A 57,671-nucleotide genomic window follows, 5' to 3' on the forward strand; every position below is an offset into this window, starting at 1 on the left:
GTAAATCCGGTTATTGGTGCTGGTGATCCATTCGCAGAATCGATCCCATACGTTGGCGCTTTCGCGACGTTGTAAGGTTGTTGTCATTGTTTTATAAATGCGATTATTTGCAGATGAATTTAGGTAGGTTTGACTACCTGTTACACATCTTAAATAATTTATTGCGTTTTGTAAAGTACTTTCAGAAAAAACTTTCTCTTGGGATTTACGCACCCACAGAAAATCCCCAAACCTTTGAAAAAGGGGGGACTTTGGGTGATAAAATTTTGGATTTTAGATTTCGGATTGTGAAAAACGCACTTTATTCAATTCGCCACTGGCTGCGCGGATATGGATACACCCACTTCTTGTAAAGGTGGACGCACAGATAAATAAATCAATGGCCCGAATAGCGGTATCAACGCTATTAACCAGAAAAACTGCGGATTTTTCCAACCGCGACGCACCATATCATCCCCCAGCAATGTGGGAAATAACAGGGAGAGTAGACAGAAATCTATGCTCATCACATTGATGAAGCGGTTAGTTTGCCACTCTTGTACAAAACTGCCCCAATCTCCTCCTCTTATACCGTAGGCAACTAGAATAACTGTGCCTACCATCAACACAAAACCAGTCACACGAGAATCTAGCAGCTTGAGCAAGATATTCTTTTTACCGAGAAACTGATTATTTGGTTCTCGTAGGGCTAAGTACGGCAACAAGGCAAAAGCACCAACTCCGAAAGAAGCAGTAGCAAATAGCCAAGCAGGTATTTTTTGTCCTCTACCATCAATAAATACTACTGCACTATAGATGAGAGGCCAGATGCCCATGAGGTTGAATAGTGCTATGACTAACGGGTTAATGCCTTGCCACTGCCCAGTAGAAAGGTTTTTGATTAACTCGAATGTACCAGGTTGCTCAGGAGGAGCGAAGAAAAAAGCATAGGTAGTGAATCCCAGCCACAGCAAGCCAAAGGCAATTTTTCTAACCATGAAAGAGTTAAAAAGTATTAATTATTGATTTTGCCACTAGAAATTCGGTTTATCTACCTGCTATGGTATTGTTCTTTTGTTTAGACCTGTAGCAGGTTGTCTCTATTAGGGATTGAAATAACTGAAAGCTTCTGAGAGATAATCAGCAGCAGATGCTACTACTGCGATCGCACTTTCATAATCTAGGCGCGTTGGCCCCAAAACTCCTACACTTCCTACGGGTATTGAACCTCGGCGATAGTTAGAAGAAATCAAGGTGCAGGTACGTATCGGTTCTAATGGATTTTCTGCGCCAATGCGAACCGTTACCTTTGGTTTTCCACCATCCTCTGGTTCTGGTTCTTCAAATATTAATCGCCACAGTTGGTCTTGTTCTTCTTCCAACAGGTGGATAATCGTTTGTACCTGCTGTAACTGGGAAAATTCTGGCTGGCGCAAAACTTCTGACACACCCCGAACCATAATTTGGGTTGCAGTCGGTGCAAGAGTCCGACGAGTCAATTCGGCAACTGAGTTTTTCAAAAATTCCCCGTAGCGTTGGAATTCTTGATCTAGTTCGCTCCAGTTGAGGTTGGCTAATTCCAACAGACTTCGCCCCCGCAAGTGGGTATTCAAAAAGTTAGAAACAATCTGTAACTCGCGATCGATTACCTCTGAATCTCGTTGTGTTTCTTCTGGTGTTGGCGACAAATCCATCAATTTGGAATGTGTCTCGTAACCATCTGTTACGACAATCAGCATGATCCGTCCGGCTTCAATTTGCACTAATTGCAGATGTCGCAATAACGCTGTAGTCGTTTGCGGCATTGTGATCAAGCTAATGCAACCACTCAAGGTTGCTAAAATCTGCGCGGCTCCTTGTAGTAGGGTTTCTAAACTGCGATCTTCCCACTGGAGATGCTTTTGCAGTGCTACCTCTACTTCTCGCCCTAAAGTTTCAGCACTACTTCCCTGCGACACGCTGCGCGAACGCAGAGAAGGTGTAATTAGCTGGTCAACATAAATGCGATAGCCTGAATCTGAAGGTACACGTCCTGCAGAAGCGTGTGGTTGGTAGAGCAATCCAGACTTTTCTAAAACGCCCATCACATTGCGAATTGTCGCCGAGCTTACACCCAGATCGTACTCCTCAACCAAAGCCTTTGAACCAACTGGCTCTGCCGTAGCAATGTAGTGACGTACCGTTGCCCAAAGTATATGCTGTTGTCGATTTGTTAACTGAACTTCCATTATGGTATGTTTTGCTGAAGGCAAATTTTAATCAAACTCTCAAGAAATTTGTGGATTTAATCGAAAACAGAAAATATTAATAATTTATTAAGGTATCAAATTATATAACTATATTATGATAAGTATTTTTAAAGTTTATGTACAAAGCATTTTTTAAGATTAGGGTTGAAATAGTAGCTCAATTTTTTTGCAAAAGCTGCTAGTTATAATGTACCCTTCCGATGCTTTTTTCTAACCGTACTTTTGCATAATTTTCTGCTTGCAACAGTATTATTAGATACGTATTTTCTTCAGGGGCTACTACCGAACTGTAATTTAGAGCAATCCAACATTTTTGTGCAGATGTACTTGATGCTCAAATTTCAAACTTTCCGGCAAGCCTCTAAATTGATCTACTCCTATCTTTAGCATAGCAAAAGTCAGATGGAAGAGTAAGTTCCATCTGAATGACGTATCCGAGCAGAAGCTAATACTGGGGAATTGAAGGGTCTACTAATTGGGAATAGGCATCAATACCACCCGAAATATTTTGCACATTTGTAAAACCTTGAGCAATCAACCACTGGCACATTTGGGCAGAGCGGATGCCGTGGTGGCATAACACCAAGGTTTCAGTTTGGGGATTGAAGAGGGTAGGTACTTGATCTCCCCATTCGGTAAATTGACTTAAAGGCAGGTTGACAAAGCCCTCAATGCTAGCGATCGCCAATTCTCCTGGTTCCCGCACATCTACTAGCTGAATACTTGCATCACTAGAAGAAAGACGTTGCGCCAGTTCTTCTACACTAATTTGGTTCATGGGTTGACTAAAAGAATTCCCTATAAACAGTCCTAATCCTATTTATGGTGGCAGAAAATCTCTGCCTTTGCATGAGTATCCATTCTCAAGGAGGTTGATTAATTCTGCTAGGCTTTCTGCTTAAATGGCTGTAAACCGTCTTTTTTAATAGGTTTAATGTGAATAGGCAACGTTCATTTATCGGTTTTATCGTCGCTGGGGCGATCGCCCTGCTAGTAATTGCGATCGCAGGCTTTTACTGGTTTTTCGCTAAAAGTCCGGCTAACCTCATTGCTTCTAGCTCTGGGCCTAGTGCAGCCATATTCGTGTCGAAACTTTCTCCTGCAATGGTTTCATTATTGACCAATCCTGACCGTTTGCAGGCGTTGGAGCGCGAAGAGGAACTATCTAAACTCAAAACCAGTTTATTCGCCAAGAGTGGCATAGATTACAAACAAGACATTCAACCCTGGTTAGGGGATGAAATTACATTAGCTATCACCACCTTAGATATCGATCGCGATCCAGAAAACGGACAACAGCCAGGGTACTTGTTGGCACTAGCAACCAAGCAACCGGAGAAAAGCCGCGAGTTTGTCGAATTGTTGTTTTCTAAACGAGCGTTAGCCGGAGCAACCTTAGCTGTTGAACAATATAAAGGTGTAAAACTGATTTCTGACAATTCTCAACCAGAACAAGACTTGCTTGCTGGTGCTGTTGTCGGTGAAGGCTTCGTCTTATTTGCCAACGATCCGAAAGTGCTACGAGATGCTATCAATAACGTCCAAGCGCCCGATTTGAATTTAACTAGCTCACCCGAATACCAAAAAGCTACCAAAGAACGGCTCAAAGGGGTATTAGCTATAGCTTTCTTGAATCTTCCCATCGTGGCAAAATGGCAAGGCTTAGAGTTACCAGAACAACTTTATAACAGCCAAATTATATCCTTGGTGTTAAATCCTAAAGGATTACTGGCAGAAACCACCTTTTTAACTTCATCGGAAATTGTCTCTCCATCTGCACCGTTATCTAAACCTGTGGGAGCATTGCAATATGTTCCATCATCCGCAGGTTTAGCAATTTCTGGCTCGAATTTGAGTAATTTAGGTGACAGTGATTTAACTAAACTCTGGAAACAAGCAACAGCAACTCTATATGGTTCTGGGGAAGATGTGGTTTCTCGGTTAGCAAAACCTTTGGCAGATGTTCAAAAAGGCTGGGGTATAAATTTACCAAAGGATATTTTTAGTTGGGTACAAGGAGAATATGCCATAGCATTGTTACCCGATCAAGAGCAAACAAACCCCCATTGGATTTTTGTGGTAGAAAAATCCGAGGGTGTAGAAAAAGGCGTTGCTCGTTTAGATGCGATCGCCTCATCCAATGGACTCAGTATTAATCCCTTAACTATAGACAAGCAAAAAATCTCCGCTTGGACAGAGTTAACCACAGCTACAAAAAAAAGTGATGTTAAAGAGGGAACATCCTTCAGTATTGAAACAAAAGTGTTGGGATTACATACAAACTTAGGAAATTACGAAATTTTCACCTCTGACTTAGAAACGATGGATGAAATCCTCACATCCAAGGATAATTCCTTAATTGACAATCCCAATTTCAAAGATAGTATTGCTGCAATTCCCCTACCAAACCAAGGTTATGTATATCTTGACTGGACAAAAAGCCAGAATTTGTTAGAGCGTCAAGTACCAATTCTCAAGCTAGTGGAAGTATTAGGGAAACCGTTTTTTGATAGCTTGCGATCGCTCACAGTCAGTAGTTATGGAACTGACACGCGATCGCTCAAAGGTGGCGTTTTCTTCAAACTCCATAATTCGTAAGATTTTCATAGAAGCTGAAAGTACAGAAGGTAAAAAATTCTTTTATCTTCTGTACTTTTTTGCCTCATGATATTTACTTAAATTTCATGTAGCATTTGCTAATCAATGGTTTGATTGCCAAAATGCTCCACTATCAACGAGCGCGATTTAATGCTGCTGTCTAGATCGAGAAACAACCTAGCAATTAGCTGTTCACTTTCCAAAACCTCAATTGTGGCACATTTTAATGTGGCACAACCAACTGAAATTTCACTGGAATTTTTTCACTAGAATATGTATATATCATCACTAATTTAAAAGCCTGTTGGAGGGCTACTATGAAATACTGTTGCCCCCGACTTCAGTTTCGCGGCGGTTGGCTGTTGGCTATACTTACCGCCATTACAGCTACCCCTGCCATAGCAGAGACAGCAAACTTTGCCACTTTGAATTTATCAACAAACTTTGATTCAGCACAAGGAACAGTGCAGGGGTTTACAGGTGGTTCTTACTCATTGTCTGCCATAAGTAACCGCGATCGCGATCAAAAAGCCTGTATTGGCTTTGCCGATCCTAATCCAGATCATATTATGGTTTTGGAAAAGGACTTTCCCCAGCTAACAATCCAAGTTGATAGCAACAACAATGACACCACTTTAATCATTCAAGGCCCAGATCCAACTACAATTCGTTGTGGTGATGACACTGGTAAAAGTAAAGATGCTAGTGTTAGCGATCGCGACTGGAAAAAGGGCACTTATCGGATTTGGGTAGGTACATTTAATCCTGGAGTCAAGCGGGATTATACTCTTAAAGTGGAGCAGCAGTGAATTGGGGAGTAGAGAATGTGGAGATGAGGGGAACAAGGGGGACAAGGAGGAATTATTGAAAATCTCTCCTTTGTCTCCCCCTTCTTCCTTGTCTGCTTTGTCTCTTCTCAATGCCCAATGCCCAATCCCCCATTCCCAATTTTTAGGTGTAACACCTGAGAGGATAATATGGGAGAGTAGCTTGTTGTGCTTTCCGAGGGTGCTATCTCGTGCTATCTATACTGCGTGCTGACTTTCGTATCATATTTGAACGTGACCCAGCTGCCCGTAACTGGTTGGAAGTTTTATTTTGTTACCCTGGTTTGCAAGCCTTGTTATTCCATAGGCTAGCTCACTGGCTGTATAGTGTTGGTCTTCCCTTTATTCCCCGCCTGATTTCTCACTTGGCTCGGTTTTTGACTGGAATTGAAATCCACCCTGGTGCAACAATTGGGCAAAGTGTGTTTATTGACCACGGGATGGGTGTAGTAATTGGTGAAACTGCGATAGTAGGAGACTATGCTCTAATTTATCAAGGTGTCACCCTTGGGGGTACTGGTAAAGAATGTGGTAAGCGCCATCCTACTGTGGGTGAAAACGTCGTAGTCGGAGCTGGAGCGAAGGTACTGGGCAATATCCAAATTGGCAATAATGTCCGTATTGGTGCTGGTTCTGTTGTTTTAAGAGATGTGCCTTCAGACTGTACTGTGGTAGGTGTGCCTGGGCGCATTATGTATCGTTCTGGAGTTAGGGTTTCACCTCTTGAACACAATAACTTACCAGATTCAGAAGCTCAAGTAATTCGTGCTTTAGTAGACCGCATTGAGGCGTTGGAAGAACAAATACAAACTCTTCAGCGCAACAATTCTTCAGAAAAAACTCCTGTTTTAGTGGGTTGTTTAGCAGCGAAAGAGGATGAGCCAACCCACGATCCTCGCTGGTGCAACCTCAAAGATAAGACCATCCAGCAATTTCTAGATGGTGCTGGTATTTAGTTAAAAGTCAAGGGTTAAGGGTCAATCTTTTGACTCTTGACTAAATCACGGATTAATTGCTTCGCTAGACCACTCTTGCTGGTGATTACGGTGGTAAAGCCATCGATTTTGTGGTTCGCCGCGTAATTCTAAATGGTCTACTTGCACCGGATCGAGTAGCAGTAGACAAAAATTAGCCACTGGCTTAACAGGATCGGGTGCTGGTGGTGCAAAAGCTTCTGGGTTTTCAACTCTGAGTTTTCCAGGATGCGGCCAAGCAAACTGTAAACGCGCCGCATCACTCAATTCTTGCCACATTGCAATCCGTGCTGGCTGTAAATCCTGGTCAGAATCATCACCGCTTACCAAGGTCAAATAACCAGTGATGCGGAATTGTTCTCGTGTATTAGGGAAGTACCAGCAAATTTCTGCCCAAGGTTGTTGCTGTATCTGGTCGGCTTTGGCGCTACGGTTATCGGTGATAAATTTTAGCTGGTTTGTATCTTCCAGAAAGCCGCGAAAGACTAGGGTACGATTGGCGGGGCGACCATTCGCTTGTAGCGTTGCTAGTTGCAGATAACGGGCATAAACAAGGCTGCGGTTGCGATGGAGTACATGAGCGATCGCACTTCGCCAAGGAGCAAGAGACATATCAATTAAAAATTAAAAATTAAAAATGAAGAAAGTCAGATTAAATCTGGGTTTCCAGGTTTGGGTCTGTTGTCTTATTTTAGACAAATGGTACAACACTAAGTAAATAATTTTGCAATTGTCTCTGTGTCTTTGCGTGAGTATTATCCTCATTTCAACGCAGAATATACAGTATGTTGTATAAATTTGCAGATGAGCTATGGCAGAAATTCAAGTTGGAATTGAAGGGGAAGGCGCACCAACAGCAGCCGAAGCATTGCTAGAAATTCCTGGAATATCGGGAAGCTATGAAGTTCCGACGCAAAGGGAGGGAACTTTAGCGGCGATCGCTACTATTATTGGCATTGTCGGTGGTGTTGCGGCTTTAGCTGAACAAATTCGCAAATGGTATCAAGAATGGCATAAATCTCATCCAGGGAAGCAATTTGATGTGGTAATTCTTGACCCTGATACTGGAAACAGGATTTTACTCGAAGAAGCTACCATAGAGGAAATCACGGAAATCCTCAAATCTCTCAGCAAATAAGTGCAAACTATCCGTATTCAACTTCGAGAAAGTACGCAGGAAATAGTTGAACTGAGGTATTGGCTACCTCAAATAAGGCACTATGAATCACGTCGCCTGAAATTAGCAGAAATCGCTGATTTACTCAAGCAAGGCGATCGCGATTACTATAAACTGCTGCCCAATTTATCAGGAATCGGGAAGCAGTTATTTTTTTGGTTGGATGGCGATGGACGCTGGTTGAGTCGGGGAATTGCTGACTGTCGCGGTGAGGGGTTGGTAATTGCCATTGATACTGATAAACAACTGGCACATCTACCTTGGGAAGTGCTGCATGATGGTGAGGATTTTTTGGTAAAGCGCGTTAATCCGGTGGTTTTGCCTCTGCGCTGGATCGAGAAAGAAACGGCAGGGTTTTCTGTGGAACCACGACAATTGCGAGTATTGTTTATGGCAACCAACCCGGAAGATGTGGAACCAAAGTTAGAGTTTGAACAGGAAGAGGCGAGAATTCTGGCAGATACGCGAGATTTTGCTGTGGATTTGCGGGTGGAAGAAAGCGGTTGCGTTAGCGAGTTGGGTAAGGTTTGGAGTCGCTATTTTAATGACTTTGATGTGTTTCACCTCACAGGACACGCCTCAATTAAAGATGAAGCACCTTACACGCCTTACTTTATCACTGAGACGGAAATTGGGGAACGCCACGAAACCACAGCCGCAGAACTGGCCGAAGTCTTCCGGTTTCGCTTTCCCAAGTTGGTGTTTTTGTCTGGGTGTCGGACTGGACAAGCACCAGATAAAGGGGCTGTCCCTTCAATGGCTGAGGCACTAATTGGCCAAGGGGCCAGGGCGGTTTTAAGTTGGGGGCGGCCTGTGGAAGACCGGACAGCTACAGCCGCCGCCGCGCACCTTTACGGCAAATTGGCAGCTGGATATCAATTAGCTGAAGCACTCGCTAGCACTTACCAGCAGTTGTTTAAACAGAATGTGCGTGACTGGCATTTGTTGCGGTTATATATTCAGGGAGAATGTCCGGGTGCGTTGGTGGAAGTGTTGGGAGATTTGCCACCCTCTGCGCCGGAACCGGCTTATGAACAGTTTTTAGATCCCGATACCCAACAGGTGCGGGTGGCGAAACCCTCTGAGTTTGTTGGGAGACGGCGGACTTTGCAACGTTGTCTCAAAGCTATTCGCACTTCATTAGGGGTACTCATTCACGGACTGGGGGGTGTGGGTAAGAGTACTGTAACGGCGCGACTTCTGGAAAGGATGGTTGGCTATCACAGGCTGCTGAACTTTCGGCAACTGGATGAGGACAAATTGCTCAAAACCCTTGCTGAACAATGTACCTCGGAACGGGGGCATGAAATTCTCAATGGCAACTTACCGTTGATGCAGCGCCTCACCAAGTTTTTAATCGAAGGACTGAATACCAAAGAACAGCGCTTTGTTTTTGTGCTGGATGACTTTGAGGCTAATTTGGATTTACGAAATGGGGTTTATGTCTTGCAACCACAAGTTGTAGATGTACTGCTGGCGTTGCTGAAGGCGGTGCAAAATTCCCAACTTCCCCACAAGGTAATTATTACCTGTCGCTACAATTTCACATTGTCGGAACTGAATCATCGTCTGTACCGCGAACCTCTGGGGGGTTTGGGTGGGGCAGATTTGATTAAAAAGTATAATCGTCTGGATTCGTTTAATGGCAGTTGGCAATTTCAGCCAGATTTGCCGGAACGTGCCAAACAAGCAGCTGATGGAAATCCTCGGCTGTTGGAATGGTTAGATAAGATTTTGCAAAATTCCCCGATGTCGCCGGAAGCGGAGAGAGGAGTTGAGATGATTCTGCAAAAGATGGCAGATAAGGAAAAGGAATTTCGTGAGGATATTTTGGCTGAGGAATTGCTGAAGCAGCAAACTCCAGCTTTGCGTCAAATGCTGGGGAAGTTGTTGGTGTATGAGTTACCTGTTCCTCTAACTGCTATTTCACCCATTTGTGAAAATATCTCAAGTTGGGAAAGTCATATTCAACGCGCTGAAATTTTGGGTTTGTTGGAAGTTACGCTGACTAACAACACAGAGAGGTTGTATCGTGTTCCCCGGATTTTGTCACCGTTGCTAGAGTTTCCAGAAAACCCCAAGGGTGAAGAGTTGTATAAACAAGCTGCACAAATTTTGTATCGCCGATGGTGGGAGGCGGAAGGTGCGACGGAAGCACAAAAGTTAGAAATTCATCGCTTGGCGTTATTGGGGAAGGATGAAAAAATTGCGGCTAAAATAGCCTTCTCCACAGCACATAACTGGAAAAATCAAAGCCGTTTTTGGGAATCAGTGCAACTGTGCAAATCTACTCTAGAACTTACCAAAGACTATCGTGTTTTACATGCGATAGCTCGCTCTCAAGCAGAACTCGGTGAAGTTGAACAAGCACAGCAGTATTATCAGCAAGCGCTTGAATTTTGTTTGCAAACAGACGAAACAGAAAAAGCTGCAATAATTCATAACCTAGCAAGTATTTACGCCAACAAAGGGGAAGTGGATGAAGCGATCGCACTCTACAATCAGTCTTTGGAAATAAATCAACGCATTGGTAATATCCAAGGCAAAGCGTCGACATTGCACGAACTGGGACGTATCTACAACAATAAAGGGGAAGTGGAGCAAGCGATCGCACTCTACAATCAGTCTTTGGAAATAACAGAACGCATTGGAAATTTCCAAACCAAAGCGGCGACGTTGCACCAACTGGCAGGTATCTACGCCAACAAAGGGAAAGTTGATCAAGCGATTGCACTCTACAATCAATCTTTGCAAATATTTGAACGCATTGGAAATTTCCAAAACAAAGCGGCGACGTTGCACCAACTGGCAGGTATCTACGCCAACAAAGGGAAAGTTGATCAAGCGATCGCACTCTACAATCAGTCTTTGGAAATAACAGAACGCATTGGTAATATCCAAGGCAAAGCAGCGACGTTGCACTGTCTGGGAAATCTCTACGCCGATAAAGGGGAAGTTGATCAAGCGATCGCACTCTACAATCAGTCTTTGAAAATAGAAGAAGGCATTGGTAATGTCCAAGGCAAAGCGGCTACATTGCACTCTCTGGGAATGATTTACGCCAACAAAGGGGGAGTTGATCAAGCGATCGCACTATTCAACCAGTCTTTGGAAATATTTGAACGCATTAGTAATGTCAAAGGGAAAGCGGCGACGTTGCATAATCTAGCAGGTATCTACGCCAACAAAGGGGATGTGGATGAAGCGATCGCACTCTACAATCAGTCTTTGGAAATACATGAACGCATTGGAAATGTCCAAACCAAAGCGGTGACGTTGCACGAACTGGCAGATATATACGCCAACAAAGGCGAAGTAGATCAAGCGATCGCACTTTTCAATCAGTCTTTGGAAATAAGAGAACGCATTGGTGATGTCCAAGGGAAAGCGGCGACGTTGCATAATCTAGCAGGTATCTACGCCAACAAAGGGGATGTGGATGAAGCGATCGCACTCTACAATCAGTCTTTGGAAATACATGAACGCATTGGAAATGTCCAAGCCAAAGCGGCGACGTTGAACAATCTGGCAGGTATCTACGCCGACAAAGGGGAAGTGGATGAAGCGATCGCACTCTACAATCAGTCTTTGGAAATAAATGAATACATTGGAAATGTCCAAGGCAAAGCGGGGACGTTGGATCAACTGGGAATTCTCTACACCAGCAAAGGGGAAGTGGAGCAGGCGATCGCACTTTTCAATCAGTCTTTGGAAATAGATGAACGCATTGGTAATGTTCAAGGCAAAGCAATAACTCTGTGGTGGTTAGGACATTTGGCAGAACAGCAGGGTGAATACACTAAAGCGATATCCTATTTGCAACCAGCTTTAGAGATTTTGCAGCGATTGAAGTCACCGGATGCTGAAAGTGTGAGTGCAAGTCTTGATAGGGTAATGGGTAATTCGTAATTCCTGAAAGATTTTTGTCTCACGCAGAGGCGCCCCAGGCGCAGAGAAGAAGGCGAGAGTGGGATTTAAGTAAATGAAGACTGCTGTAATGAGTCTTTGATACTCGTGAACGAGGCTTTGATATTCGTGAATGAGTCTTTGAACTTCATTCGTGAACCTCGGAGCTTCGTGAATGAGTCTTTGAACTTCATTCGTGAACCTCGGAGCTTCGTTGATGAACCTTTGAGCTTCATTCGTGAACCTCGGAGCTTCGTTGATGAACCTTTGAGCTTCATTCGTGAACCTTTGAACTTCATTTGTGAACCTCAGAGCTTCGTTCGTGAACCTTGGAGCTTCGTTGATGAACTTTGAGAGCTATTTAGGTGAGAGAATCAGGATCTATGCCGAGCGATCGCAATCTTTCTGCTAATAATTGGGCGCGTCTTTGAGCAAATTTCGCTTGTTCTTCTGCTGTTAAAAGCCTTTCCCCTTGCTGGTTATACCAATACAACCACTCACGTGTAATACCTAAATAGGTTCCTCGCTCTATACCAATTCCTAAACCAATTTCTGGTAGCCAAACGGGATTACCATCATGTAATTCATAAGCATTATTAACTAATTTGTAAACTTCTAAACGTGGCTTACGACGACGAAATGGGTTGTAGACTACATAATACAAAAACCCTAACCTTGCATACTCTGCTTTTTTGGTCGAATACTCACCACGATATGTCTGAGATACTACTTCCAGCGCCAATATCGGTAGTTTCTTCTCTTCCCAAAGCACATAACTAGGACGGAGGTTTTCATCATAAAATCGCTCTACGCCCAGACTCAAAAATCCATCTGGCACGATTGGCGGTAAATCTGGATCGTAATAAACACCCATATCTACGCCAAAAAACCAATCCATGCGTTCTGGCCAAGCCATTGCCAGAAGCGCTTTGAGTAAACCGGGAATCAAATCTTGTAATTCATTATCCACAGGAGTATCATCAGAGTCTGGTAGTTCCTCAGATGAGGGCAAACAAGCTAATGGATCGTAATTTAGCATGATGGGTTTACTGTTTTTCGGTGATTAGTGCATCTTTATTTTTTAACTGGAAGTCCCTAATAAATCTCGGTAGCAATTCAAAACAGAGAATCAGGATCTACACCGAGCGATCGCAACCGTTCTCGTAATAATTGGGTTTCTTGCCGTGCTTGTTGAGCTTTTTGTTCCGCTTGTTGAGCTTTTTGTTCTGCCTGTTGAACTGCTTGTTGAGCAAGTTTTTTGTCTTCTTCTGGTGTTAAAAACCTTTGTCCTTGTTGGTTATACCAATACATCCACTCCCGTGGTATGCCTAGATAAGTTCCTCGTTCGATGCCAATTCCTAAACCTATTTCTGGCAACCAAACTGGATTACCATCATGTAATTCATAAATATTGTTAACTAATTTGTAAACTTCTAAACGTGGCTTACGGCGACGAAATGGGTTGTAAACTACATAATACAAAAATCCCAATCTTGCATACTCTGCTTTCTTAGTGGAGTACTCACCGCGATATGTCTTAGATACCACTTCCAGCGCTAATATCGGTAGTTTCTTCTCTTCCCAAAGCACATAACTGGGACGGAGGTTTTCATCATAAAATCGCTCAACGCCCAGACTCAAAAATCCATCTGGTACTATTGGCGGTAAATCTGGGTCATAATAAATACCCATATCTACGCCAAAAAACCAATCCATGCGTTCTGGCCAAGCCATTGCCAGAAGCACTTTAAGTAAACCGGGAATCAAGTCTTGTAATTCGTTATCCACTGGCGTATCGTCAGAGTCTGGCAGTTCCTCAGATGACGGCAAACAAGCTAATGGATCGTACTTTAGCATGATGAGTTTACTCTTCCTCAGTTATTAGTACATCTTTATTTTATTGATGAATTTTGATAGCAATTCAGATCGCCCTAATTTTATTTGCAAACATCGAGAGGTTCAGAACCCCGACTTATTTAAGAATTCGGGGATCTTTTGCTCATTGGGTATTAGTTTTCTACTTGTTTGAGTTTTTGAAAAATTTCATCAAGTGGTGATTCAGATTCATCAGGACAAAATTCTAAAGCAAGTCGAACTTTTCCTTTTTTCCATCCCAAAGTACTAAATTGCAAAACTTCACAATTTAATCCTTGGGTATACAAATTTACTTCATCTGTTTCTTCTGCTCCAACATATTCTTTAATTGCTGTAATCAAATCACGGACTTTAAAAGTTTTGGCAATATTTAACTTATTAAAAGTGTCTGGTTCTATAGACACAACTTCATCATGGTTTAGTATCTCAAATCCATCTTCCATAAAAATCTCCTGTCAATAAATCTATATTTTCTAGAGATATAACAGTTCATCCGAAATAAAATGATGATTTTATAGATTTAGTCATTGGTCATTAGTCCCTGGTCATTATCAGTAATAATTTTTGTCTCGCGCGATCGCTAAGAGGATGTTTGAAAAGTCTTAGTTGTTAGTAGCAAAACGTTCTAGATCCCCCTAAATCCCCCTTACAAAGGGGGACTTTGATTCCGGTTCCCCTGCCTTTTTAAAGGGGGGTTAGGGGGATCTAAAAGTGCCTAAAATCACAACGAAACACTTTTCAAACAACCTCTAAGAGCGATCTTGTAAGAGCAGGGGCAAAGAAAAACTCTTCACCCCTCTGTGTTTAAACTTAAATACTTAACTCACCATAGTTTTACGCGGGATTTTACTAAGTGCTGAGTTATGAGTAAAAGTAAAATACTCAATACTCAGTACTGTCTTATTGAGGTTCTTAAAAAAACCAACCGTAAGAATGCAAACCTTTACCCAAAAGATTTACACCAAGATAGCAAACCCAAACCACAAGCAAGCCAGTGGAGGCTAAAATTGCGGGACTGCGCCCTTGCCAACCGCGAGTAATTCTGGCGTGAAGGTAGGCGGCGAATACTAACCAGGTGATTAACGCCCAAGTTTCTTTCGGGTCCCAACTCCAGTAGGAACCCCAGGCTTCGTTAGCCCAAACGCCACCGGCAATGATGCCAATTGTCAGCAGGGGAAATCCTAGTCCGATGATGCGATAGCTGATGTTGTCGAGGGTTTCGGCAAGGCTAAGGCGCTGGGGTGAAAGAGGTTCAGCAGATGCAACGGCTTGAGATTCAGGGGTAGTTACTAAATTCAAAACAGCAGTATTACCGTTACCGTTGCCATTGCTACTAGTTTCAAAACGGGCAAAGCCGTTATTTTCAACAGCAGGGGTTGGTGGTTGAGAAATTAGTTCAGTGGCTTTGTGCAAGCGGTAGCCGTTGCTGCGATAGCCACCAGTACCAACGGAACTGCCTTGTAGTTGAATATTTTGACCGCGAGTGACAATTAAAAAAGCGATCGCTAATAACGAACCCACCATCAAAGCAGAATAACTCAACATCATGACGCTGACGTGCATCATCAGCCAATTTGACTTCAAGGCAGGTACTAGCGGTTCTGACGCTTGCATCTGGGATGGTAGTGTCATCGTAGCAAAAGCAGCGATCGCCATTGCTACCGGAGATGTCGCAACTCCTACCAAGCGGCTACGGCTACTATTTTCAGCAATTAGATGAACGGCGGTAATTCCCCAAGTTAAGAAAAACAGGGATTCATAGAGATTACTTAAGGGAAAGTAACCAGCTTCGATCCATCGTGCCCCTAGTAGAGTCGCAATGCCCAAATTTGCGATCGCCATCCCAGCTGTCCCCAAAGCGGCTAGATAAGGCAGATTAGGAAAAGCCGCTCCTCCCCAATACACCAGCATTGTCAGGAATAATATGGCAAAGGACGCATTGTCCAGCCAGTTCTGGAGTACAACCAGATTCATAAAGTCTTCTCTCCGTGGATAATTTAAAATATCGATTCTGACTGTTTTGATCCTATATGTTTAGAGGGGAATCGGGAATGGGGTATTGGGCAATTCAATTTTGGATTTTGGATTTTAGACTTTGGATTAAATTTCAATCTAAAATCCAAAATCTAAAATCTAAAATTCTTACTTCCCGTTCCCCACTCTTTATCTAACAGAGTTACTCTTGTTCTCTTCTGGGCTAGGCAATGTAGTCGCGTTAGTAACTTTTTTAAGTTCGATAAAAATATCGTAACGGTTACTGCGATTATCGCTGACAGCAGATGTCATCCCAATTGAGCGCGTTGCATCTAGCAAAGTTTGTTGATTGGGAATTAGAGTTGGTAAAGGGAAATTTTTCACAGTTCGTTCCACATCCAGGAAAAATTGACCATTCGTCGGATTGGGTTCTGTAGGAACTGTTTGTTGAAAGGGAAGAGTGCCAGCTAGTGTGTAGTTAGGTTTGGGAACAATTTTATCGGTGATGGGAGCGCCTACTACTAAGAAGGCGACATCTCCATCTAACCAACCGTGGGTGGCAGTTAATGTACCATAAGGCGATACCCAGTTAACAACGGATTGACCTGCGACTTTCCCTGATTGCACTTGGAACTGGTATTGATTTTTCATCACTTCATCCAGCTTACTAATGGATGCTTCAGCTGATTTGCGTAGGCTTTGCCCACCGTAGGCATTGTTTGTCTGTACCATGAACAGCAAACCCGCACGAAAATCATTTGGTGAACCTTCTTTTGGAGTAGCAGGAATCACTGATAATGAAAACTCCCCTTTCATCCAACTAAGCAAATCCTTATCTAAATCAAGATCGGTAAGGGATTTTATACCACCTCTAATCTGTTCTGGTGCGATCGGTGATAAAGGATTTCCCTGAGATGTTAAAACATAGTCTCTCCACAACCTTTGTAAGTTACCACCAGTAAGCATCATTAAGGTTTCGGCTGGTATGCGGCTTTGCATTTTTCCAGCTTTATTTTCCACCGCCAGCACACGTTGACTATTAGGGTTTAGCCAAGAAACGCCCTTGAAGCGGATTCCTTCTGACTCTAAAGTTATTGTCCCGGCTAAACCTTGGTTATTTTGCAGTTGAGCCAAAACTTGAGCAGGTAAAGGGCGATTTGGAGAAGCTGCGGCTATTTTCGCTGCTGTTGGCACATTTACATAAAACTGGGCAAAGGGTTGATAGTTGGCAATTTTCGGGAAATTCTCAGCAAAGCCGCCTGTTGTAACTAGGGATGTTTTATTTTTGTAAGCATCGATTGCTCGTTCTGTGGCTTTGGGACTATCAGTGATGACTACAAAACGCCCATCTAGTAATGCAGCCGAGAAGTTTTGCCCTGCTTGCCCCTCACTTTGTTTAATGGCGATCCCTTGATAAGTACGGTCAATCCATTTGCCTTGTTTAAGGGTTTTGGGTTGTGCCAAAATGCTTTTGGCGATTTCTGGATTTTTCACTGGTAATACCATTACCATCGACTGCTGATCGCTAGCAGCATCTTCATTGGTGGTAACTGGTTTGGATGTAGGTTTATTCCCTGTAGTTGGGGCAAGAATTGCGATCGTCACGTCATCGCCTACCCAAGGAGCGATATCTTTTTGGAAGTCGTAACCATTATTAGTGAGAAAGCGATCGCGTAACTGGACTAAATTTTTGTCCAGTTCTGTTTGGGTTTCTTTTGTCCCAAACTGCCGCAATTTCTGCCACTGCTGCGGATCTGTTGTTAAAGAAACCGCAAACAGGGCATCACCAGGAATAATATTTGCACCTACTAGCAAATCGCTAGAAGATATTTGTCTCCGGGCTAACAACCAGTAGGCCACACTCCCCGCACCAATCAATAACCCAGCAGCCGAGAGCGTCAGCACCAGAGACGGTTTCTTATTTTTCTTCATCTGAACAGACACAAGAGGCGGTGCCATTGAAACCTGTACCTTATACTTGCAAACTTATTACTTGCTTGATTAGTCAAGTACACCAACAGTATTACCCATTCTTTAGAGCAGTTAATTGTATTAAATTTTTCTACCCTAGATGCTGATGGTACTTCGATAATCTACTTTCCGTAGTCTTTTAAAAGCTATGTTTTTGGCTCAGTTACCATTTTTAACACGCTTTGTTGAATTTCGTAAGACGTTTCCCTCAGATTAATTCCTCTGTCGGAAAGTTTCCACAAGTAAATCTGTTATTCCAAGCAATTCAGAGAATATAACATTTTTTCGGAGTTACAGAAATTATATACAATCAAAAAACTCTAGGTATTGTAATGGTTTTAGCGATTTCTCTCAATTTTACTTAAAGTATTACCCCGCTCTAAGAACTCTATTTTTATGCGATTTGGTTGGAAAATCGTCCTATCGGGACTTAAACACTTTGGAGGCAGAAACAAGCCTTAAACCCATGTAGGGCAAGGGAAATACACCAAATACTCAAAAACAGCCCAAACCCAGATATATCAAGAAACTAAGCAAAAGAATGTCAAAGACTATCTGTACATAGGTTTGAAGCTCTTTTTTGGATATTTTTTGTCTAAGCCCCACTATTGCTTTCCTCTCAAGGCATTAATCCCTCTTGCCATCTCAAAATAAGCGAACGTACAGATATAACTAACTCGACAAAGCTGCAAGCCAATTTGAGCTACTTGTCTTTGCTCGGTAGCGATCGCCCACCTATACTTGCAACTCAAATCCAGGTAGTATATCTTCTCCAGAAACAATCGCTGGCATTTGTACAACTTCTACAGCTTTTAAAAGTCGGTAAATTTCAACCTGGCGATCTTGAGGATTAATCAGCCAACCCAAGCACACACCATTTTTAATGTATTCCTGCATTTTCTCTTGAATTGGAACAAGGCGATCTGTCTCCGAACGCAGTTCAATCAAAAAGTCGGGTACAAGTGGCGGAAATTTTTTTCGTTGTTCTGGTGTTAAAGCTTCCCACCGCTCCAATTTTACCCAAGCAGCATCAGGAGAAAGTTTTGCACCGTTGGGAAGTATAAAGATAGTTGAAGAACTAAAGACTTTCCCTAATTTAGCTTGACGATTCCAATTATTTAAGTCTGTAATTAAATCTGCTTCTTGATTTCCGCTTTCTCCTCCGACTGGTGGCACAATTATTAATTCTCCAGATGCGTTCATTTCCAGGCTTACATCACGATTGGCAATACACAATTGATAAAATTGCTCATCGGTTAAATGAGCAATCGGTTCTAGATTTAGCACAAAAGTATTCATTAAACCTTTCCTCGTGTCTTTCTTGCTAACATCAGTAGGAAATTATTGCTTTATTGCTTGTTGGAAGATTTTCTTGAGGTGTATATTTGTCGGGAAGTGCGAGAAATTCTTTGAGGGTAAGTTAGGTTTTGAGTTGAATCATAGTTGATCTTGGGGAATGACTCTATTTTAAAGAGGATGCGATCGCACAACAACGGCAAACCATTACCGAAAACTCATTAGTTTAACGGCACTACTACCAGAAGCGATCCCTGCAACAATAATTTAACGTTCCTTTAATAATTTCATTGCATGATTTCAGCTACTTAGTTTTACTCGATAGCGATCGGCCTACATCATGGCTTCTTACTGATTTTTGGATGGCTTCTTACTGATTTTTGAAATTTAATTGCATAGCGCCCAAATATTTGGTCAAATAAGGTGAAAAAACTTCATAAATTAATGTCAGTGGCTGCCCATGATGCCAAAACAAGTAGTGGCGACCCCAAAAAGGCCCAGCTACACCAAAACCGGACTCTAGTGCCAATGAGTCACCGTAGTAAATTCCTCGAACATCCCGATACAATTCTGTGCGAAGACGAGCTAAACTTGCCCAAATTGGTAATGAACGGTTTTGCAAATACTCATCGACATGACTGGCTTCCCACCACGAAGTAGCATAGGCTAATCTTTGTCCAGAAGCAGTACGCAGCCATACTTGTCGCCGTAATCGCGGTTCTGGGACAGCTTGGATTAACTCAGGAGCAGCATCCAAGTCGATGCCAATCAATGACATATCAATAACATCTACTTCTACAGCCTCACCTGTGAGCAATTCTAAGTGACGTGTTGGAGAGCCGTCACCCAAAAGCATTAGCTGCCATGCAGGTGCTAGCTGAGTGTGAGGTAAACTTTGTTGAATTATTTCCTCTCCTCCTTGCCAAATCGGAGTGAGGCGATGCCAAGCAGGTGGCAGTGTTAGGTTGTTTGTCGGCGGAAAAGAAATACTCAATGCTTTTTACAAAACTTCACCTATTTCTATAAAAGCATAAAAAACTAGTACTTTGACAAGGCAATTCTTAATATGTGGTCAGCACTGAGTGGTTCCGAAAAAGACTAAAGTCTTCACTACCAAATTAATATTTAAGGGTCAGTAGTCATAGGTCAAAAAACCTTAGACTATTGACCCTATGCTTAAACAAGCAAAAATGCGGATGGGGAGACTCGAACTCCCAAGGCAAAGCCACACGCACCTCAAGCGTGCGCGTATACCAATTCCGCCACATCCGCATGGTTTGTCTAAGAATAGACTATAGCATAAGAAAATAATTATAGTAAGGTGATATCTAAATTCAGTTGCTCAAAAATATAAATTTTCTCAAGGCGGTATCAGACTGACAGAAATTTAGCAGCTGTACAAGTGATATTGAAAAGGGTAGAGCTACTAGAGCGACTGTGTTTGGCGGGGTGCGATCGCGTATCCGTCTGCTGTAGGCAATGTCTACGACGGGCTACGCCTATGCAAAAGCCCAGCTTGGTAGTCTAGCCAAGACTTACAGCAGCAATGTTGTTAGTGTAGTAAGACCCGTAGAGGCAGCAAGCCTGCAATATGCAAGTTTGCTTAGGATCAGGGTGGCGAATCTCCTGCAATAATTTGAAATAATGCGGAAGCGTTGTTTCAAGTTGGATCGGAGAAAATGTCAATCTACTGGTAATGATATCGAAACTAAAAAATGAAGTTTGACAAAATATTAATTGCCAATCGGGGAGAAATCGCCCTTCGCATTCTCCGCGCCTGTGAAGAAATGGGAATTGCCACAGTTGCGGTTCACTCCACCGTTGACCGTAATGCTCTGCATGTCCAACTTGCTGATGAAGCGGTTTGCATTGGCGAACCCGCTAGCAGTAAAAGTTATTTGAATATTCCCAATATTATTGCTGCTGCACTGACGCGCAATGCTACTGCCATTCATCCAGGCTATGGTTTTTTGGCAGAAAATGCCCGGTTTGCGGAAATCTGTGCCGACCATCATATTGCTTTTATCGGCCCAACTCCAGAAGCTATGAGACGGATGGGCGATAAATCCACTGCCAAAGAAACCATGCAAAAAGCTGGAGTACCGACGGTACCAGGTACTGAGGGATTGGTAGAATCCGAGCAAGAAGGATTAGGATTCGCCAAGGATATCGGCTATCCAGTGATGATCAAAGCTACAGCAGGTGGCGGTGGACGGGGTATGCGTCTAGTTCGTTCTGAAGACGAATTTGTGAAACTTTTTCTCGCAGCCCAAGGCGAAGCAGGAGCAGCTTTTGGGAATTCTGGCGTTTACATAGAAAAATTTATTGAACGTCCCCGCCACATCGAATTTCAAATTTTGGCGGATAATTACGGTAATGTCATCCACTTGGGTGAACGGGATTGCTCAATTCAGCGTCGGAATCAAAAGCTGTTAGAAGAAGCTCCTAGTCCGGCTCTCGACCAAGACCTACGTGAGAAAATGGGACAAGCTGCTGTCAAAGCTGCCCAATTCATTAACTACAGCGGGGCTGGTACTATTGAGTTTCTCTTGGATAGATCCGGTAAATTCTACTTTATGGAAATGAACACCCGGATTCAAGTAGAACATCCTGTAACAGAGATGATTACTGGGATTGACTTAGTCGCCGAACAAATTCGCATTGCTCAAGGTGAAAGACTCAAGCTGACCCAAGAGCAAGTCGTATTACAAGGTCATGCGATCGAATGCCGAATCAACGCCGAAGATCCCGATCATGACTTTCGCCCTTCTCCTGGACGGATCAGTAGCTATCTGCCCCCCGGAGGACCTGGTGTGCGGATTGATTCCCACGTTTACACAGATTACCAAATCCCGCCCTATTACGATTCCTTAATCGGCAAGTTAATTGTTTGGGCACCAGACCGACCCACTGCGATTAACCGGATGAAACGCGCACTGAGAGAATGTGCCATCACTGGGCTACCTACCACCATTGGGTTTCATCAAAAAATTATGGAAACTCCACAGTTTTTACAGGGTAACGTCTATACAAATTTTGTGCAGGAAATGAACGGTTAGGGAAGTGGGAAGGTTACAGGGTATAGGTTACAGGGAACAGGGTTCATAAGCTATAGCCTGTAACCTGTATCCTGTAATCTAATTTACACGAGATAGCATAGTCAGCAATCCTTGTTGACCTAGTAGGATTTCTCGCAGGAGACTAAAGATACCAACCCAAATAATAGGTGTAATGTCTACCCCGCCTATAGGTTGCACCAGCTTTCGCAACGGGATTAAAAATGGCTCAGTGGGCCAAGCTATTAAATTAAACGGCAAACGATTCAGATCCACTTGCGGATACCAAGTGAGAATGATACGAAATATAAATAAGAATGTCATCACCCCTAACACAGGGCCAAGAATCCAAGCAGTCAGGTTAACACCAGTCATCGGTTTCAGGTACTATCTATCTGTAAAGAAAGAAAAAACTTAGGCAAACGGCTATGTGCATTTTGCGACGCCGATTAGCCCATCGTAGACATCGCTAAAAAGTTTTAAGCTTTGTAAAGCACTCCGATCATCATTTTAACCAAATGCTGTCACTTCCTTCTGAAATAGAAAAGTGAACTCGCCCACGTGGTTAACTCAACAAATGGTGAAAGTAGTTACCAAGTTTGGCAGTTCCGAGTTAGAGGCTTCTCAAGAAAGTAATACACTATTAAAATTAGGATGAACTGTGTAAAAAAAGGTTGAGAAGTATGACGCCTTCTTTAGCAAATTTTCTTTGGAGTCTGCTATGGGGTACAGCAATTGTTGTAATACCCGTTACAGTTGGTCTAGTTTTCATTAGCCAAAAAGATAAAATACAGCGTTCATAATGCTTATGAGAGTTAATTTAACTCTCACAATCGATTGTCTGTCAGCTATCTACTTAATTGCACTAAAAGCGGCATTTTCTGCGGCTGGTGGCAGTTATAGATGACAGACATAGGTGTTTTTACTTTTCGGTGAATAGCTTCAGAGCTTCTTTGCCAGAGGCTTTGAAGCTTCAATATATCGTGACTAATTAGAGTAGTGATTTTAATTGTGACTCGCTAACATAGATTTGATATTGGGAAAACAGCAATGATAAATTTTGGGCTGAACTCAGCCAGTTTTCTGGCTCAGGTAAATTTTGGGGCAAACTCAGCCAGTATTCTAGGAATTTTCCTGGCTGTGGCTGGGGCAGCACTGTATTTTCTCCGCACTGTGCGCCCAGAATTGTCACGAGATCAAGATATCTTTTTTGCAGCAGTCGGCTTGCTTTGCGGCTTTATTCTTGTCTTTCAAGGATGGCGTCTTGACCCGATTTTACAATTTGGTCAACTGCTTTTAGTTGGTACAACTGTGTTTTTTGCAGTGGAAAGTATTCGCCTGCGGAGTATAGCTACCCAGCAAGCAAAGCGTAATACTCCGATTGTGGACGATGAGCGAGAGGTAAGCGGAAATTATTCAATGAACCGCAACCGCAAGAGGTATGGGGCTGAGATGGAGGCAGACTTAGATCCACTGCCTTATGAGGACGAGGAAGAACGACCCTCACGTCGCCGGATTCAGGGTAGCAGAGATGAGATTTCAACTCGTGATGACTACTACGAGGAACAACCCCCCCGTCGCACAGGACGCCGTAACAGTAGCAGTAGCGAAAGACAGACTCCAGCAGATAGAACGCGTCAGCGGACTTCTGGCCGTCCTGTGAATCGCCCTTCTGAAAGCTCTGAAGATGAGAATTGGGGTTCTTCATCTAGGCAAGTTGATGATTGGGAAAGTTCGGGTGGGGAAGTTAGAAAACCTTCTCGCCGTAGTAATAACGGGTCACAGCGTCCCGAAAGTCGTGAAGATAATGTTTCTTCCAGACCGAGAAGGCGTCGTCCACCCACTGACTCAACTTCTCGAAGACCCCGCGAAGATGATGATGCGATCCCAACTGATTATGTGCCATACAACCCAATCGAAAAACCAAATGACGGACCAGATAATTTGACCGATTTTGATGACGATGTTTAAAACAGTTGGCGTGCAAGTAGGTTTAGAGGCGACGGAAAACAGTTGAGGTGGAAAAATTTACGCCTACATTTTGGCTCCAAAGACCAATTCATTGGAGCCTAGTTTTTGGTTTAACAAGTTTGCTTGTATCTTGTGGTACTAGCGATATTCCCATAGGGCCTACTTCTCTTAACAGTCGCTACACCGAGGAGCAACCTGCTTTGAGTGGAAATGGGCGCTTTTTAGCGTTTGTATCTAATCGGAATCGTAATCAGCAGCTACTAGTGTACGATTTGGAGAGGCAAGTGTTTATTGGCACACCAGGGATAAACCGACAGGAGACAATTGCCGAAAGTCCAAGTTTGAGCTATACAGGGCGTTATATTTCTTATCTTACTAGCGATCAAGGTAGACCAGTGGTAGCGCTTTACGATCGCGCTACGCAACAGTCCCAAATTGTCACACCAATTTATCGCGGCTGGGTTAGAAAACCAAATATCAGTCCAGATGGACGTTATGTTGTCTTTGAAACCGCCACTCGTGGTCAGTGGGATATTGAAGTCTTAGACCGGGGACCAAATATTGAGTTAGATATTCCCAACGGTGCAACCGTAGGTTCACCTCCTTAGGACTTAGGAGTCATTCAATTTTAGATTTTGGATTTTAGATTGATGGAGAAATCTAAAATCTAAAATTGGCAGAGTTAGGAGTTATGAGACTATTAACTAATGACAAATGACCAATTTATATGAAACGTGTTTTTTTTATACCTGTATTTTTCTGTTTAAGTTTATTGACTGGATGTTTTGGCTACCCTCGTCTTTTGAGTTATCCGTTTGATCCAGGGGGTCGGAGTCTCAATAGTTTAGCGTCGGAATTAAACCCCCAAATTTCTGGGAGATACATTGTTTTTATTACTGACCGACGCGGTAGCCAAGATGTTTATATGTTTGATACGGTAAATCGTGATTTGGTTGATTTGCCAGGTTTAAATTCCTTTGATGCGATCGCAAATCATCCTAGCGTTTCACAAGATGGTCGTTATATTGTGTTTGCGGCGAGTCGTCAGGGGCGATCGGCTATTTTTCTCTATGACAGAGAAACACGCCAATCGCGGAATTTAACTAATAACCTGCAAGCGGAAGTCCGCAACCCTACAATTAGCGCTGATGGTAGCAGGATTGCTTTTGAGTCTAGTAACAATGGTCAGTGGGATGTTTTAGTCTATGACCGTTATGGACAACCGTTAAATATACCTCAAGAACCGCGTTGAAAAATGGGGATTGGGGATTGGGAACTGAGAAACAATTCTTTCAATCCCAATACTTAATACTTCATAACCTAATACCCAATCCCTAGCCCCTATTCCCTATTCCCTAATACCCAATCTCTAGTCCCTATTCCCTTCTACTTGTTGCACAGATTCAATGAGCGATCGCACTTGTTCTGTCCCCTCAGAAGCTTCAAATGATAGGGGAAACTTACCTCGGAGGATCATCCGCAAACCGAGGGGTGCAAGACTGAGTAATCCTTTTAAATCCTGAAAATAATTACCGACTACTTGTAAACCAAATTGACGTTCATCAATCCAACCACCTTCTTTAACCAAATCTACCAAGACTTTTCGGTGACGAATTGAGCGACTATCGCTGGCTTGTTTATAGGTGAGAATTTCTTGTTTAACTTTGGTGATTTGTTCTAATGGTGCAACTTCCATTGGACAAACAGAATCGCAGTATAAACAACGGGTGCAACCCCATACGCCTTTAGTGCCTTCGTTATAGCTTGCTAAACGATTTTCGGTATTGCTATCGCGGGAGTCTGCTACCATCCGGTAAGCTTTGGCAAGGGCATGGGGGCCAACAAAGTCTGGATTAACTTCACGAGCGTTGCATTCAGAGTAACAAGCACCGCACATAATACAGTTACCAGTTTGATCGAGACGCGATCGCTCTTGTGGTGTTTGCAAAAATTCTCTTTCTGGTACTTGTCGTGCTGCTGTACTCACATAAGGTGCAACTGCCTCTAGATTATTCCAAAAGCTGCTCATATCTACAACCAAATCTTTAATCACGGGCATATTGCCAAGAGGCGCGATCGTGATTTCAGCAATAGCATTTACTTTACTTTGGGATGATGGTATTTGTTGTAATCTGACAAGTTCACTCCCAACATTTTCTTTACAAGCTAAAGCCGAACGCCCATTAATTCGCATAGCACAGCTACCACAAATAGTATTGCGGCAATTTTTGCGAAATGCCAAAGTTCCATCTTGCTCCCACTTAATTTGATTGAGGCAATCCAAGATTGTATTACCTAGTTCGGCTTCCACAAGGTAGGTTTGCACAACAGGGGAGGAATTTTGTTGCTGTCGAATGACCTTAAAAATAACTTCCATAACTACTAACCAAAATTTTAAAATTACTTCACCAGCCTCAACAATCATGAGTCAAAGCGGTAGTTGCCAAAAGTGAGTTATACTTTTTCACCCCGAATTCAAACTCTGGTGTTAATAGGCTGACGATTCAAGAGCGACTGATTCTAGTTTAAGGATAACCATTCAAATTTTACTTGTAGTAGCGTTGTAGGCAAGATTTTCGTCAAATTCTGAGTTAAACGCCAAAAATGTAATTGCAGCTTTACATTAAATTTCCCTGTTTGGGAATGTAAAGGAAAGAGGGTTTGCTTAAAAAGTAACTTAAGTTGATCTTTGACCTAGCGATCCTATCCAAATGAAATGTATGTGAAGTTAGCAACATGTCTTGATGTCAACTTGAGTCAAGCAGTCCTGACAGTAAAATTCCACCTTCGCTACCACTTGACGGAATTTTTTGATTATATAGAAGTGTAAAAGCCCATGTTTAATATATAGTAGTGGCAATCAAGCACTAGGCAGATGTTAAGAGATTTGTTCTTCCCATAGACAGACGTGTAAAATCCTCTGACTGCTTTTGACCTGAAGATAATAAACCGAAGAAAAATCCCCACCACTTTCAAAGAAAAGTTAGAACACCGCGAAACCCGGAGGTGAGAGACTTTTCGCTTTTTGGCTTGCTCTCAATCAAGAAAATATGGGATTGAACTCATTGGTCAAAACTGCTCGTCTCAATTATATAAATTTTTATAAAAGCCAGATAGCAATGCTCACGCTTGCAATAAAGGGTTAAGAAAATCGTCACTGCTTTTTTCAACTTTCAAGTCCAGAAATTTAAATAAAAATTTACCAGCAACTTTAATTCAAAATTAAACAACTATTTTGCTATTATTAGTCCATGCTAGTATTTAATATAAAATTACGAAGTAGCAAAACCAGAATCAATAGCCGTATCAGCGCGGTTACTACTGCTTTGTTTATTCGTAATGTAGAGACAAGAAAATTCGCGTCTCTACTGGTAGGACAAAAGGGTGTATGCCCGTAGGACTCTATTGAAATACTATGCTGTCCTAAGCTTGAGAGGACGAGTAGAGAAAACTCTACTTGCTCATTGCCAAGAAAGGCAAGCACTGAAAGTGAAAAACCTGCAATTTTTTGGGTCTACGACTTATTTGCAGTAGAACCTAACCCGATTTGTAAAGGTGGCTGAAAGTTACACCGCTACAGTAGCGCCAAAGGAGAAAATAGTTTTCTTTCTGATGGCGAATAATGGTTAAAAGTGCCGTAAGATCGCCAAAATTAATGTCTGTGGCAACTATGGCCTCTAGTTGGTTGTGGACAACCATATATAGAAGTGCTTTTGGCTCCTATCGGCAGGAATTCACCCGTTACACTAGGTCTTCAGTAGCTCTATGCAAATGCTAAAAAATTAAATGCTGGCATAAGACTACATAGTTTATCAGTTTGGAGAGAGTAAGGAAAATTTGAGCATAATGACTGAAACTGCAACCGCGCCATTAACTGGAAAAGCACTACTTGCTAAAGTAAAAGAACTTTCCACATTACCACGCCGAGAAAGAGCTAAACAGTGCGGCTATTACACTGTTACTAAGAATAATCAAGTTCGTGTCAATCTCACGGATTTTTATGACGCTTTGCTATCTGCTAGAGGAATTCCTCTAAGTCCAGAAGCACCTAAAGATGGTCGTGGTCGTGAACCGACATATCGGGTTAGTGTCCATCAAAATGGTCAAATTGTAATTGGTGCTACATATACCAAAGCAATGGGCTTGAAGGCTGGAGATGAGTTTGAAATTAGGCTGGGATACAAACATATTCACCTAATTCAATTAGGTGAAAGCGATAAAAAACTAACCTCACAAGATATAGATTCTGACGAATCAGACGAAGATTTGGAAGACGAAGAGTAAATTTGCTGATGGTAGGGATAAGTTTCAGTTGATGATAACCTGTCCTTACCCCGACAGCAAATTGGTAGCCAGATAAAAAATACGATTAGACCCCTTGCAGAATTCACCAAATTTAGTAGAGTCTTGATTAATCAGCAAGAAATCTATAATGCAAGAAGTCTATCGTGTTTTTTTTGTTTATTTTGATAACTTTCTTTGAGTCTTCAGTCAACGTCTTACTGGCGTCTATAGAAAATGCACCGCCACTAGTTATAGTGACGGCATTTTTTGTCTTCTGGATAGTTTGCTGGTTGCCAGTAGCAACAGTATCAGCAATATTGCTTAATTGGCAACCTCCTAAACCTTTACAGCCAGAGCAAAAGATGCCTTTATTGTTGTCACTTTACCTATTAGCTCCCCCGATCCTCTGGGGAGTTGCTTGGTTGACTAATAAATCTTTTTCAGATTATGGCTTTATTGGCAATCTTTCAACTCTTGGTTTTTTAGCACTAGGTTTTGGTTTGGGAGTGCTGAGTCTAGCTATTGTATTTAGTGGGCAATTCGGGTTAGGTTGGTGTTCTTTTGAAAAGTCGAATTTCAAGTTACTACTACCCATCTTGCTACCGATTTTCTTGATAGCGTTGTTAGTCGGTGGGATAGAAGAGTTAGTTTTTCGCGGTTTCCTGTTCACAGAATTAGCGCAGGATTACCCCGTTTGGGTAGCAGCAGCAATTTCTAGCTTGATTTTTGCCTTGTTACACCTAGTTTGGGAGCAACGCGAAACTGCACCCCAACTTCCTGGATTATGGCTGATGGGAATGGTGCTGGTATTAGCACGCTTTACCTCTAGCGGTAATTTGGGTTTAGCTTGGGGATTGCATGCGGGATGGGTATGGGCGATCGCTACCATAGATACAGCAGAACTAATTACTTACACTGGTATTGTCTCTGACTGGTTTACAGGTAAAAATAAAAAACCCCTAGCTGGCTTGGCGGGAATTATTTGTGTATTGGGAACTGGAGTAATTATTTGGTTCAACTCTTAAGTATTTTAATTTCCCATAGAGAGATGTACGTTAACGCAGATCCCCGACTTCTCGAAGAAATCGGGGATTCAAATGCAACGATTTAGTAGGCACTATTCCACCCTACTAATCTTTATTTAGTACTCAAAACTACTCAGACCTTTTCATTCTGTCGATTTCTCGTTGTAATTCTTCAATTTGACGGCGTAAAATTTCTGTTTCATTTGCGGAAGATTCTGCTGCAACATTTACCGATCCAGAAGCAGGCGATCGCTGATAATTTCCTCGGCGAATTTGCTGATATTCTTCGGATACTGCCCACGCCCGTAAGTAATGTAAGCGTTCAACAGGAAAAGGATGGCTCAACATCATACCCTGAGCGCCATTGTAGATCAAGAATTTATATATCTGATTCAGTCCATCCTCATCCAGTGCCTGATAATTTTCTGACTGCTTGATAAACTCTTGTAAACTACATTCATTGGCATATTTGTTACTACCGCCAGAGAGTTTCATCATCGTTGACATCACAGGATTCAAGTCATCCATTACTAGTAGTGCAGCGCGATCTGACGATAACTCAGCTTTGCGCCGCCACTCAAAAAAGGCGTAAATCAAGCCTTGTGTGACAATATTACCGATGCCAAAGGTCAATTCTCCCAAAGCAGAAGCAGCACTCATCGCCCACATCGCCATTTGAATTAAAATAGTATGACCACATTTAATATGCCCCAGTTCATGGGCTAGCACCGTCCTCATCTCGGCTTCGTCTAGTAAGTCTAGTATCCCTGTATTTATGACTATGTAAGGATTCTCTTGCCCCAGTGCATAGCTATTTGCTTGGGGATTTTGCGAGACAAACAGTGTTGGTTCTGGGTAAATGTCCAAATCTCGGACGCATTCCCGAAACATCTGGTAAATAGTGGAATATTGACGCGGCCCGACTTGGATGCTGTTACCCATTAGATAGACTAATTGAGGGCGTTCGTAGATAAATTCCACAAATTTACGAGCAATTAAATCAAATCCTGGCAAATTTCGTAAAGCTTGCTCGGCTTGGCGATCTAGTGGATGCCTAAAGGCTTCGCTGGAAATTCCTGTGTAAGTTGGCATAATTTAGAGTATTGGGTGATTGGTCATTAGTCATTGGTCATTGGTCATTAGCAAAGGACAAAGGACAAAGGACAAAGGACAAAGGACAAAGGACAAATGACAAATGACAAATAACAAGATAATAGAAATGGGGCAATTGGAAGTAAAAATCACTTTGTATGGAATTGAAAGCGTGTGATTGAGGCAGAAGTTCATTTATCACTACATAACTTTTTGCGATCGCAAGCGGGGTTCCCTTCCTGGCCCCATCATTTGACGATGGCACGGTTGGTAGCACGCGCCTTGCGCCTGGGACGTAGCGCCCTAATTCAAGTAGGGGCAGTTAGTGGCTATCAAGGGCGGTATCGTACTAGTTTCGTGGCATCAGCCCTAATGTGGCATGGCCCTGTAATTATTGTTGCTCAAGAAACAGTGCAGCAACTTCTGCTGCGGGTGGAAATTCCCCGTCTACAGCAATGGCTACCAACCAATAAATCGATTAGGACAGGTGATGCTTGGCCTGATGCTGAGTTCCAAGGACTACTGTTGACTTCCCCAAAAGCTTGGTTAAAAGGACAATTGACTGGTGGCTCACGTTTTCCCCAAGGCATCCCCACAATTATTGATGGGGTAGACGATCTCGAAGATTGGGTACGTCATCAACTTACCCAAGATATTCAACCCGATGATTGGGATCAACTCATGCTGGCTTGTCCCAACCAAGCTGAGGCAATTCGTGAAGCACGGATACAATTAACACACGAACTTTTTCAGCATCCTGCTAATCCATATCAGTGCTATCTAATTTCCCAGCCAGAAATAGAAATTTTAAATCGCCTGTATTTGGCTTTAGATCGAGCAAACCTCCCAGATAAGTGGAAAAATTTTTGGCAACAATTCCAAACCCTTGATGAAAATCTTTCCCCCCCTACTTCCCCTCCTCTCTTCTGGGCGACTATTGCCCATCGGCAAGGTTTATTTTCTTTGCACTACGCCCCAATGGAATTAGGGGAAATACTCTCGCCGATTTGGCAGCGACAACCAGTAGTTTTAATTGGCAGCGCTATCGAACCGGAAACTGAGGCTCCCCTTTTTCGCCAGCGCTTGGGTTTGGACGATTTAACTTGCCTGAAGTTCTCTTCGGAAAGTCAAGCAGAAGCAATTCAACTGTATGTACCCTATAAGTTGCCTCTACCCAACACGCCAGAATTTCAAGCGGCCTTTATTCACAAAGTCCGCACACTAGTTTGTCTAAGTGCGACAGCACCAGGGTTAACTGTTGTCTTAGTGGGGGATGTACCACTTAAGGCTCAAGTTGCGGCAATTCTAGCCTCAGAGTTTGGTTCGCGGGTGCAAGTAGAAAAAACTTGTTTAGATGAAAATGGTATTTTGATTAGCGGTTGGGAATTTTGGCGAGAACATCAACGAGTCTTGCCAGCACCCCATCTATTAATCATTGCGACTTTGCCCCTACCATCTTTGGAAAATCCCCTGGTAGCTGGTAGGGTAGCTCTTTATAAGCGATCGCATCAAGATTGGTTCCGTTTATACTTGTTGCCAACAGCTTTAAATGAATTACAACGGGCGATCGCTCCAATACGAGAAAGTCAAGGGATTGTGGCTTTACTTGATAGTCGTGTTGTTAACCGCAGCTACGGCGCTCAAATTCTCGCAGCTTTAAGTCCTTTGGCACGCATTAACTATCTCGATCCCAGCCTGTTTTCCAATACCGATGAGGAAAATTCTGCCTAAAGTAATTTGTCACCCAATTTACATTTTATGAAGGTAATGCGATTCATCACCTCTTTATAGCCATGATTCCTGGCAAAATAAATTTAGAACCTAAGTAGAATTTGAGTTGCTGATTATGGGTGAAGCAAAGCGTCGTGTGCGATTCGTTGTTTAGTGAATCACGGTAATCAGTCCGTACATAACAACTAAACCAGTCTGACAGCAGATTACTGTCATTAAGGGCTGAACTCTCGGTCAGATGCAAGTGCAAGCCTTGCCATTCAGACTCAGAATTGACTCCTTATCTGCCCACACCGAACAAGCTCGGTTCTTGTAGAGTGAAGCTGGGAACAGGGCGCAATCAGACGACCGTTGCGGGTTGACACTGGCGCTAACAGGGAGTTCCTATGATGAAACAGAGCCTAGAAAAACGACTTATTTCGCAGGCAGGGCGCAACGCAAACCCCTGACCTCACTGGAGTTCATTCCCGCCGAGCATACGTCGAGTATCGGCAAGAGTCTAGGGAATCCAGTAGTTGAATTGGCTACATCTAACGGAACAACGCCACATGCTACAACGGGGGGAACCCCGCTTCGGGTTCGGCAGTTCCTCATGGGGGAAACCCCCTTGGCGCTAGCCTCTCCCTTTGGGAGAAGACCGGACTGCCTCACCGCAACGCAGTGGCTCATCAATCTCTCCGAGGGAACGAATAAAAACTAATTGTGGGTCTTGAGACAGTCGAATCTCAGGTAGACCAGACGAGCGGAGGAATCCTCACAGTTAGGGTAGGACAGTCCGTAATTGGACTGAGGTGTTCAGAAAATACAAACTAGAGAAGAGAAAATGATTAGACACAGTTGCAAAACTAGTGAATCTTGGAGAGCTTTACCGTGGAAGAAATTCCGCCGAAATCTTTTCCGCCTTCAAAAGCGCGTATTTAAAGCGGTTCTTGTTGGAGACAAGCGAAAAGCGCGGTTTCTCCAAAAGCTTATTCTAAAATCAACCTCGGCTCGATTTCTTGCAATAAGACAAGTATCTAAGCTTTATGCTGGGAAAAAGACGGCTGGTATTGATGGGAAAAAATCGCTCTCATTTGAAGAACGCTTCAACCTTGAAGAATTACTGAAAATGAATAGTAGAAATTGGAAGCATCAAGGATTACGGGAAATCCCCATCCCTAAGAAGGACGGGACTACCGGAATACTTAAGATACCCACCATCGCGGATAGAGCTTGGCAATGCCTCGCAAAATATGCACTTGAACCAGCACACGAAGCCACTTTCCACGTCAGGAGTTATGGGTTCAGAACTGGGCGCTCCGCCCATAATGCACAAAAGTACATCTTCCTAAACCTTAACTCCAAAGCTAACGGAATAAATAAGCGAGTAATTGAACTCGATATTGAAAAGTGCTTCGATAGGATTAATCACTCAGCAATAATGGATGAACTCATTGCTCCCAAAGGCTTAAAACTCGGAATATTCCGATGCCTCAAGGCTGGAGTCAACCCAGAATTCCCCGAACAGAGAACACCTCAAGGGGGAGTGGTCAGCCCACTACTAGCTAACATCGCGCTCAACGGGATTGAGAGTATACACAGATACCACGAGAATCAAGGACAGAGAATCACTGACAAAACCTCAGCCAGTGATATTACCGAGCCATCAGTCCGATACGCAGATGACATGGTTATTATACTTCGACCCGAAGATGATGCGACAGAGATACTTGAAAGAATCAGCGAGTTTCTCCGCAAACGCGGAATGAATGTAAGCCAAAAGAAAACCAAAATTACCGCCGCGACAGATGGGTTTGACTTCCTCGGCTGGCACTTCAAAGTCCAGAAAAACGGAAAGTTTAGATGTAATCCCTCAGTGGATAACTTCAAAGAGTTCCGCAAGAAAGTAAAACACATCGTCAACAACTCGAACTATGGTGCTACCACAAAGGCTGAGAAATTAGCTCCGGTAGTTAGAGGCTGGAGAAATTACCATAAGTTCTGCAAGATGGAAGGGTCAAAGTTATCACTTTGGTTCATGAGTCACAGAGCTTACACGGTATTCAACAAGGAAGCAAAACAGACACGCTACTCTAGCAAAAAACTGATAGATAAAGCGTTTCCAAAAGTCTCCTACTCCGAAAACAAACACATTTCGGTCATTGGAACTAAATCACCTTATGACGGAGATATAGCCTATTGGAGCAAACGTAACAGTAAGCTCTATGACGGAGAAACCTCTAAAGCCCTTAAGAAGCAAAACCATAGATGTGCTTTCTGTGGTCTGAAATTCATCGATGAGGAAAAGGTTCACCTGCACCACATCGACGGAAATCACGCCAACTGGAAGAAAAATAATCTAGAAGCAATTCATGAGAGTTGTCACGATTACAAACACATGAGCAAAAGCGCAAGCTGAGAACATCGGGAGCCGTGTACACGGAAACGGGTACGCACGGATCTAACTGAGAGGTGCGGGGAATAATATCCCCCATCGACTCAACCAAAACCACACTAGGGGAAACATACGGTCAAGAGACTCGCATCTTGTCTTGGGTTCCAATCACAAAAACTCAAGGCGAACAATTTGTCACTTGGACTACTCGTGGTGCTTGGATAGGCATTGGTCTTATGGTTGTAGGATGGGCAACAATCCGTTTTATCGGCCCAGCTTTCGGTTGGTGGCAAGTAGTCTATTAATTCTTAATTCATAATTGAATTAGTTGGATATCTAGATATCCAACTAATTCAATACCACTAAGAAAGACAATTACGCGCGACCGTTTCGCCAATCATTACGAATTACGTTAGCTCAAGGGTAGCGAGTTTGCGTACCCCTATAGGAAGCAAACTAGGCGCAGCCTCTCGTATAGAGCGTTATGACTAATTACGAATTAATAAAAAATAATTACTCTCTTTGGATAGATAATTGAAATATATTATATATACATTAAATTTGGCAAAACCAAACTAAGATAATAATTCTTATCAATTACCGTGCTTTGGGTCGTACACCTTTTTAAAAATAATCCGAAAATACCTGGAAATATTGCCTAAATGGCAACATTGTTCTGCTGGGTTTAGGTATTGTCAGTGTTAAGTTTTCCCATTGTGGATTCTACACTGAGACTTGTCTAATAATTACGTTGGCTTTGTATAAAGTGTTGCGTTTATTCTCTCGCAACTACTTGATCTATAATTTGCACTGTCATCTTCTTAACTTTACATATATAGGAGGAACGAATTTGGTATAACTAATCATTTCTCCATACCAAAATCTACGTTAGAAAAAGAACAGATTAAAAATTTAAGCAAGAGAGACTATAACGATGAAAAACTACATTATGGCCTTTAATAACAGTGTATTTGACTGCACATAGCCAATATAAACCAAATATGTAGCTTTTCTGTAGTTGACTAGTGCTAAATTTAAGTTACTCTTAAAGCGGATCGCTTACTCCAAGAATCTACTCTGACAGAGGTGTATAAAGATATAGTTAAATTTAGCAATTCTGTCCGAAATTTTGAATTTGCAAACTGAATAGTTTGATACGGCTTTCAAAACCCCGATCCGCTACCCTAAACAAGGTAGTCAATTAACGACTCAATATCATCTGTCTGGTAATTGTAATGAATAGTTTACAATACCAATGGGTGAGAAAATCTAAAGAAAATATAAAAGAAACTCAAATTACTGTGGTGTCTGGAGGACAAAAGTGTTTCTGAGACTAGCACATCAACATCGACAATTCGTCCAAGATTTGGTAATGAACCTGCAAGCCTTGGCAATTGTATTAGAGCGGCGTGGTTATCCTGCATCCTGCTATACCTGTGGCGACCAAATGAATAGTGCATCGTTTATGGTTAGCTTGGGTGATAACCATCTGATTCGATTTTTAGTGTCCGATTACGGCATTACTTGGACGGAAATGCGGGATGACCGCGAATTAATGAAGCTAGAGGGTGCGGAGGCAATTAGCCAGCTAGATGAACTGGCCGATCTTGTCAAGCAATCTATGCAAAGTGATACAGGCTCTAAAACTCTTGCCAAGAAGTATTAAGGTTTCAGAGATTGATAGCAAATTAGAAATTGATTATCGGTAACTGTTAATCAGTAATAGTGGTTTAGTTAGCGATCGCTCTTACCTATTTCTCCATTATCATGAAGTGATTGGCTATGGCTAGCCCATCGCATATTTTTTTGTATCTGCCAAAATTTAACGATCTTGATTTTCAGCCTCTAGCTAGAAGGTGTTAAAACCTAGCAACGTCAGAGGTTAGTTAGTTGAGCACTCCTCTTTTGCCATAATTTCATCAAAACGCGATAACTTCTCTACGAGACACTGCGCGAATATCTAAAGTCCATTGCCAATTAAAATAAAGGGTGCCCAATAGTACGGATGACTAAAGTCATTAACTGCTGCTACGGGTGCATTATGACTTATTTCCTTCCAGTTTCCAGTAATTAATGAGACTTGAGCTTGGCGTAAAGCTTCAGTTTTAGTCAGCTTCTCAGTAGAAAGAATACTATAAAAAGCACTCATTAGTGCTTGCGTACCACCATCATCTACAGACCATAAAGAGGCGATCGCGGCTCTAGCGCCGGTTTGTTGCATCTGATAGCCAAAGCCCAAAATTTCCTCACCGTTACCTAACTTGCCTCCCAAGCCGGTTTCACAGGCGCTCAACACTACCAAATCTACATTTGGGAGTGACCAAGTGGCGACATTTCTAAAATTAACGCGATCGCCATTCCCGAATAAAATAAACGAATCTTCTGGTTTCCCCACCACAAAGGCTGCATGAGTCGCTAAATGGACAATTGTATAATCATCCATTTGGGGTACAGCGACTCTAGGGGTAAAGGCATCGTCTAAAAGCTTCGTAGTTTCAGGAACCGTAGCTGCTAGATTTTCCACCTCCCGCGTTGCAAAGGGTAAGCCAGCAAAAGCAAACTGTCGATTACCAATTTTGATTTGATAATTACCTTTAGTAAAAGCACCCGCTAAAACCCGCAAAGTAGATTGTTTTGGGGTGTTTAAGTTGGTCAGGCTAGCCGATGTAATGTGATTCACATTGAAGCGCTGCACTAACCATTGTTTGCCATCATATAAAGCAGTTAACGGAATGTAGCGTAACCGATCGTCTGGAGCGTAAATCAGAGTTTGCGTATCTGATAGCTTCAAGTCTTTTTCTATCGGTTTAATTAGCCAGTCATATAATTGGCGTGCAGGTGCTTTGATATTTCGACTGGGATTGATTAAAGCTTGGCGGAAAGCATCAATTGTTTGATAGAGGTTTTCGCGCTTTACAGCAACGGTGCGATGAATTGGTGGGGATTCAGGAGTTACCAAGACTAATTCCAAACTATCTTTTAAAATCAGTGGGTAGAGTAGTGCTGATTTTTGCGGTAATAGCGCCAAATTATCCCGAAGTTCGTTGAGATTCTCCAAGTCCAAATTTTGCCGCCTAGCTGTACGGCTAATTTGCTCTACCTGTGCTTTCACTGAAGGACTATTGATAAATTCGTTAAATCCATCTAAAAGTTGCTGTTGATTTAAGACTAGTTGCTCGATCCGTTGTTTCTGTTCGAGCGATCGCTCTTTAGGGGAAATTTTACGTAGTGTTGTCAGTTCTTTACCCAGCACAACAGCATTATCCACACTTTGATCCAACTTTTGTTTAATTGGTTTTTCTGTTGCCGCTATATTAATACCTTTGACAGTACGTTGATTACCTGACACATTCTGGAGATATTCCTCTAGTTCTTCAACTTTGAGTAAATCCATTGTCCTTTGTGCTTCAGCAACACGTTCCTGTTTCAGCAATCGTTCACCCAAAATACGATATGTCTGGCTAACAGTTATGCTGTAAGCTTCTGGTTGTGGCGCACTCAGCGCTGATGGATTCAAGCGAGCTTTCTCACGATTAATCAAGCAATGCTTGTAGAAAAAAATTGCTAACTCTGGTTTGTTTTGGATATCGAATAAGTAACCGATGTTACTGTAGGTTTTGCCAAGTCGAACCAGGTCCCCAAGTTCTTTGTTAATTAATAAAGCTTGCTGATAGGATTGAAGTGCTTCAGGATACTTTTTTTGACTTTGGTAGATTCTGCCGATGTTGTTGAATGTTACCGCTTCCCAAGAGCGCTCTCCAAGGTCTCTGCTGATGGCTAATGCTTTTTGTAATCTCTGTAACGCTTCTTGCGATTCACCTTGCCGAGATTCATTGATCGCTTCTTCGTTAAGCTTTGCAATTTCTGAGAGTTGATTATTCTTGGGTAAAGCTTGAGCTTTTTCTCCAGAGTCGTATCTGAACTTTGCATTTGTGTTTACCTGGTTACTGTCTGGATATACCATCCCAAAACCTAGTAAGCTAAGTAGAGATAAAGTAACAACACTCACATACCGGAGATTAGGCTGCATAACAAAACACTCCCTATGCTCGGAAGGTAAATATTAAATCAAGAAGTCCGGCAACGCAATTAATTTTTATGCTATTCAATAATTTGGAAAATTTATAGGTACTGAGAAAATTGAAGATGTCAGAAGAAAAACCTAGCCAACCAAAACTACCACCAACCAGTGCTCTTGACAATCCATCTAGTCACGAGTTTGGGAATTGGTTTGAATATCCTGTCAGAGTGCAACCCCACCACACAGACTATGCCGGTCTTGTCTGGCACGGTTCCTATATAGCTTGGATGGAAGAAGCGCGGATTGAATGTTTGCGATCTATAGGGATTGAATTTGCTGATTTAGTTGCTATAGGCTGCGATTTACCAGTTGTAGAACTGTCGGTGCGCTATCACCGTTCAATTCAATTGGGTATGGCAGTGATGGTAAAAACCCGCATGGCTGAGGTGACAGGTGTGCGAATCAATTGGGATTATGCCATTGTCTCAACTGATGGACAAGAATTATACGTCACGGCTAAGGTGACATTAGTGGCTTTAGATCGCGAAAGAGGCAAGATTATGCGTCAGTTGCCGCCGAGTTTTAAGGATGCCTTAGCCAAGATTTCAGCATTAAATAATGATTGACCAAGAAAGGTTGTCATTTCATGTTTTATACTTCACCTTTTATTAGTAAAAGTGAAGTATAGATTGTTACTTTCCAGTTTGGATCTGCGATAGATTTTGAGCAAACTGCGTTACGTAATGCCAAATATCTTGTGGAGTAATGCCAAAACTAATATTTAATAAAACAAGGATTGCCGCAAGAGTTAATGCAGTGCTCACGGTTGCTTTCAGCAATTTCCATAATATTATGAAGATTATCCAAGCTATAATCAACGTAATAATCATATATATTAATTCCTTAATAATTACCCTTGTCTAAGAAGGTCTTTATTTAGAAAGGGTAAATTTTTATCTGAAGTCAAAATTACTATTGCTAAAGCTATTAGACCTAATTTGGAATAGATACTAAAGCTAAGATTTTTGTCTAACTGTGCCAATGCCATATTAGCTGAAAATGGGCCAATTATTCGGGTAAAAGGCAACTTATTTGGCAATTTGGCAGAATTACTAGAAATACTTTTTTAAAATTTTTGTATCAATAATCACAAGATACAAGAGTTAGATTAGGACTCCGATTTGATTTTTGAAAACATACTGAGACTGAAAAGGCTTTTGTCTCAGGGTTGCATTTGAAATTTTGTTCAAAAATCAGACAGGAGTCCTAATAGTTGCTAAAAAAATCTATTCGGCAACTAGTAAGATAATTACTGTATCAACTCGAAGAAGTCAAAAAACTTTCACTTTATACTTAGGTTTTTGACTTACCGCAACAGAATCAACAGATTGCTTGATCTGCCGCTAAATTTCAGATTTATTTAGGTTTTTAAGATAGCTTAAGTCCTACTATCAGCCTATTTTCTCCAATAGTGCTTCATTGATAACCGTTTGATAGCCTACCCCTCGCTTTTCTGCCTCTTCTTTCGCCCAGGCTATGATTTTAGGATGAAATCTGATAGAAACCGGCTCATACTTTTCCTCTTCACCCTTAGCAGGTCGTCCACGCTTTCTCGGTATAATCCCAAACTGATCTGCGATCGTATCTCTGAATATTTGGTTTTCTTCTGGTGTAACTCGTCTTGCTCTCTCAAAAGGAAACTCAGATTCCTGACTCATATTGTTGACACTCCTTTTTTGTAGCTTTTCTTGCACTAATTATCCTTATTCCCTCACCTCGCATGGTAAAAACAACTACAACAATTGACCCATCTTCTATTTCACCAATCGCCCATTCTCTTTCTTCTCTCTGAGAATGAATAGAGTCTTCCGTAAACAGAAGATAAGGGTCGGCAAAAACTGTTACAGCTTCCTCGAATTGAATACCGTGTTTCAAAAAATTTGATTTGGCTTTGTTGTCGTCCCACTCAAAGCGTATTTATAGTATATACCAAAAATATTTACCTTTGCTATGCTACACGGACTTTGACCTTGGGATGAAGTGCATAGACGCGATCGCATTTATTAAGGTTGATGGGAAAGTGCGATGTCTAACGACAAGCCTTACGGCTACGCATTTATTGGCGTTGAAGAGAAAGTGCGATAGCGAAGCGCTGACTTGTCAGTTCGCATTTTAGTATTTTGGGAGGGAGTCCGATGTCTAACGACAAGCCTTACGGCTACGCATTTATTGTTGATGGAATAGATTGCGATCGCCTTTGTGGTATTGAGGAAGTGCGATAGCGAAGCACTGACTTGTCAGTTCGCATTTATTATGGTTTGTGGAAGTGCGATGTCTGACTACAAGCCGCTGTGTGTATGTTGCGTTTATTTGGGATTTTGGGGAAAATGCGATAATGCGATCGCGTCTGACTTATAAATCAGGAGTTGGCTGTAAGGGGTAATGCCGAAAAAAGTAAGAGAGTTGAAAGCGATGGTGTCAAAAGTCGGCTATATTCTTCAACCAGGAAGAGGTAAAGGAAGTCACACATATTAGAAGCATCCGTTGTTACCCGAAGAACCCCTAACCATACCGGGTAAAGACGGTGATGATGCTCCGTTATATTTAGAAAAAAACATCCAACGGGTGCTGAAAAAACTCCAAGAAATGGAAAACACGGAAACCGAAGAAAAACAGGAGCCAGAAGAATGAACTATCACTACAGTATGGTAATTCAATGGTCGGAGGAAGATAGACTTTTTTTAGTACACTTGCCTGAGTTCCCCTGGCAACAATTTCATACGCATGGTAGGACTTATGAAGAAGCAGCCAAAAATGGTCAGGAAGTAATTGAGACTTTTATTGAAATGTTGAAAGAAGAAAACAAACCACTACCAGAACCAAGAATACTTCCTACAAAACCGTTACAAGTTGCGTAAGTTAAGTGGGTGTTAATACTAAAAATAATTATCAATCATGAGTGTGATGTCTGAAGGCAGAACTACCTCTGGTAATGCTAGCAACCGTGAAACGATCGCTGTGTCCCCATTCAAAAAACGCACCGCCACAGAGCTATCTAAGGCAATCTCACCACTTTTTCACATCCACCTGCCGACATTCTGCTGCGATCGCCCGTTTTAATTCTTGGGCTTCGACATCACTTAAAATACCTGCAAATTTTGCGAGAGGATGAGTTTTGGGTGTTGCTTTTACCCTACGAACAAAATCTAGTACTGACTGGACTATATCATCAGGAGCTTGTTCGAGTTCCTGGATCAATTCTTCACGATTTGTCATGCATTCAATTTGTCCTGGCTAGTTCTTTTTATTTTCAGTATATCCAAAGTCCCAAAGCGATGTCTAACGACAAGCCTTACGGCTACGCATTTTTGATATTGGGGAAGTGTGATATTTGACTTTTAGCCTTCAGCCTAATGCTGAAGGCTAAATAGGAATTGGTCAAAAGCCAGAAAACCTGCCTTTTGGGTATCTGAGTGAAGGTTTTTATCGCAGAGAAATTATCTGCGAGTGAGTTTCTAACTTTTCAGTCGCTGTTAAAACTTCTTGTCTTGCCCATTTATCTGCTGTCAAAATGTCATCTAAAGAGGGATTTGCACGGTTATCATTTTGATGGCGATCGCACACCCATTCGATACACCGAGGAATATCTAAAAACCGAATTTTTTCATCTAAAAATAAAGCCACAGCTTGCTCATTTGCAGCGTTTAACACAGCTGGCATCGAACCACCAGCTTTACCCACAGCATAAGCCAACTGCATACAAGGATACTTCTGGTGATCTGGTTCGCGGAAGGTTAAATTTCCAGCTTTGACTAAATCTAGTCGTTTCCAGTTGGTGTAGATGCGATCGGGCCAAGATAGAGCATAGAGTAAGGGTAGGCGCATATCCGGCCAACCGAGTTGGGCTAAAACTGAAGTATCTTGCAATTCAATCAGTGAGTGAATAATGCTCTGGGGATGAATTACAATTTCGATATCGTCATAATCCAAGCCAAACAGGAAGTGAGCTTCAATTACTTCCAGTCCTTTATTCATCAAAGTAGCAGAGTCTATTGTGATTTTCCGTCCCATCGACCAATTAGGATGCTTCAAGGCGTCAGCAACAGTTACATCTGCTAACTTTTCTACATCCCAGTCCCGGAAAGCCCCACCAGATGCAGTCAGCAAAATTTTCCGCAAGCCTTGTTTTGGCACACCTTGGAGACATTGAAAGATTGCAGAATGTTCGGAATCGGCTGGGAGTAATTTTACACCGTGTTTTTCGACTAGGGGTAGAACCACAGGGGCCCCAGCAATCAGAGTTTCTTTGTTTGCTAAGGCAATATCTTTACCAGCTTCGATAGCTGCGATCGTGGGTAGCAAACCAGCACAACCAACGATCCCAGTGACAACGGTTTGGGAATCGCCGTAACGGGCAACTTCTATCACTCCGGCATCACCTGCCAGTAGAATCGGTTTAGGATCGAGGTCAATGATAGCTTCTTTGAGCGCTGGTAATTTAGCTTCTGAGCAAATGGCTGCTATTTCCGGTCGAAACTGCCGAATTTGAGCAGCTAACATTTCGACATTGCTCCCAGCTGCCAATCCCACAATCCGAAACTGATCTGGGTACTGAGTGACAATATCTAAAGTCTGAGTACCAATAGAACCAGTGGAACCAACGAGAGTAATCGCTTTCACAATTGCTTAAGGATTTACAGACAACTCTCACTATAAATTGCTGGGGACTCTTTAATCACAGCAATCACAATAATCGATACACTGATGCAAGAAAGCAAAGAAGTTTCCCCGTGCCCGTGTCCCTGCACCAGTTCCAATCCGTTAATTTCAACTCGATAGACTGTTAGCGAATAAGTAGGTAGACATAATTAAATGTAAGATAAAATTTTTGTTCATAGTGAGCAATTTTTCTCTCTATGTAAGATTCTCAAGGACTAAAGCCGCTTACTACGAGCTTTAATTTAATGAAGCCGTTCTACTTAAAAGTACTAAAAGGGATTCTTATTTGAATGAGGTACAGCGGTAGGGACACACAGCAAGCTGTACGCTCCTGAGTGATTAATTTTTTCTTTCAGTATCTTTCCCCCAGCGGTAACTGCTGTAACTAGACAAAAATTGTATTTATAAATACTATATTTTAAAGATAAATTCCGAGAAAATTGGCAAAAGTAACTAAATAGGAAATAATTTCAATTAATTGGTAATCTGTCCAGTTTGTTAATTGTGTTGGTGGAGGATTTAATATGCAAAAGATTACTCATAAACTGCTGTGCTACAGCCATAGGTAAAAAGATGCACAAAGGAGTTTGTTGAAGCACTCAACCTTATGGCCAAAGTTCAGATAGCTATAAAAAAAGTTTTATGGAAAAATGATTTCCTATTTCCAGCAGCAATATGGCTTGTCAGCCGAATATTTATTTGGACAGCTATGTTGCTGGTTGCGCCAAAGCTACCGTTAGCAACAGAGGAATTGTTGCCTAGTTTTAGCTGGGGAGTTTTTGATGCCTGGGATAGTATACATTACCGTGCGATCGCAACTTCTGGCTACGAATTTGTCAATGACGGCAAGCAACATAATCTGGCCTTCTTCCCCCTATTTCCCTTAAGCATCTGGGTTTTGATGAAGTTGGGCTTACCGTTTGAATTGGCAGGCACCTTAGTCAACAACTTGGCATTTTTTGCAGCGCTTTACTCTTTGTACTTTTGGGTCAAGGAGCATCATGGCATCAATACAGCCCATTGGGTAACTGCTGTGCTTTCTTTGTATCCAGCTTCGATGTTTACGGGAGTGATTTACACAGAGGGGCTGTATTTGTTTTTGAGTACGGCGACTTTGCGGGCGTTCGATCAAAAGCAGTATGGCTGGACTGCCCTTTGGGGAGCGATGGCGACAGCAACACGTCCTACAGGTATGGCACTAATTCCAGCATTGGCGATCGCAGCCTGGAAAGAACGCCGACCACCCATTGCCTATATAGCTGCTTTGACTACTGCTATTGGCATACTTCTATTCAGTTTGTATTGTGCGATTTATTTTGGCGACCCTTTAGCTTTTATCGAAGCACAGCGGGGATGGCGACCAACTCTAGGGTTTGATTGGCAGGGTTGGTTAAATATGTTCATGCAAATTGCCGTTGGCAGTAAAAATTGGCAATTTGGCTGGGTTCAAAACTCCTCTGGTGCAATTCAAGACCCCTGGTATCTCTTGTTATTTGGCGTGATTGTTGCCAGTGGCTATCTTTTATGGCATTTCCGTCAACGTTTTAGTTCTGTAAAATTATTTTATGGGTTTTATGGTTTAGTCTTATTTTTGTTGATTCTGGCAAGCGAACAGTGGATCAATAACTTCCTCAACTTGTTCATGGTCTTAGGTGGTGGCTATGTGTTGTGGCGCTTACACACGCAACTGACCCCAGTTACAGTTGTTTATGGCTTTTGTGGTATTGGTTTACTGTTGGCCTCTGGAGGCACTATTTCCTTGAGCCGTCTCGCCTACGGTATTGTGCCTTTGAACATAGCAATTGGTGTGCTGCTATCTCACCATCCTCGTCGAGGATATTTAATATTGGGCGCTTTTGTGACACTACTAGCCAAAATAGCTGTAGGATTTGCCCAAGACCACTGGGTTGGTTAGAAGGTTTGATCCATATATTTGTATTTGGTTCTTTCTTGGTAAGAAGTTGAATTTAAATTTCCTAATGAATCTATCCAATCAAACGAAGATAGCCCTTGCTTCATTATTTGTAGGTGTCGGTGCCATATCTTTTGGCTCTATTTTCGTAAGATTGAGTGAAAATGAACTTAGTCCCAATGCCACTGTATTTAATCGCCTTTGGCTTGGTAGTGCGATCTTCTTACTCTGGCATGGATACAAGGCGATTCGTCAGCAACTTTCCTTAGAAGAACCTGTACAACAGCAGCCCTACACTAGTCAGGATCTGTGGCTATTGCTTGGTGCTGGTATTTTTTGGGCTGCTACTTTAGTCTTCTTGGCTTGGTCGCTGACTCAAACTAGCGTTGCGATCTCTAGTGTCTTACATAATCTTGCCCCTATATTTACTAGTTTAGGAGTGTGGCTGTTATTTCGTAAGGGTTTTGAGAAGAAATTCCTGATTGGCATGATCATCGCCCTGGGGGGAGCGATCGCTATTGAATTTGAGGAGTTGCAAATTGCCACAGATGAGGTTGAAGGAAGCTTGGCTGCGATTGTTTCGGCGATTTTCTTGAGTGCATACTTGCTGCTCGTAGAGAAATTACGAACCAAATTTTCTCCGGCCACAATTCAGTTGTGGATCTGTGCGATCGCGGCTCTAGCTATCTTCCCCATACTTTTGTTTACTCAAGATCGGCTTTTCCCCTCTACAGTCAGTGGGTGGATATGGGTAATTTTCCTGGCGCTGATTTGCCAAGTTTTAGGTCATGGGCTTTTGACCTATAGCCTTGCTAGGTTTTCGTCTGTGGTCGTCTCCTTGGTGCATCTCTTAGAGCCAGTATTTAGCGGCATTTTCGCTCTGGTAATCTTTTCAGAAAAATTAACTTTCTCGAGTTGGGTAGGTTTCGCTGTAGTTTTAATGGGTTTATACTTAGCCGTATCTAGCCAAGCTGCTGTTAATTACCCGTTCCAGGAATCAGTCAAAAATATAGTTAACACTTTCGTTAAAAGTATGACGATCAAACTGTCATTACTAAAGCAACAATTCTCTGAAACACCAGCTTTATTAGGAACTGTCTCATTATTGTTTGCTCTAATTCCCATATCTTTAGCACCATCTCTGACCAAATTATGTCAACAAGAAATTGGTGCAAATGCTGTAGTATTTCATCGCAGTTGGATTGCGACAGTTGTCTTTGGTTTGTGGAATGGACTTGAGGCTTTCCGCAACCAACAGTCTATTGAAAGAGGTAATAGTGAGGAGACAGAAGGCAGTATTACTTCTGCCTTGCTTGATGACCAATCCATAGAACAGAAGCCTTTTACAAGTAAAGAAGTGTGGCTCTTGTTAGCAATGGGAACCTCTGCTGGAACCTACCTTCTATTGTGGGCTTGGTCGCTGAGTCAAACTAGTGTTGCCAACGTGGCTTTACTGTCTAATTTGAACTCCTTATTTGTTGCTTTAGCTGGGTATCTGTTATTCGGTCGGCGTTTCGATAACAGATTCGTGATTGGTCTGGTCATAGCCTTGGGAGGAGCGATCGCGTTTGAACTCAATAAGGTGCAATTTGCAAGCGATCAAATGCTAGGTGATGCATTAGCATTGCTAACTGCGGTTTTCATGGCTACGTGTATGCTGCTGATAGAAAGACTCCGAACCAGATTTAGTACTGCAACTATCATGCTGTGGCGCTGTGGAGTGACAACAATGTTTCTACTACCAGTGCTACCATTCCTCGAAAATAGACTATTCCCCTATTCCTGGACGGGTTGGTTTTTCATCATTTTCCAAGCTCTTTTCTGTCAAGTGCTGGGTCAGGGACTTTTAGCTTATAGCCTCAGTAGAATATCTTCAGGTGTTGTCGCCGTCACGCTTCTTTTAGAACCAGTTCTAGCTTCTATTTTTGCTTGGTTTATTTTTGCAGAACAAGTAGGTTTGTTTGACTGGGCTACTTTTGCCGTAGTTTTAGCGGGTATCTATCTAGCCCAATCTAGTCAATCGATTGTTCAAGTAACAAATGAAGGCTCGTAGCAGCATGACGGTAGTAAACAAAGATAAGCTGTTAGACTATGGTGAAATCAGTGTAAATCCTTTAGATGATCCGATAATTTTACTACCAGTCAAATTTATTTGCTGTAAAGCCCCATCGTCTAAGAGCAAATAAGATTTATTAGATAACATTTGTTGTAAAACTGGCAGAGTTGTAGCAGTTACCTTGCAATCGCTATAAAAATTTAAGCTAGGGCGATCGTAAGCAAAAGAAGTATAAATTTTGGTTCCTGGTGAAACATTTGCCCGAATTAATTCTGCTACTGGTTTAACTGGAAAAGCTTCTTTTAATTCCCAAATCCATGATTGCGAACTCATTAACAGTGCTAAAACTAAGTACATCCCAGAAAACAACACTGGAATAAAGTTGCGATCGCGTTGTCTAATTAACCATACTGCGATGCTCATGCTTATTGCCAAAACAATACTCATGACTATTAAAGTAGGCTCTTTCTTTGCAAGAATAAAGTAAACACAACCTCCTAAACCAGCAATGGCGATAATAGCTATAAATATTGTCAAACTTCGCACCTTAAAATGACCGTACTGCCAAATTTCGCTAAGTTTCGCACCAATTGCCAAAGCTAAAAATGGATATACAGGCATAATATACCAAGGCAGCTTAGTTCTCATTAAAGAGATAGTTACCAAGTAAATAATTGTGCCAATAATAATTAAACTACCCCAGGAAGTATGACGTTTTTTCCAAGCTAAATAAAAACCTCCTGGTAAAAATAATAGCCAGGGAAAACTATACTTAATTAACTCAATTAAATAGTACCAAGGTGGCCCACTATGACCTTCAACAGCTTGTGTAAGGCGATCCAAGGTTTGTGTTTGAAAGTTCACTTGGAAGAAAGTTTCGCCATAATGTTGCCATTGAGCAGCAAACCAAGCGATCGCAGGTGCATTTCCTAACAAAATTCCTACTAATAAATAAGGGCTTGTTAACAAAGCAAACTGCCGATCTGCAATCAGGAATAAACAAGCGATCGCTCCTAGCGGCAAAACTATCATCCCTTTCGTGAGAGTGATTAACCCTAGACAAAATCCCACACCTAGAGCATATCGGCGATTCTGACGTGCTTTTAGCAAACAAAATAACAGCAGCAAGAAAAAGGTAATAGTTGCACCATCTAGCATTGCTAGCCTTCCGTGACGCAGCACAGGCAACATTGTCAGGTAAACTAAAGCGCTAAACAGAGCTGGTAAACTTTGGTTAAAAAGCAAACATCCCACCAAGTAAAGCAAAGGCACTCCCAAGGCAGTTAACACTGCACCCGGTAGACGCGTTGTCCACTCATTCACACCTGCGATCGAGTAAGTCCAAGCAATTAACAAGTGCATCAGGGGTGGCTTATTATGATAGGGTTCTCCTCCCAGGGTGGGGTAAAGCCAATGCATTGAACCAAATGGGGCACGCCAAATTTCACGGGCAACCTGTGCCACAGTACCTTCATCCCAATCTCTTAAAGGGGAGTTTCCTAAAAATATTAGCCATAGAAATAGAGATATTACCAGTAGGCTAAATAACCATTCTTTTTCTCGGAATAGACGCATATCTAAGATCGGGATAATCATCTCAAACCTCTAGGATATCCCCACTAAAGCTTGCTTTATATGGCATCATATCAGCTTCTTAAACCAGTCTCAAACTGCCAATGGTCAAGCCTCCTTTTGCTGAAACTGGCTCAATAACCAAGTTCCAACTTCAGATTGACTCATTTCACGACTTTGGCGTAAAGCTTCTTCTAAAATAGACATCGCCAATCCAGGCAATACCTGTGATTCTTGAATACGTTTACTGCCTTGATCTGCGATCGCATAAGCGATGATTTGGGCATTTTGCACATCCACCACCCAATATTCGGCAATACCTAACTCTTCATAGAGCGATCGCGACTGTAAAAAAACTAAACTACGATTTCCCCCCCTTTTTTAAGGGGGGTTAGGGGGGATCAAACCCTGTATCTGCTCACACACACTATCAAACTGATTTAAAACTTGGCTATTTGTAAACCTGAGAACCTTTAAACCATAGCCCTCCAGAACATGAGTTCTCTCCATGTCATAATCTTGATCTTGATCTGTAAAATGACTATCTTCATCAATTTCTATCACTACTTTTAAAATGGGACAGTAGAAATCAACCATGAAATGATTAATCGTCCGTTGTTTTAAAAAGCGAAATTGAAAGGTTCTCAGATATCCATACCAAAGCTTCTTTTCTGCTGGAGTCATATTTCTGCGAAGTTCTTTTGCTCTTTCCACAAGCTTTGGATTGTAGGGTAGATGGAAATTGCTATTATTGAGGTTTTTAGTCATAGTTTATACTTTTGATCCCCCCTGCCCCCCTTAAAAAGGGGGGTAATATATAGGTTATATGCACCTTTTTGCTCGAACGTTGAGCCTCTGAACTCGGAAGTTGCACCTTTTTACTCGAACGTTGAGCCTTTGAACTTGGAAGTTGCACCTTTTTGCTCGAAGGTTGAGCCTCTGAACTCGGAAGTTGCACCTTTTTGCTCGAAGGTTGAGCCTTTGAACTCGGAAGTTGCACCTTTTTGCTTGAACGTTGAGCCTCTGAACTCGGAAGTTGCACCTTTTTGCTGGAACGTTGAGCCTTTGAACTCAAAAAATAAAGCTCAGAACTCGGAATGTCGTGCTTTTAACTCCAACATCCAAATTCTGAGCTTTAACATCGCACATTTTAAGTGCAAGTACTGAGCTATTTTCTACAACGCTGCTTTTTGAGACTTGGATTTTCCAGGTTTACGAGCAAATCGTTGTCCCATTTCCACAACCACTGCATCTAAACCCGCGCCTTGTCCACTAGCTTTGGCGTAGTTATACACCTGTAACGCGGCTGCATAAGCTTCACTACCCACTGCAAGAGATGTATCATCTACCAACTCTGTAACTGCGTCAACGACAACAACACCGGATACAACGCTTCAAATAATTGCACGTCCTTCCGCATTTCATCCAAGTCAAACGATCGCGGTAGAAACTGTGGGTTCTGCGCCGCCACCTCTAATGCTTTACTCACAAAGGCGCGACTCTTATCTCCCATCTTGGGTAAAGTCTTGCGATCGTCGGCACTCAAATCAACCAAAAATGGTAGCTTTTCTTTAATGGTGGCGATCGCTTGCAACACAGCATCTCTATCTGTTTGTGCCAGTGTTGCACTAATTGGGTTCGTAGACATAGAAATCACTCTCCAGTATTTTTCTTAAATCTAGAGTGCCCACATATACAACACAAATTTCCATTCGCAGAGGAAAGCCGATCATCTTAATAAAGACTGATTGGGTGTTAACTCGCTCTCAAAACGGCTGTAAACAACTTGGGTTGGATACCAACAAGAAAACCAGTATAAATCTTGAATAACTTTGCAAGAATTACTGTCATCTGCTAACTCAAAGTGAACCAGAGCTAAATTATTCAATCCAACTACCTCTCGTCCCTCCTGAAACCAACGAGATTTCCAAAAAATCAGGGGTTGTAACCATTTCCATTTGGTATTTTCGGCTCGCTTCCAAGGAGCTATCAAGGATAATATATCTGCTGTGTAGGTAGAAGTCTGAACGCTATTTCTAGGTATCCACTCCAGCACACAATGCCAGTCAGAGTCATTCAGCAGCTGACGATTATGGTGTAATTGTTTCTCGGAAATTTCTACCATATTGAGTGGGTTGCTCCAGCCTATCCAATGTCGTACTTGTTCTGGTAGCAGCCAATCTTTCAATCGTGTATGAATCAGCCGCGTCAAAATCTCTTCATTCTTCAATGCACTAGCGGTTAACTGTACCAAAACAGACTGTAATTTTGAATGGGTGCGTGCATAAGATAAGTGAGCAACTGAACTGTAGTGAATATCCCCAGATAGAATCACAACTTGTTGACGTTCCTCAAACAAAGTGGTTAGGAATTTCGCCAGTGCTTCAACATTAATGTTCCAGGCATCTCCAACATCGGTTGAAAAAACTTTCTCCTGTTTTAAGTGCCAATGATGAATCCAATCAATCACTTGTAATCCAAATACATTTGTGGGCGCAATCACAAATGTAGTTTGAATCTGAGTTTGTTCAACTACTTCTTGTAAAGGTAAAACTAGTTGTTGCTCAAAAGCTTTGGGACACAATAACATTGGTGGAGCAATTGGTTTTTGATCGGCTGGATAACCCCGCCATGTACGCGTATCCAGCACAATTACTTCATGGCAATCGCTGCGGACTATGTAATGCCAAGTCAGCGCTTCAGGATCTCTATCCAAAATGAATACTGAACCGTCTCGGACTAAAACAGGTAAACCTGTGTGGGGATCGTTAGCTGGCATTCCTACATAACGAGCGATCGCTTCATCAGCCTTTTCATCAGTTCCTTGAGAAGTTGACCAAGCTTGTGCAGCCGCCAACAGCTTTTCACCTGATTTTCCTTCTGCAAATTGCCCTGGTGTATTGCCCCATCCTTGAAATACCGTATAGGCTAACAATGCATTTTGGACTATTCTTCGTCCAAAGGGACGCCCCAAAACTCGCAAACACCAAGCTTGGTTCAAATTCCAGTCATCACTAACATCATGGTCATCAAAGATGCTGTGCATGGGGATATTGGCAAGGGCGCGGCGCACTTTCCAAAGCGTATAAATGAATTGTCGCAAATGCTTGACTGCGCGATTCCAGTCTTTGATAGCATGGCGATCGCGTGTTACTTGTTGTCCTTTGGGAAATGCAGTTGGCCAGCACACTGGCGACCAAGCTAGTAAATAAGTAGCGTAATATTCACCCAGACTGAAAAGATGACTGTTGACCTTCTCAGCTTTATTATGTAATCCTGCGGTCAAGCCAGCTTGATTTGTCGCAACGTCAGCCCGTTCTCCAGGTGGTAGCTGCTGGGGAGTGCAATACACTCCATTCACCGGAAGTCGTTCTTCCCAACCCAAGAGGGCATCACCAAGAGTAGTGGAAACCCACAACGACGGATCTGCTACATCATCTCCGTAAATTTGATCTCCGGTAAGAAACAGTTGGTGAGGGCGGCGTTGGGGTTGATTTGCTGACGCCTGAATCATACTATCGAGAATCGGCAATGCATCAAACCCATGTCCATGAGGTTTACGGCAGGAAGCATGGACAATTTGCAAATCTTGAAGACGGTTTGGCGGTAGAGCAAAGGTTGGTTTTTGATGATCGAAGTAGCTGATGCTGACTAGAGGAGAGGAGTTTAAACATAATGCTTGTTGCAGAGTTTCTGTGGTTTGGTCAGCAACAGTAAACTGGAGATCGTATGCATAGATGCGACCTCCAGTTAGGCGATGTCCAATTGTAGACCGAGCCGTGATGGCAACTACATGAAGATACTTACCCAGAGCAAAGGTAGAGCGTTCTCCCTCCAATAAGCAATTTCCTATTACTTCACCATCATTTGTTGTGTCATAAACCTTAAGTTCTACCTGACAAGATTGTTTTAGTGCAACCCATACTGTCACAGACTCTGACTCAGTATGTTTGAGGATTGGCCCCCCTAAAATCAATGGCAGTTCTTGTAAAAACTCGTCCCCAACTTGATACTTCATTGCAAACAGTTGACATGATGGTGTTTTAGATGTGTTACTTTGCTCCTAAATTGGTAGCCCCAACTCATCTAATCACCAATCATGCATCAATTCTCATCTGTTTAACATCAGTTCATAGCGCAAATTGATTGCAGCCTAAAAGCTCAGGGACGAGCGAGACGCGCATCCCATAAAAGTGATTGATTATTTTAGTTAATTAATTTCGCGCGATACCTTCTTCCCGCGCAGCACGTTGCACAGCAGCAGCAACAGCAGTGACAACGCGCTCATCAAAGACTGAAGGAATAATATGTTCCCGATTCAAGTCTGAAGGCTTGACTAAAGAGGCGATCGCACTTGCAGCTTCGAGGTACATTTTAATGGTAATTGTTTGTGCCCGACAATCTAAAGCACCACGGAATACCCCAGGAAAAGCGAGGACGTTATTGATTTGATTTGGGTAATCACTGCGACCGGTAGCGATGACAGCAACATCTTTGCTGATTAATTCTGGCTGAATTTCTGGAATCGGATTTGCCATTGCAAACACAATTGGATCTTTCGCCATCGATTGCACCATTTCTGGTGTCAAAACTCCTGGGGCGCTGACTCCAATAAACACATCTGCCCCTTGCATTGCACCCGCTAATGTACCCTGACCTTTCACAGCAAATTCAAGTTTTTCCTCTGTCAAATCGGTGCGATTAGTAGAGATAATCCCTTTAGAATCGCACATCCAGATTATTTCTGCCCCAGCCTTGCGGAGTAACCGAGCGATCGCTACTCCCGCCGCCCCAGCACCGTTAATCACGATCTTGATTTCTGCTAAGGATTTATGTACCAGTTTCAAAGAATTAAACAAGGCAGCCAAGGTGACAATTGCTGTACCATGCTGGTCATCGTGAAAAACGGGAATATCTAACTCTTCACGCAATCTTCTTTCAATTTCAAAGCAGCGAGGTGCAGCGATATCCTCTAAATTTACGCCCCCAAAAACTGGCGCGATATTCTTAACTGCCTGGATAATTTCTTCTGTATCTTGGGTGGCGAGACAAATGGGAAAAGCATCCAGCCCCGCAAATTCCTTGAATAGCATTGCTTTGCCTTCCATGACTGGTAGGGCGGCGGCTGGACCAAGATTTCCCAAACCCAAAACGGCACTACCATCGGTAACAATGGCAACGGTGTTTTGTTTGATGGTTAAGTTGTAAACTTCCTCTGGGTCTTGAGCGATCGCAGTACAAATTCGACCAACTCCGGGCGTGTAAGCCATTGCCAAATCGGAAACACTCTTCAAGGGAATTCTACTGGTAATGCTGATTTTGCCACCGCGATGCAAATTAAAGGTGCGATCGTAAACACTGAGTAACTTAATGTCTGGCAATACTTTGACTGCTTGCACAATCGTTTCAGCGTGTTCAGTACTAGCAGCATCCACAGTAATATCGCGGGTGGACTCTTTGCGGGTTTGCTCGATTAAATCAATTTGTCCGAGATTACCGCCAGTAGTTGCGATCGCGTGTGTAACCGACGCCAACATCCCTACACGATTAGGAATCTGCAAGCGCAGTGTCAAACTAAAACTAGAATTAGGAGTTAGGTCTGCCATGTTGATTTTGGATTTTAAGTTTTAGATTTTATATTGAATTGAGACAAAAACTAAAATCTGAGATTTGTAGTCTGTAGAAACACAATGTATGTAAACTTTTGGGATAATCATCAGTAGTTAGTTTACCCACTGCTTACAGTTTTGATAATTATTTTTATTTATACCAATGCATTTACTAATATAGATGAGTAACAATTTAGTAATTGTACCCAAATACACCAGATATTTTTTATATATTTTATGTATGTAAATATTTGTATAACTATCGCTTCAACGCAAATACCGTCGTCTCGTCGTGAGATGGGAGCGTCGAAAGGTTTATTTTGACGCATTTATTGACCTTGCTACTATCCACATCTGGATTCACAAAATATTATTAGTGCGATAGGTTCGTAGTAAGATCCCATAGGATGCATTGGCTTCTAGCGCTAGCTTCCCCTTTCCATACCCTCAAAGCTTTATTATTAAGAGCGTCTCCCTCAGTAGAAGGGTACGGAACTACCCAAGACATAATATAAAGCGACCCCACCAGAGGTATCAAAACTTTGGGAGATAGAGGGAGTTTTGAATTATAAGTAATTAATGCTTCTAGTATTAATCAATAAAAGCAACTTTTCTGGCTGATATTTTGTCACCATAGATTAACTGAATAAAATCAGTTGAGTCTTACAAGGGGAGAAAACCCACCTAAAATGGGTGTAAGGGGAGAAACAATAAGATGTCTAATAACCGTTCTGGAGTATTTATTAGCGGTTTGATGCTGGGAGCTACTATCGGTGCTTTAACCGGTTTACTCGTGGCTCCACGCGCAGGGCGCGAAACGCGTAAAATTTTGAAAAAATCCGCCAATGCTATCCCAGAATTGGCAGAAGACTTATCAATGAGTGTGCAAATTCAGGCAGATCGTCTCTCTGCTAGCGCACTGCGAAACTGGGATGAGACTTTAGATAGATTACGGGAAGCGATCGCAGCAGGTGTAGATGCCAGTCAGCGAGAAAGCCAAGTCTTGAAGCGACAAACATCTGTTGAAGACTCAGATTCGCTTCCCCAGCCATTAGAACGCTCATAAATGACATAACCGTGATTGAACCCCTGTTTTGGTTGGGACTTTCCTTACTTTTAGTCGCCACAAGCCTGACTGCGGTTTTAGTGGCGGCGATACCGGCTTTGCAGGAGTTAGCACGCGCGGCTCGCAGTGCAGAAAAGCTATTTGATACTCTCTCGCGGGAGTTACCACCCACCTTAGAAGCTATCCGCGTGACTGGCTTAGAAATCACTGACTTAACTGATGATGTCAGTGAAGGTGTAAAAAATGCTAGTCAAGTCGTGAAGCAAGTTGACCAAAGTCTTGATACTGCAAGAAAACAGGCTCAAAATCTGCAAGTAGGTACGCGCAGCATCTTGATTGGTGCGAAAGCTGCTTGGAAAAACTTCACGCGCCAAAAACCCGTAAGGCGGACGAGCGATCGCTTGCCAAACAATGAAAAACCACCACTACCGTTGCGAGAACGAGAAGTGCTGAGGCATGAAAATCGTCGGAGCAAAGCAGAAGTGTACCGCGCTAATGACGGTTATAACGAGGCTGCTAGCTGGGAAAACAATTTTGATGAGGAAGATTGACCAAACAAAAAAAGGGCATTGGCCATTGTTATCTTCCTTGTTGCGGTGTTAAAGTGTGGTATTTCATCAGTTTAAAAAAGCCATTTTTGTTTATGGATAAACTTTGGCGTTGTATTCAGCAATTTGGAAAAACGGGTGAAGCATATTTGAATCAAGCGGTCTTTTTAGGAGAAATGTGCTTGTTTCCAAATTTCTGTCATGAACCAAGTACATACGAGGTTGTTTGCAAATTTGTAGATAGCATGAATAGCCAACATAAATCTTGGGACAGTTCAACAGGGGATTTATTTGTATTTGCAAAACCTAGCCGATATTGCAGTTTTGATAAAGGCTGCGTTCGCACTCGTGATGTTGTCAATTTGTGTGATTTTGGTAAATATTTATATCTAGAATTCAAATAGGTTTTCGTCATCAAATTTAGCTTGACCACGAGTAGCATATACTGCTTGAAGGCATTCTTCAAAGTCTTCACCTTCCCAAGTACCAGCGTGTCGAAGGATGGAGCGTCCAGAAGCAGGACGGTATGTAAGTTGCTCTTTATCAGTATCAGTAAAAGTTTCTGTATAATCCCTTAAAGGGATAAGTTTAAGCGTATCTGATTATAACTCCTTTTGTGTATATTTAACCTTAATAGAACGGATCAAATCGAGTGCTTCTGTTAGCAACTCCGGTGGTAAAGTTTCTATTTCTTGGATTAATAATTCTTTGTTAGTCATCTCTCACCTCTAATCATTCCCTTTTTATTGTATGGGGAACTCCGCTATGGCTTAGTCAATTTTGAGTTGTAAAAAACTTTGACGAGAATAATCAAAAAGAGGGTGGATGAGTCTAGTGTCCATAGCATCCTCCCCTCTCCCTAGTTACAGGGATATTTTGGGTATTTTAACTGATTGACAAAATGCACCTTACCTTCATAGATAGAGAAGGCTACTCTCCACTCCCCAAAAACCTTTTGCTTTGATCCCTTAGATTAGAGTAAAGTAAACAAGTGTAAAGAACTATCATTTTTCTAGTACTCTTTTAAAACAACTTGTTCGCTTTTACCGTTAATATTTGTATAAAAACGTCCATGCAATCTTGTTTTTGGCGGCGAATCCTCGTATCTATTGCAGTATTTTTCCTGGCTGGGTCAATTTGGGTGATGCATTCTCCCCCAGCACTGGCTTATGACAATCCTGAGTTACTTCCTGACACCTTTACCCCAGTTGTAGATTTAGCTAAATCTCTGCCTGTGCTGCAAGAAGAAAAGCTTGTCAAAGATTTAGAGCAGTTTGAAGCTGATACAGGCTGGAAACTGCGAGTATTGACCCAATATGACCGCACCCCAGGTCGCGCGGTTATCAAATATTGGGGTTTGGATGACAAAAGCATTCTACTCGTTGCTGATTCTCGTGGCGGTAACATTCTCAGTTTTAGCGTCGGTGATGCTGTTTATGAACTTTTACCCCGGACTTTTTGGATAGAATTGCAAACCCGCTTCGGTAATTTGTACTTTGTCCGAGAAGAAGGCGAAGACCAAGCCATTCTACAAGCCTTAGAATCGGTTAAAGGCTGTTTAATCAAAGGGGGTTGCAATGTTGTCCCCGGACTACCACGAGAGCAATGGATTCTCACCTTGATTAGCTCAGTTATTGGTGGGGTGATTTGTGGATTTGCAGCTCAACCCCGCGATAAAGGCCAAGTTTTTGCTTGGCAATGGGCTTTAATTTTCTCACCTTTGTGGGGAATCTTGTTTATTGCCTTCGGCATTGGGCCAGTTGTGACACGTACAAGCGACTGGTTGCCTTTGGTTCGCAATATCTCTGG

At 42.3% G+C, this 57,671-nt stretch carries 50 protein-coding genes, 1 tRNA gene and 4 pseudogenes (1 of these 55 running past the window's edge); 25 read left to right on the top strand and 30 right to left on the bottom strand.

Translation table 11 applies throughout. The features are described from left to right. From V7K44_RS05715 to V7K44_RS05730, 4 genes and pseudogenes are all read right to left on the bottom strand, one after another. Nucleotides 1–213, bottom strand: a pseudogene (locus V7K44_RS05715) (hypothetical protein); the annotation flags it as partial. Between the two features lie 92 nt (nucleotides 214–305). Then, entirely contained in the window at nucleotides 306–977 is a 672-nt protein-coding gene (locus V7K44_RS05720; protein ID WP_334929481.1) for a DUF2834 domain-containing protein, read from the bottom strand. Nucleotides 978–1,082: 105 nt separating this feature from the next. Further along, complete coding sequence (gene hrcA / locus V7K44_RS05725) at nucleotides 1,083–2,207, bottom strand: heat-inducible transcriptional repressor HrcA (protein ID WP_334929483.1); 1,125 nt, start codon at nucleotides 2,205–2,207, stop codon at nucleotides 1,083–1,085. Nucleotides 2,208–2,673: 466 nt separating this feature from the next. Then, nucleotides 2,674–3,006 (bottom strand): rhodanese-like domain-containing protein, encoded by a 333-nt coding sequence (locus tag V7K44_RS05730; protein WP_334929485.1) that lies wholly within the window; start codon nucleotides 3,004–3,006, stop codon nucleotides 2,674–2,676. Between the two features lie 158 nt (nucleotides 3,007–3,164). On the opposite strand from V7K44_RS05730, the gene V7K44_RS05735 reads away from it, so the two are divergent. The 3 genes from V7K44_RS05735 (at nucleotide 3,165) to cysE (ending at nucleotide 6,609) form a co-directional block, all read left to right on the top strand. Then, nucleotides 3,165–4,826 (top strand): DUF3352 domain-containing protein, encoded by a 1,662-nt coding sequence (locus tag V7K44_RS05735; protein ID WP_334929487.1) that lies wholly within the window; start codon nucleotides 3,165–3,167, stop codon nucleotides 4,824–4,826. Nucleotides 4,827–5,143: 317 nt separating this feature from the next. Next, complete coding sequence (locus V7K44_RS05740; RefSeq protein ID WP_334929489.1) at nucleotides 5,144–5,635, top strand: hypothetical protein; 492 nt, start codon at nucleotides 5,144–5,146, stop codon at nucleotides 5,633–5,635. 209 nt (nucleotides 5,636–5,844) lie between these two features. Further along, complete coding sequence (gene cysE / locus V7K44_RS05745; protein ID WP_334929491.1) at nucleotides 5,845–6,609, top strand: serine O-acetyltransferase; 765 nt, start codon at nucleotides 5,845–5,847, stop codon at nucleotides 6,607–6,609. Nucleotides 6,610–6,654: 45 nt separating this feature from the next. Here cysE and V7K44_RS05750 read toward each other — a convergent pair whose 3' ends face one another. Then, the gene (locus V7K44_RS05750) at nucleotides 6,655–7,239 is read right to left on the bottom strand and encodes an Npun_F5749 family FMN-dependent PPOX-type flavoprotein (protein WP_334929493.1); all 585 of its coding nucleotides are present in this window, start codon (nucleotides 7,237–7,239) and stop codon (nucleotides 6,655–6,657) included. Nucleotides 7,240–7,438: 199 nt separating this feature from the next. Here V7K44_RS05750 and V7K44_RS05755 point away from each other — a divergent pair, with 199 nt between their 5' ends. Further along, the gene (locus tag V7K44_RS05755; RefSeq protein ID WP_334929495.1) at nucleotides 7,439–7,765 is read left to right on the top strand and encodes a hypothetical protein; all 327 of its coding nucleotides are present in this window, start codon (nucleotides 7,439–7,441) and stop codon (nucleotides 7,763–7,765) included. Further along, nucleotides 7,766–11,713, top strand: coding sequence for a tetratricopeptide repeat protein (locus tag V7K44_RS05760; protein WP_334929497.1), 3,948 nt, complete (start codon nucleotides 7,766–7,768; stop codon nucleotides 11,711–11,713). It begins immediately after the preceding gene. A gap of 358 nt (nucleotides 11,714–12,071) precedes the next feature. On the opposite strand, the gene V7K44_RS05765 is transcribed toward V7K44_RS05760, so the two are convergent. The 8 genes from V7K44_RS05765 to V7K44_RS05800 form a co-directional block, all read right to left on the bottom strand. Continuing rightward, nucleotides 12,072–12,749: a Uma2 family endonuclease gene (locus V7K44_RS05765; protein WP_334929499.1), complete on the bottom strand. Its 678-nt coding sequence runs from the start codon at nucleotides 12,747–12,749 to the stop codon at nucleotides 12,072–12,074. Nucleotides 12,750–12,826: 77 nt separating this feature from the next. Next, a complete protein-coding gene (locus tag V7K44_RS05770; protein ID WP_334929501.1) occupies nucleotides 12,827–13,567 on the bottom strand; it encodes a Uma2 family endonuclease in 741 nt (246 codons plus the stop codon). Between the two features lie 152 nt (nucleotides 13,568–13,719). Beyond that, a complete protein-coding gene (locus V7K44_RS05775; protein WP_322638021.1) occupies nucleotides 13,720–14,028 on the bottom strand; it encodes a KGK domain-containing protein in 309 nt (102 codons plus the stop codon). A gap of 469 nt (nucleotides 14,029–14,497) precedes the next feature. Then, a complete protein-coding gene (gene ccsB / locus V7K44_RS05780) occupies nucleotides 14,498–15,559 on the bottom strand; it encodes a c-type cytochrome biogenesis protein CcsB (protein WP_334929503.1) in 1,062 nt (353 codons plus the stop codon). A gap of 189 nt (nucleotides 15,560–15,748) precedes the next feature. Beyond that, nucleotides 15,749–17,518 (bottom strand): DUF3352 domain-containing protein, encoded by a 1,770-nt coding sequence (locus V7K44_RS05785; protein WP_334929505.1) that lies wholly within the window; start codon nucleotides 17,516–17,518, stop codon nucleotides 15,749–15,751. A gap of 747 nt (nucleotides 17,519–18,265) precedes the next feature. Then, nucleotides 18,266–18,829 carry a Uma2 family endonuclease gene (locus V7K44_RS05790; protein WP_334929507.1) on the bottom strand — a complete coding sequence of 188 codons (564 nt, stop codon included), beginning with the start codon at nucleotides 18,827–18,829 and terminating at the stop codon, nucleotides 18,266–18,268. A gap of 367 nt (nucleotides 18,830–19,196) precedes the next feature. Beyond that, nucleotides 19,197–19,820 carry a chorismate lyase gene (locus tag V7K44_RS05795; RefSeq protein ID WP_334929509.1) on the bottom strand — a complete coding sequence of 208 codons (624 nt, stop codon included), beginning with the start codon at nucleotides 19,818–19,820 and terminating at the stop codon, nucleotides 19,197–19,199. Nucleotides 19,821–20,017: 197 nt separating this feature from the next. Beyond that, nucleotides 20,018–20,098 (bottom strand) — tRNA-Leu (locus V7K44_RS05800). A gap of 443 nt (nucleotides 20,099–20,541) precedes the next feature. Between V7K44_RS05800 and accC the strand changes: the two genes are divergently transcribed. Further along, entirely contained in the window at nucleotides 20,542–21,885 is a 1,344-nt protein-coding gene (accC, locus tag V7K44_RS05805; RefSeq protein ID WP_334929510.1) for an acetyl-CoA carboxylase biotin carboxylase subunit, read from the top strand. A gap of 78 nt (nucleotides 21,886–21,963) precedes the next feature. Here accC and V7K44_RS05810 read toward each other — a convergent pair whose 3' ends face one another. Then, entirely contained in the window at nucleotides 21,964–22,257 is a 294-nt protein-coding gene (locus tag V7K44_RS05810; protein WP_094350101.1) for a YggT family protein, read from the bottom strand. A gap of 308 nt (nucleotides 22,258–22,565) precedes the next feature. Between V7K44_RS05810 and psbX the strand changes: the two genes are divergently transcribed. From psbX to V7K44_RS05830, 4 genes are all read left to right on the top strand, one after another. Beyond that, complete coding sequence (gene psbX, locus V7K44_RS05815; RefSeq protein ID WP_099100805.1) at nucleotides 22,566–22,685, top strand: photosystem II reaction center X protein; 120 nt, start codon at nucleotides 22,566–22,568, stop codon at nucleotides 22,683–22,685. 247 nt (nucleotides 22,686–22,932) lie between these two features. Further along, complete coding sequence (locus V7K44_RS05820) at nucleotides 22,933–23,853, top strand: Ycf66 family protein (RefSeq protein WP_334929511.1); 921 nt, start codon at nucleotides 22,933–22,935, stop codon at nucleotides 23,851–23,853. A 47-nt stretch (nucleotides 23,854–23,900) separates the two neighbouring features. Next, on the top strand, nucleotides 23,901–24,461 hold the full coding sequence (locus V7K44_RS05825) for a TolB family protein (RefSeq protein ID WP_334929512.1): 561 nt from the start codon (nucleotides 23,901–23,903) through the stop codon (nucleotides 24,459–24,461). A 119-nt stretch (nucleotides 24,462–24,580) separates the two neighbouring features. Further along, nucleotides 24,581–25,105: a TolB family protein gene (locus tag V7K44_RS05830; RefSeq protein ID WP_334836585.1), complete on the top strand. Its 525-nt coding sequence runs from the start codon at nucleotides 24,581–24,583 to the stop codon at nucleotides 25,103–25,105. Between the two features lie 117 nt (nucleotides 25,106–25,222). Here V7K44_RS05830 and V7K44_RS05835 read toward each other — a convergent pair whose 3' ends face one another. Beyond that, nucleotides 25,223–26,230 (bottom strand): succinate dehydrogenase/fumarate reductase iron-sulfur subunit, encoded by a 1,008-nt coding sequence (locus V7K44_RS05835; protein WP_334929624.1) that lies wholly within the window; start codon nucleotides 26,228–26,230, stop codon nucleotides 25,223–25,225. A 1,160-nt stretch (nucleotides 26,231–27,390) separates the two neighbouring features. Continuing rightward, the gene (locus tag V7K44_RS05840) at nucleotides 27,391–27,552 is read right to left on the bottom strand and encodes a hypothetical protein (RefSeq protein ID WP_334929514.1); all 162 of its coding nucleotides are present in this window, start codon (nucleotides 27,550–27,552) and stop codon (nucleotides 27,391–27,393) included. A 147-nt stretch (nucleotides 27,553–27,699) separates the two neighbouring features. Between V7K44_RS05840 and V7K44_RS05845 the strand changes: the two genes are divergently transcribed. Continuing rightward, the gene (locus V7K44_RS05845) at nucleotides 27,700–28,137 is read left to right on the top strand and encodes an AbrB family transcriptional regulator (RefSeq protein ID WP_094350106.1); all 438 of its coding nucleotides are present in this window, start codon (nucleotides 27,700–27,702) and stop codon (nucleotides 28,135–28,137) included. A gap of 164 nt (nucleotides 28,138–28,301) precedes the next feature. Continuing rightward, nucleotides 28,302–29,162 (top strand): CPBP family intramembrane glutamic endopeptidase, encoded by an 861-nt coding sequence (locus tag V7K44_RS05850; protein WP_334929516.1) that lies wholly within the window; start codon nucleotides 28,302–28,304, stop codon nucleotides 29,160–29,162. A 129-nt stretch (nucleotides 29,163–29,291) separates the two neighbouring features. On the opposite strand, the gene V7K44_RS05855 is transcribed toward V7K44_RS05850, so the two are convergent. Beyond that, nucleotides 29,292–30,254: a M48 family metallopeptidase gene (locus V7K44_RS05855; protein WP_334929518.1), complete on the bottom strand. Its 963-nt coding sequence runs from the start codon at nucleotides 30,252–30,254 to the stop codon at nucleotides 29,292–29,294. 174 nt (nucleotides 30,255–30,428) lie between these two features. Here V7K44_RS05855 and V7K44_RS05860 point away from each other — a divergent pair, with 174 nt between their 5' ends. The 4 genes from V7K44_RS05860 to V7K44_RS05875 all read left to right on the top strand — a co-directional run bounded on the left by V7K44_RS05860 (nucleotide 30,429) and on the right by V7K44_RS05875 (nucleotide 36,025). Next, complete coding sequence (locus V7K44_RS05860) at nucleotides 30,429–31,985, top strand: ATP-dependent DNA helicase (RefSeq protein ID WP_334929520.1); 1,557 nt, start codon at nucleotides 30,429–30,431, stop codon at nucleotides 31,983–31,985. Nucleotides 31,986–32,808: 823 nt separating this feature from the next. Beyond that, complete coding sequence (locus V7K44_RS05865) at nucleotides 32,809–34,383, top strand: group II intron reverse transcriptase/maturase (protein ID WP_334929522.1); 1,575 nt, start codon at nucleotides 32,809–32,811, stop codon at nucleotides 34,381–34,383. Between the two features lie 53 nt (nucleotides 34,384–34,436). After that, nucleotides 34,437–34,664 carry a DUF2839 domain-containing protein gene (locus V7K44_RS05870; protein ID WP_334929524.1) on the top strand — a complete coding sequence of 76 codons (228 nt, stop codon included), beginning with the start codon at nucleotides 34,437–34,439 and terminating at the stop codon, nucleotides 34,662–34,664. A 1,016-nt stretch (nucleotides 34,665–35,680) separates the two neighbouring features. After that, the gene (locus V7K44_RS05875; RefSeq protein ID WP_094350113.1) at nucleotides 35,681–36,025 is read left to right on the top strand and encodes a DUF1815 family protein; all 345 of its coding nucleotides are present in this window, start codon (nucleotides 35,681–35,683) and stop codon (nucleotides 36,023–36,025) included. Nucleotides 36,026–36,319: 294 nt separating this feature from the next. Here the strand turns inward: V7K44_RS05875 and V7K44_RS05880 are convergent, their stop codons facing one another. Further along, nucleotides 36,320–38,389 (bottom strand): CHAT domain-containing protein, encoded by a 2,070-nt coding sequence (locus tag V7K44_RS05880; protein WP_334929526.1) that lies wholly within the window; start codon nucleotides 38,387–38,389, stop codon nucleotides 36,320–36,322. A gap of 116 nt (nucleotides 38,390–38,505) precedes the next feature. Between V7K44_RS05880 and V7K44_RS05885 the strand changes: the two genes are divergently transcribed. Then, on the top strand, nucleotides 38,506–39,006 hold the full coding sequence (locus V7K44_RS05885; protein WP_334929528.1) for an acyl-CoA thioesterase: 501 nt from the start codon (nucleotides 38,506–38,508) through the stop codon (nucleotides 39,004–39,006). A gap of 66 nt (nucleotides 39,007–39,072) precedes the next feature. Here V7K44_RS05885 and V7K44_RS05890 read toward each other — a convergent pair whose 3' ends face one another. The 3 genes from V7K44_RS05890 to V7K44_RS05900 all read right to left on the bottom strand — a co-directional run bounded on the left by V7K44_RS05890 (nucleotide 39,073) and on the right by V7K44_RS05900 (nucleotide 40,357). After that, nucleotides 39,073–39,270, bottom strand: a complete 198-nt coding sequence (locus V7K44_RS05890; protein ID WP_251956093.1) for a hypothetical protein — start codon at nucleotides 39,268–39,270, stop codon at nucleotides 39,073–39,075. A gap of 561 nt (nucleotides 39,271–39,831) precedes the next feature. Further along, nucleotides 39,832–40,098, bottom strand: coding sequence for a BrnA antitoxin family protein (locus V7K44_RS05895; RefSeq protein WP_334929531.1), 267 nt, complete (start codon nucleotides 40,096–40,098; stop codon nucleotides 39,832–39,834). Beyond that, nucleotides 40,082–40,357 (bottom strand): BrnT family toxin, encoded by a 276-nt coding sequence (locus tag V7K44_RS05900; RefSeq protein ID WP_334929626.1) that lies wholly within the window; start codon nucleotides 40,355–40,357, stop codon nucleotides 40,082–40,084. The genes V7K44_RS05895 and V7K44_RS05900 overlap by 17 nt, the downstream gene beginning before the upstream one ends. Nucleotides 40,358–40,924: 567 nt before the next feature. Between V7K44_RS05900 and V7K44_RS05905 the strand changes: the two genes are divergently transcribed. After that, nucleotides 40,925–41,071 carry a hypothetical protein gene (locus V7K44_RS05905; protein ID WP_334929533.1) on the top strand — a complete coding sequence of 49 codons (147 nt, stop codon included), beginning with the start codon at nucleotides 40,925–40,927 and terminating at the stop codon, nucleotides 41,069–41,071. Continuing rightward, nucleotides 41,068–41,298, top strand: a complete 231-nt coding sequence (locus V7K44_RS05910) for a type II toxin-antitoxin system HicB family antitoxin (RefSeq protein WP_334929535.1) — start codon at nucleotides 41,068–41,070, stop codon at nucleotides 41,296–41,298. Before V7K44_RS05905 ends, V7K44_RS05910 begins: the two co-directional genes overlap by 4 nt. 148 nt (nucleotides 41,299–41,446) lie before the next feature. Here the strand turns inward: V7K44_RS05910 and V7K44_RS05915 are convergent, their stop codons facing one another. Continuing rightward, nucleotides 41,447–41,656 carry a hypothetical protein gene (locus V7K44_RS05915; protein WP_334929537.1) on the bottom strand — a complete coding sequence of 70 codons (210 nt, stop codon included), beginning with the start codon at nucleotides 41,654–41,656 and terminating at the stop codon, nucleotides 41,447–41,449. Nucleotides 41,657–41,863: 207 nt separating this feature from the next. Continuing rightward, entirely contained in the window at nucleotides 41,864–43,060 is a 1,197-nt protein-coding gene (dxr, locus tag V7K44_RS05920) for a 1-deoxy-D-xylulose-5-phosphate reductoisomerase (protein WP_334929539.1), read from the bottom strand. A gap of 646 nt (nucleotides 43,061–43,706) precedes the next feature. Here dxr and V7K44_RS05925 point away from each other — a divergent pair. Beyond that, nucleotides 43,707–45,014: a mannosyltransferase family protein gene (locus tag V7K44_RS05925; protein ID WP_334929541.1), complete on the top strand. Its 1,308-nt coding sequence runs from the start codon at nucleotides 43,707–43,709 to the stop codon at nucleotides 45,012–45,014. Nucleotides 45,015–45,078: 64 nt separating this feature from the next. After that, nucleotides 45,079–47,064 carry a DMT family transporter gene (locus V7K44_RS05930; RefSeq protein ID WP_334929543.1) on the top strand — a complete coding sequence of 662 codons (1,986 nt, stop codon included), beginning with the start codon at nucleotides 45,079–45,081 and terminating at the stop codon, nucleotides 47,062–47,064. A 36-nt stretch (nucleotides 47,065–47,100) separates the two neighbouring features. Here V7K44_RS05930 and V7K44_RS05935 read toward each other — a convergent pair whose 3' ends face one another. The 6 genes and pseudogenes from V7K44_RS05935 to V7K44_RS05960 all read right to left on the bottom strand — a co-directional run bounded on the left by V7K44_RS05935 (nucleotide 47,101) and on the right by V7K44_RS05960 (nucleotide 54,245). Continuing rightward, entirely contained in the window at nucleotides 47,101–48,642 is a 1,542-nt protein-coding gene (locus tag V7K44_RS05935) for an ArnT family glycosyltransferase (protein ID WP_334929628.1), read from the bottom strand. 105 nt (nucleotides 48,643–48,747) lie between these two features. After that, a pseudogene (locus tag V7K44_RS05940) lies at nucleotides 48,748–48,969 on the bottom strand (Uma2 family endonuclease); the annotation flags it as partial. 51 nt (nucleotides 48,970–49,020) lie between these two features. Then, nucleotides 49,021–49,407: an endonuclease domain-containing protein gene (locus tag V7K44_RS05945; protein ID WP_334929545.1), complete on the bottom strand. Its 387-nt coding sequence runs from the start codon at nucleotides 49,405–49,407 to the stop codon at nucleotides 49,021–49,023. Between the two features lie 407 nt (nucleotides 49,408–49,814). Beyond that, nucleotides 49,815–50,287 (bottom strand): annotated as a pseudogene (locus V7K44_RS05950) (hypothetical protein). Between the two features lie 81 nt (nucleotides 50,288–50,368). Continuing rightward, complete coding sequence (locus V7K44_RS05955; RefSeq protein WP_334929547.1) at nucleotides 50,369–52,657, bottom strand: PhoD-like phosphatase; 2,289 nt, start codon at nucleotides 52,655–52,657, stop codon at nucleotides 50,369–50,371. A gap of 196 nt (nucleotides 52,658–52,853) precedes the next feature. Then, the gene (locus V7K44_RS05960) at nucleotides 52,854–54,245 is read right to left on the bottom strand and encodes a malic enzyme-like NAD(P)-binding protein (protein WP_334929549.1); all 1,392 of its coding nucleotides are present in this window, start codon (nucleotides 54,243–54,245) and stop codon (nucleotides 52,854–52,856) included. A gap of 718 nt (nucleotides 54,246–54,963) precedes the next feature. Here V7K44_RS05960 and V7K44_RS05965 point away from each other — a divergent pair. From V7K44_RS05965 to V7K44_RS05975, 3 genes are read left to right on the top strand one after another with little or no spacing between them, the layout of a single operon-like run. After that, entirely contained in the window at nucleotides 54,964–55,314 is a 351-nt protein-coding gene (locus tag V7K44_RS05965) for a YtxH domain-containing protein (protein WP_334929551.1), read from the top strand. An 11-nt stretch (nucleotides 55,315–55,325) separates the two neighbouring features. After that, nucleotides 55,326–55,865: a DUF948 domain-containing protein gene (locus V7K44_RS05970; protein WP_334929553.1), complete on the top strand. Its 540-nt coding sequence runs from the start codon at nucleotides 55,326–55,328 to the stop codon at nucleotides 55,863–55,865. Continuing rightward, the gene (locus V7K44_RS05975; RefSeq protein WP_334929555.1) at nucleotides 55,862–56,266 is read left to right on the top strand and encodes a hypothetical protein; all 405 of its coding nucleotides are present in this window, start codon (nucleotides 55,862–55,864) and stop codon (nucleotides 56,264–56,266) included. Before V7K44_RS05970 ends, V7K44_RS05975 begins: the two co-directional genes overlap by 4 nt. Here V7K44_RS05975 and V7K44_RS33110 read toward each other — a convergent pair. Next, a pseudogene (locus V7K44_RS33110) lies at nucleotides 56,252–56,410 on the bottom strand (DUF2281 domain-containing protein); the annotation flags it as partial. The gene V7K44_RS05975 and the pseudogene V7K44_RS33110 sit on opposite strands and share 15 nt — an antisense overlap. Before the next feature lie 524 nt (nucleotides 56,411–56,934). Between V7K44_RS33110 and V7K44_RS05980 the strand changes: the two are divergent. Then, on the top strand, nucleotides 56,935–57,671 hold the 5' portion of the coding sequence (locus V7K44_RS05980; RefSeq protein WP_334929557.1) for a TPM domain-containing protein. 73 nt of this gene lie beyond the right edge of the window; the window shows 737 of its 810 coding nt (coding positions 1–737); the start codon lies at nucleotides 56,935–56,937; its stop codon lies beyond the right edge, outside the window.

The organism is Nostoc sp. (assembly GCF_036917235.1).
GTDB lineage: Bacteria > Cyanobacteriota > Cyanobacteriia > Cyanobacteriales > Nostocaceae > Nostoc.

What these genes read in the sequence shown, in the direction of transcription:
- V7K44_RS05880 (WP_334929526.1), bottom strand. Translation starts at nt 38,389, where the DNA reads ATGCAGCCTAATCTCCGGTATGTGAGTGTTGTTACTTTATCTCTACTT.
- V7K44_RS05895 (WP_334929531.1), bottom strand. Translation starts at nt 40,098, where the DNA reads ATGAGTCAGGAATCTGAGTTTCCTTTTGAGAGAGCAAGACGAGTTACA.
- V7K44_RS05960 (WP_334929549.1), bottom strand. Translation starts at nt 54,245, where the DNA reads ATGGCAGACCTAACTCCTAATTCTAGTTTTAGTTTGACACTGCGCTTG.
- V7K44_RS05775 (WP_322638021.1), bottom strand. Translation starts at nt 14,028, where the DNA reads ATGGAAGATGGATTTGAGATACTAAACCATGATGAAGTTGTGTCTATA.
- V7K44_RS05855 (WP_334929518.1), bottom strand. Translation starts at nt 30,254, where the DNA reads ATGCCAACTTACACAGGAATTTCCAGCGAAGCCTTTAGGCATCCACTA.
- V7K44_RS05915 (WP_334929537.1), bottom strand. Translation starts at nt 41,656, where the DNA reads ATGACAAATCGTGAAGAATTGATCCAGGAACTCGAACAAGCTCCTGAT.
- V7K44_RS05890 (WP_251956093.1), bottom strand. Translation starts at nt 39,270, where the DNA reads ATGATTATTACGTTGATTATAGCTTGGATAATCTTCATAATATTATGG.
- V7K44_RS05965 (WP_334929551.1), top strand. Translation starts at nt 54,964, where the DNA reads ATGTCTAATAACCGTTCTGGAGTATTTATTAGCGGTTTGATGCTGGGA.
- V7K44_RS05740 (WP_334929489.1), top strand. Translation starts at nt 5,144, where the DNA reads ATGAAATACTGTTGCCCCCGACTTCAGTTTCGCGGCGGTTGGCTGTTG.
- V7K44_RS05830 (WP_334836585.1), top strand. Translation starts at nt 24,581, where the DNA reads ATGAAACGTGTTTTTTTTATACCTGTATTTTTCTGTTTAAGTTTATTG.
- V7K44_RS05885 (WP_334929528.1), top strand. Translation starts at nt 38,506, where the DNA reads ATGTCAGAAGAAAAACCTAGCCAACCAAAACTACCACCAACCAGTGCT.
- V7K44_RS05810 (WP_094350101.1), bottom strand. Translation starts at nt 22,257, where the DNA reads ATGACTGGTGTTAACCTGACTGCTTGGATTCTTGGCCCTGTGTTAGGG.
- V7K44_RS05785 (WP_334929505.1), bottom strand. Translation starts at nt 17,518, where the DNA reads ATGGCACCGCCTCTTGTGTCTGTTCAGATGAAGAAAAATAAGAAACCG.
- psbX (WP_099100805.1), top strand. Translation starts at nt 22,566, where the DNA reads ATGACGCCTTCTTTAGCAAATTTTCTTTGGAGTCTGCTATGGGGTACA.
- V7K44_RS05750 (WP_334929493.1), bottom strand. Translation starts at nt 7,239, where the DNA reads ATGTCTCTTGCTCCTTGGCGAAGTGCGATCGCTCATGTACTCCATCGC.
- V7K44_RS05945 (WP_334929545.1), bottom strand. Translation starts at nt 49,407, where the DNA reads ATGACTAAAAACCTCAATAATAGCAATTTCCATCTACCCTACAATCCA.
- ccsB (WP_334929503.1), bottom strand. Translation starts at nt 15,559, where the DNA reads ATGAATCTGGTTGTACTCCAGAACTGGCTGGACAATGCGTCCTTTGCC.
- V7K44_RS05770 (WP_334929501.1), bottom strand. Translation starts at nt 13,567, where the DNA reads ATGCTAAAGTACGATCCATTAGCTTGTTTGCCGTCATCTGAGGAACTG.
- V7K44_RS05835 (WP_334929624.1), bottom strand. Translation starts at nt 26,230, where the DNA reads ATGGAAGTTATTTTTAAGGTCATTCGACAGCAACAAAATTCCTCCCCT.
- V7K44_RS05790 (WP_334929507.1), bottom strand. Translation starts at nt 18,829, where the DNA reads ATGAATACTTTTGTGCTAAATCTAGAACCGATTGCTCATTTAACCGAT.
- V7K44_RS05925 (WP_334929541.1), top strand. Translation starts at nt 43,707, where the DNA reads ATGGCCAAAGTTCAGATAGCTATAAAAAAAGTTTTATGGAAAAATGAT.
- V7K44_RS05755 (WP_334929495.1), top strand. Translation starts at nt 7,439, where the DNA reads ATGGCAGAAATTCAAGTTGGAATTGAAGGGGAAGGCGCACCAACAGCA.
- V7K44_RS05820 (WP_334929511.1), top strand. Translation starts at nt 22,933, where the DNA reads ATGATAAATTTTGGGCTGAACTCAGCCAGTTTTCTGGCTCAGGTAAAT.
- V7K44_RS05765 (WP_334929499.1), bottom strand. Translation starts at nt 12,749, where the DNA reads ATGCTAAATTACGATCCATTAGCTTGTTTGCCCTCATCTGAGGAACTA.
- V7K44_RS05930 (WP_334929543.1), top strand. Translation starts at nt 45,079, where the DNA reads ATGAATCTATCCAATCAAACGAAGATAGCCCTTGCTTCATTATTTGTA.
- V7K44_RS05955 (WP_334929547.1), bottom strand. Translation starts at nt 52,657, where the DNA reads ATGAAGTATCAAGTTGGGGACGAGTTTTTACAAGAACTGCCATTGATT.
- V7K44_RS05845 (WP_094350106.1), top strand. Translation starts at nt 27,700, where the DNA reads ATGACTGAAACTGCAACCGCGCCATTAACTGGAAAAGCACTACTTGCT.
- V7K44_RS05910 (WP_334929535.1), top strand. Translation starts at nt 41,068, where the DNA reads ATGAACTATCACTACAGTATGGTAATTCAATGGTCGGAGGAAGATAGA.
- V7K44_RS05840 (WP_334929514.1), bottom strand. Translation starts at nt 27,552, where the DNA reads ATGGTTGTCCACAACCAACTAGAGGCCATAGTTGCCACAGACATTAAT.
- V7K44_RS05865 (WP_334929522.1), top strand. Translation starts at nt 32,809, where the DNA reads ATGATTAGACACAGTTGCAAAACTAGTGAATCTTGGAGAGCTTTACCG.
- accC (WP_334929510.1), top strand. Translation starts at nt 20,542, where the DNA reads ATGAAGTTTGACAAAATATTAATTGCCAATCGGGGAGAAATCGCCCTT.
- V7K44_RS05935 (WP_334929628.1), bottom strand. Translation starts at nt 48,642, where the DNA reads ATGCGTCTATTCCGAGAAAAAGAATGGTTATTTAGCCTACTGGTAATA.
- V7K44_RS05730 (WP_334929485.1), bottom strand. Translation starts at nt 3,006, where the DNA reads ATGAACCAAATTAGTGTAGAAGAACTGGCGCAACGTCTTTCTTCTAGT.
- hrcA (WP_334929483.1), bottom strand. Translation starts at nt 2,207, where the DNA reads ATGGAAGTTCAGTTAACAAATCGACAACAGCATATACTTTGGGCAACG.
- V7K44_RS05720 (WP_334929481.1), bottom strand. Translation starts at nt 977, where the DNA reads ATGGTTAGAAAAATTGCCTTTGGCTTGCTGTGGCTGGGATTCACTACC.